A 54,935-nucleotide genomic window follows, 5' to 3' on the forward strand; every position below is an offset into this window, starting at 1 on the left:
GTGGCCAGCGCCGAGCTGCCGTTCAAGAGGAGATCGCGGCGACTGATTTGACGATTGCGTTGCGCTGAACGTACGGATTCATCGAGCGGCCGATCAATCATTTGGGTCTCCAAAAAAATGGCTTGCGTGCAATTCGCGCAGGCTACCGCGCCGTCATGCGGCAGGGAAGCAGGCAACGGCGACAGCCGGCATTGTTGCGTCGCCAGGCAACCGGTGCGCTTCAGGGCAAGCGGCTTTCGGGAAGGAGCGCGGACAGGCCCAGGGCCCCGCAAGACGACCGCGCGAGGCCCTGACGGCTATTTCCCCGCCTTCACGTTGCGCGGCTGGCTGTCGCGCATCAGGCGGTCGATATGCATGCGGATGTGGGCGGCCTCGGCCGTGGTGTTGGCGAGCGCGATGGCGCGGTCGAAGGCGATGCGGGCTTCCTCGTTGCGGCCGAGCTGCATCAGGAAGGCGCCGCGCACGCCGAAATAATGGAAGTAGTTCGACAGCCGCGGCGCTAGCGGCTCGATCATCTCGAGCGCGGCCTCAGCCCCCTTCACCTTGGAGACCGCAACGGCGCGATTGAGCGTGATCACCGGTGACGGCTGCATCACCTCGAGCGCGCCGTAGAGCAGGTCGATCTGGGTCCAGTCGGTATCCTCGGGCTTCTCCGCGCGGGCGTGAAGCGCTGCGATCGCGGCCTGCACCTGATAGGGCCCGCTGCGGCGATGGCGCATCGCCTTGTCGATCAGCGCGAGGCCCTCGGCGATCAGCTTCTGGTTCCAAAGGCTGCGGTCCTGGTCGTCGAGCAGGATCACCTGGCCGTCGGCATCGAAGCGCGCGGCGGCGCGGGCGTGCTGCAGCAACAATAGCGCAGTGAGCCCCATGATCTCCGGCTCGCTCTGGAACAGCCGCAGCAGCAGGCGGGCGAGGCGGATCGCTTCCTCGCACAGCGGCGAGCGGATTTCGGCGGTGTCGCCGCTCGCCGAATAGCCCTCGTTGAAGATCAGATAGATCATCGCCGCAACCGAGGCGAGCCGCTCGCTGCGCTCGACCGCGCCCGGCGTCTCGAACGGCACGTTGGCGTCGGCGACGCGCGCCTTGGCGCGCGTAATGCGCTGCTCCATCGCGGCTTCAGAGACCAGGAAGGCGCGCGCGATCTGCTTCACCGTGAGACCGGAGACGATGCGCAGCGCGAGCGCGATCTGCTGCGTCGCCGGCAGGTCCTTGTGACAGCAGATGAACAAGAGCCGCAGGATGTCGTCGCGATAATGCGAGCCGTCGAGCCGCTCGGCGATCTCCTCCTCGGCGTCGTCGAGGTCGGAGATCGCCTGGTCGTCGTCGGGCAGCGGCTGCTGCTTCTTGTTGCGGCGGACCTCGTCGATCGCGACGTTGCGGCCGACCATGATCAGCCATGCCGCGGGATCGCGCGGCGGGCCGTTCTGCGGCCAGCTCTTGAGCGCCCGCAAACAGGCGTTCTGGAAGGCTTCCTCGGCGGTATCGAGATTGCGGAAGTAGCGCAGCAGCGCGCCAACCGCCTGGGGACGCGCCGACGTCAGCGCGGCATCGATCCAGGCGGTGTCGGTCACGCTCACGGCTTGACTCCCCCCGGAGTGAAGTAGCCGACCGGGCGGATCTCGTAGGTACCGCCGGGATTGGCCTCGCCGAGGTCGCGCGCGATGTCGAGCACCTCGTCGAGGTTCTTGCCCTCGACCAGATAGAAGCCGAGCAGCTGCTCCTTGGTTTCGGCGAACGGGCCGTCCAGCACCAGCGGCGGGTTTTCCTTGCGCAGCGTGGTCGCCGCGGTGGTCGGCAACAGCCGCGCCACCGGGCCGAGCTTGCCCTGCTTGGCGAGCTTGTCCTGCACGACGGACAATTTCTGCATGACCGAGGCGTCGTGTTCCTTGCTCCAGGAACCGACCATGTCTTCGTCATGATAGCAGAGGATGGCGTACAGCATCGAAAAGGCATCTCCGTTCATTGCAAGAACGAACGATTATGCCCGCAGCCGACAGGGCGCGCGAAAGAAATTTAGGTTCCGGATGCCGGTGATGGATTGGACGAAGCTATCGCGCGACAGCCACCGCGACGATCGCGGTGCGATCACCAGTAGACGCCGTAGCGGGCAGCGATCCGGCGCGCCTTGGCTTCGTCGCTCTCAGGGCGGCGGGCGGAGTTGCTCTTGATCGGACGGGATGCTTGCGCCCGTGGGGCATCGGCCGGCTGGGCCTGCGATGGGGCTGGTTGAGCCTCAGATTGCGCGGGAGCAACGGCCGGTTGTGCCTGGGCGGGCGTGTCGGCGTTTGCGAGCACGAGGCCGCGGCTTTGGCCGGCGTGGGCGACGGCGGCGGAAGCAAGGATGAAAGCCGCGGTCAGGATCAGCTTGCGCATGGAAGTTCTCCCCTGTTGATGGCAGGAGACTAGGCGGCGGGCGCGACCCGCTCTGTGACATTAGTCACACTGGCGTCGGAGGTATCTGGATGGGTAAGGGCGCACTCGCGCTGCTGATCAATGGCGGCTCGGAAAACTGGTCGTCGGCGCGCTGGAAGACGCGGTTCGACGCGGTCTGCCCGGACCGCCCGGTGGTGCTGCTGCCGGACGGCGCGCTCGACCCCGCCGCGGTGCACTATGCCGCGGTATGGAAGCCGAAGCCGGGCGAGCTCGCTTCGTTCAAGAACCTGCGCGTCATCTTCAACCTCGGCGCCGGCGTCGACGCGTTGATGGCCGACCGCTCGCTGCCCGATGTGCCCTTGGTGCGGGTATCGGTCTCCGATCTCACCGACCGCATGACCGAATATGTCGTGCTGCATGTGCTGATGCATCACCGCCAGGAGCTTTATCTGCGGGAGTCGCAGCGGGCGAAGCGCTGGGCGCCGGACTATCAGTGGGCGGCCAGCGCGATCACCGTCGGCGTGATGGGGCTCGGCACGCTCGGCGCAGCCGCGGCGCAGGCACTTCGCGCGCTCGGCTTCCGCGTCGTCGGCTGGAGCCGCAGCGAGAAGCGGATCGAGGGCATCGCCTGCTACCACGGCACTGAGGGGCTCGACGCGTTCCTGCGCGAGACCAACATCCTGGTCTGCCTGCTGCCGCTGACGCCGGATACGCGCCACGTGCTGAACCGCGATGCGTTCGCCAAGCTCAACCGCACCAGCCCGCTCGGCGCGCCCGTGATCATCAATGCCGGCCGCGGCGGCTTGCAGAACGAGGCCGACATCCTGCGCGCGCTCGACGACGGCACGCTGGGTGCCGCCTCGCTCGACGTGTTCGAGACCGAGCCGCTGCCCGAGGCGAGCCCGTTCTGGAGCCATCCGAAAGTGGTGCTGACGCCGCACAACGCCGCCGACACCGACGCCGACGAGATCTCGAAATACGTCGCGCAGCAGATCGCGCGCTTCGAGCAGGGCGGCGTATTGGAGAACGTGGTCGATCGCAAGCGGGGGTATTAAAGGCGGTGTCGTCCCTGCGAAAGCAGGGACCCATAACCACCGATGCTTATGGATGCGCGATCGTGGAACGACGAGTCCGTCTCACCACGCCGGCCGCGGGGTATGGGTCCCTGCTTTCGCAGGGACGACGACGTTGATGGAGCAGCGCTTCGCTTGCGAAGCGCCGCTCTCGGCCACGGCCTCAGCCGATCCCCGCAACGACCTCCGCCAGCCGGTCGTAGGCGGGCTCGACGCCCTTCTCGATGCCGGAGTTGAGGTGGCCGTCGCGGGCCTCCTTGCTCGGATGCTTGATGGTGGTGGTCAGCGTGGTGGTGCCACCGGCCTCGACGAAGGTGGAGACCACCAGATATTCGTCGCTGGTGAAGCCGGGCATCGCGAAGGTTTCGCCGAATGCCAGCCGCTCCGGGCGCACCACCTCGCGATAGGTGCCGCTGAGTTCATGCTCGATGCCCTCGGACGAGCGGAACACGAACCGATAGGCGCCGCCGACGCGCAGATCGACTTCGCACACCGGCATCGTGAGCGTCTCGCAGCCGAGCCAGCGCACGAGATATTCCGGCTTGGTCATCGCATCGAACACGAAGCGCCGCGGCGCATCGAACTGCCGCGTCATCGCGAATTCGAGATCCGACGGGGTGGTGATCTTCAGCGTCTTATCCACGCGTGCGTCCACGTTGCTTCTCCTTGGTTACTCTGACTTTACGGTTGCTGCGCGGCGGGGCCTTGGCGGCCTCCTCCGCCTTCATCTCCTCGAGCACTCCGTCGAGGCGGTTGAAGCTCTCGTCCCAGAAGCGGCGGAAATTCCCGAGCCAGCCGTCGACCTCCTTGAACGAGGCGGGCGCGATGCGGCACGGCCGCCACTGCGCCTCGCGCCCGCGCGAGATCAACCCGGCATGCTCCAGCACCTTCAGGTGCTTGGAGATCGCCGGCAGGCTCATGTCGAACGGCTTTGCCAGCTCCATCACCGAGGTCTCGCCGAGCGCAAGCCGGGCCAGGATCGCGCGTCGGGTCGGATCGGCCAGCGCCGCGAAGGTCGAACTGAGGGGATCGAGCGACATGTACTTAGCTCATCGGTTAAATAACCTTTGGGTTAAATACGCCCGAGCGGCGCCCGCGTCAACGGCCGATTTTGGCCGCCGACGCGGGCGTGAACGATCTTAGGATTTGCGCGCGAAGGTGACGTGCGTGGCGTTCGGGCTCGCGACGTGCGAGACGACGGCATAGCCGAGTGCAGGCAGGTCCAGGCCCGCGAACAAGCTCTCGCCGGCGCCGAGCACGACCGGCGGCAGCACAAGCTGCAACTCGTCGAGCAGACGCGCCTGCAGGAATTGCCGCACCACCGACACGCCGCCTCCGACGCGAATGTCCTTGTCGCCCGCTACTGCGCGCGCCCGCTCCAGCGCGGCATGCATGCCGTCGGTCACGAAGTGGAACGTGGTGTCGCCCTGCATTGGAACGTCCGGCCGCGCATGATGGGTCAGCACGAACACGGGCGTGTGGTACGGCGGATTGTCGCCCCACCAGCCCTTCCAGGAATGATCCGGCCATGGCCCGCGGATCGGACCGAACATGTTGCGGCCCATGATCCAGGCGCCGATGTTCGCCATCGCCTTGCGCGCGATCTCGTCATCGAGCCCGGTCGAGCCACCTTCCTGCCCGATCATCTCGCGAAACGTCCGGGTCTCGAAGAACCAGGCGGCCGGCAGCGCGAGGCCGCCTTCGCCGAATGGATTGTCGAGGCTCTGGCGCAGCGCTGCGCCAAATCCGTCGATCGAGACCATGAAGACTGAAGTCCTGACTTTTCCCATGCTGTTCCACTTCCGTGAGTGAGGGTACCTTACGGAAGACGGACCGGAACGCCAGCCGCCGACATTTGCCGCCGAAGAATCTCGCGGCGGCTATTTCGCCTTGCACATCACGTCGATGGCGCCCTTCACGATCGCCTCGAGCTCGTTGCGCGGCACGCGGGCACGGGCGCGGATCGCGATGGTGTGGATGGTGGCGGAGGCGAGATGCGCCAGCGCCGCCGGATCGGCGCCTTCCGGCAGCTCGCCGCGCTCCCTGGCATCGCGGAAGCAGATGCCGAACGCCTTGTCGAGCTCGGTCAGGCCCGCCAGCACCATGGTGCGAATGTCCGGATCGGACACCGCCTCCGACGCCGCGGTCATCACCGTGAAGCAGCCGCGCGGGCCGGACTCGCCGGACAGATAAATGTCGAGCGCGATGCGATAGATGCGCTCCAGCCGCTCGCGCAGCGGCGCATCGGCACGGAAGATGTCGACCATCGCGGCGCGCGCGTCGTCGCGATAGCGCTGATAGCTCTTGATGTAGAGCTCGCGCTTGTCGCCGAATGCGCCATAGAGGCTCGGCCGATTCATGCCGGTCGCAGCGCTCAGATCATCGAGCGAGGTCGCGGCGAAGCCGTCGCGCCGGAACAGATCGAGCGCCTTGCCGAGCGCGACATCGGGCTCATAGGCGCGCGGCCGCCCGCGGCGCTTCGGCGCGACCGGCGCTCCGAGTTTGGCAGCAGTTGGCGGCTTCTTATTTTTTTGTACCATTTCGCATTTAATTCCTTGACCGCGCCAATATTATCCAAGACAGTACAAAAATCAACAACGGCCGGACATCCGCGCCTGAGACCGCCAAGGAGGCACCCATGGACCTTTATTTCTCGCCCCTCGCCTGCTCGATGGCGACCCGCGTCGCGCTCTATGAGGCCGGCCAGCCGGCCAACTATCTCGAGGTCGATCCGAAGACCAAGCAGGTGCGCAGCGACGGCACCGACTTCAACAAGGTCAACCCGCTCGGCCTGGTGCCGACTCTGCGCACCGACGACGGCGTGGTGCTCACTGAGAACGCCGCGATCCTGCAATATGTCGCCGACCAGTTCCCGCGGGCCGGCATCGGCACCGCGTCGAACGCCGAACGTTCGAAGCTGCATCAATGGCTGTGCTTCATCGGCACCGAGCTGCACAAGGGCCTGTTCCTGCCCCTGCTCGACAAGAAGGCACCGCCGGAGGCCAAGACCTATGCTCTGGAGAAATATGTCTCGCGGCTCGACTATGTCGAGGATCACCTGAAGGGCCGCGAATATCTGCTCGACCATTTCAGCGTCGCCGACGCCTATCTCGTCACCGTGATCAACTGGACCATGGCGACGCCGCCGATCGAGCTTTCGAAATGGCCGGCGCTGAAGGCCTATCACGAGCGGCTGCGCTCGCGGCCCTCGGTTGCCAAGGCGGTCGCGGAGGAGTTCGAGCTCTACAAGGCCGAGATCGCCCGGCACAAGGCGGCGGCGTAGGGCACGTCGCGAGGCGACGGCTCCAAGCGCGGGGCCGTCGACCCTTCGAGGCTCGCCCAGCGGCGCAAGTGCGCCGCAAGGCTCGCACCTCAGGGTGACGGGGCTGCGCTCGTAGCAAATCGAGCCGCTTGCGAATATCTATCACCGTCATGCTGAGGTGCGAGCGGAGCGAGCCTCGAAGCACAACGGCCCGGCTCTCCCTGCTAGAACGGCTCCGTCCCCAACCCCGGCACATCGGTCGGACGCGGGCCGGGAGCCGGCCAATGGAAGCGGCGGTCCTTCTCGGAGATCGCGATGTCGTTGATCGAGGCTTCCCGGCGGCGCATCAGGCCGTGCTCGTCGAACTCCCACTGCTCATTGCCGTAGGAGCGAAACCAGTTGCCGGAGGCATCGTGCCATTCGTACTGGAAGCGCACCGCGATGCGGTTCTGGTCGAACGCCCAGAGATCCTTGATCAGGCGATACTCCTGCTCCTTTTCCCATTTGCGGGTCAGGAAGGCCACGATCGCCTCGCGGCCCTGAAACACCTCGGAGCGATTGCGCCAGCGGCTGTCTTCGGTATAGGCGCCGGCAACCCGAACGGGGTCGCGCGAATTCCAGGCATCCTCCGCCATGCGCGCCTTCTGCGCGGCGGTTTCGCGGGTGAAAGGCGGCAGCGGCGGGCGTGACATCGGCGATCCCTCGTTGTTAGCGGCGCAAATTTAGTGCGCTGGCGCCAGGAGTCGATGGGGCGTTTCCTATCGCCCAATAGCTAGGCCAGATCGGCCTTCATCAGCGCACGGATAGACTTCGGAATCGGCTGTGCCCGCCCCTGGCTGACGAAGGCAACGCGCACCTGCGCCTTCACAAGCACGTCATCGCCGCGCCTGACCTCCTGCGCGAGCATGATGGAGGCGCCCTTCACCGCGATCGGCCAGGTCACGACATCGAGCATGTCGTCCATCCGCGCAGGCTTGAGGAAGTCCAGCGTCATCGAGCGCACGACGAAGGCGAAGCCGCCGGTTTCTTCCTGCGCCTCCTCGAACAGCGCGTTCTGTTCGGCGCCCATCAGGCGGAGATGATTGGTGCGCCCACGCTCCATGAAGCGCAGGTAATTGGCGTGGTAGACGATGCCGGAAAAGTCGGTGTCTTCGTAATAGACGCGGACCTGCATATGGTGCCGGCCATCGCGGATCGCGCCGTCGATATGGGGTAAGGTCATTGCGGCCCCTCGATTGCGCTAGACCGCGATGAATTCAGGTTGAATCACCGTCGCGCTCCAGCTTGTCGTTTGCGCATGATCTTTTCGGAAAACCGCTTCGCACTCTTCCGGATCATGCTTTGGAACGACAATCGTGTTGCGCAAATTGCTCGATCACGCAAGCGCGATCAGGACACCACCGGCCCCTTGGCGCCGAGCGTGACCTGCACGATCTCGGGCGGCACGCCGAGGCGGAACGGCATGATGCTGCAACCGAGGCCGCCGGAGACGACGACGTCGCATTTCAGCTTGATATGGCCATAGGCGAGCCGCATGCCGTGCTTGACCGGCACCGCCGGCGACCAGCCGAGCAGCCGAATCTGGCCGCCATGGGTGTGACCGGACAGTTGCAGCGCGACGCGCGAGGGCACGCGGAGCGCCACATCCGGCTCGTGCGCGAGCAGGATCACCGGTGCGTCGTCGGTGACCTTTGCGAGCGTCGCGTTGAGATCATCGACGCCGATGCGCCGGACCTCGCGATAGCGCCGCGCCGGCAGATAGGCGAGCTGATCGCCGAGACCGGCGATCCAGAACGGACGGTTATCCTTGGTGAGCCGCACCGCGTCGTTCTCGTAGACCGGAATACCCGCGCGCTCCAGCGCGCGGCGCGCGGCTGGCATGCCCTGCCCCTGCCGCTGCACCGTCTTGTCTTCCCAGTAATCGTGATTGCCGAGCACGGCATGCACGCCGAGCGGCGCCTTCAGGCCCTTGAGCACCGCAGCCCACTCCGAGGCCGGAATGAAGCGCGTGACGTGGCGCAGCCCCGCGACATAGTCGCCGAGCAGCACGATGATGTCGGGGTTCAGCGCGTTGGTGCGCTCGACGATCTCGGCGATGCGATCGAGCGACATCCAGGGATCGCAGGCGTGGATGTCGGCGAGCGCCGCGATCTTGAGCGGAAAGTCCGCTGGCCATTGCCGCGGCGACAGATCGTAGCGCGTCAGCGTGAGGCGGACGACCGGCTCGCTGACGCCGTAGGCCGCGGTCGAGGCGGTGGCGGCGGTCAATCCGCCGAAGCCGCGAAGCAAATGACGACGTGAAATCATGGACGTTGATCGGTGATGCCTGGCGTTTCCTGAAAACGCTCCGGGCGATCATACGCCTTCCAATTGGAGCGAATTTGGGCCGCCTTTGTGCAGACCGCCTGCAGAGACGTCGCGATGCTTAGCGGACAAGGTTACCGGCACGCGCGATGCGCTGCATCAACACGGCTTTTCACGTCTTCCCGAGCTGGAATCAGTCGTCGTCGCCATTGCCGCCGAACAGGCCGAACTGCGAGGGATCGCGGTTCGGTTCGGCGAGGCCGAGATGGCGGAAGGCGTGTGAGGTCAGCAGTCTCCCGCGCGGGGTCCGCTGCAGATAGCCGCACTGGATCAGATAGGGCTCAATGATGTCCTCGATCGCATCGCGCGGCTCCGACAGCGCCGCCGCCATGGTCTCGACGCCGACCGGCCCGCCGCCGTAGTTCAAGGCGATGGTGGTGAGATAGCGCCGGTCCATGGCGTCGAGCCCGGCACTGTCGACCTCGAGCGCGCTCAGCGCACGGTCGGCGATGCCGCGGTCGACGGAATCGGCATCGGCTGCGGAAGCAAAGTCGCGCACCCGGCGCAGCAGGCGGCCGGCGATCCGCGGCGTGCCGCGGGCGCGGCGCGCGATCTCGTTGGCGCCATCGGGGCTCATGCCGATGTTGAGCACACGGGCGCCGCGGGTGACGATCTTCTCCAGCTCTTCGACGGTATAGAAGTTCAGCCGGATCGGGATGCCGAAGCGGTCGCGCAGCGGATTGGTGAGCAGGCCTGCGCGCGTCGTCGCGCCGACCAGCGTGAATTTCGAGAGCTCGATCTTCACCGAGCGCGCCGCGGGGCCTTCGCCGATGATCAAATCGAGCTGGAAATCCTCCATCGCGGGATAGAGCACCTCTTCGACCGCCGGGCTCAGACGATGGATCTCGTCGATGAACAGCACGTCGCGCTCTTCGAGATTGGTCAGCAGCGCGGCGAGATCGCCGGCCTTGGCAATCACGGGGCCGGAGGTGGCGCGGAAGCCGACGCCGAGCTCGCGCGCGACGATCTGCGCCAGCGTGGTCTTGCCGAGACCGGGCGGACCGACGAACAGCACGTGATCGAGCGCCTCGCCGCGCTTCTTCGCGGCCTCGATGAAGATCGAAAGGTTCTTGCGCGCCTGGGCCTGGCCGACGAACTCCGTCAGCGACTGCGGACGCAGCGCGGTGTCGCCGACATCGTCGGAGCGGCGTTCGGGCGAGACCATGCGCGAGGGCGTGTTCACTTCGACAATTCCTTAAGCCCCAGCCGGATCAGCTGCGCGGTCTCGGCGCTCTCGCCGGCGCTGCGCGAGGCGGCGGCAATGGCCGCGGCAGCCTGCGGCTGGCCGTAACCGAGATTGACCAGCGCGGAGATCGCATCCGTCACCGGGCGCGGCGCGCGGTTGTTGTCGATCGCACCCGAGAGCTGCACCACCGCCGGATCGACGTCGGCGAAGCCCGGTGCCTTGTCCTTCAATTCGCTGACGATGCGCTCGGCGACCTTCGGCCCGACCCCCGGGGTCCGCGCCACCGCGGCCTTGTCGCGCAGCGCGATGGCATTGGCGAGATCGGTCGGCGGCAAGGTGCCGAGCACCGCAAGCGCGACCTTGGCGCCGACGCCCTGCACGGTCTGCAGCAGACGAAACCATTCGCGCTCGTGATCGCTGCGGAAGCCGAACAGCTTGATCGCGTCCTCGCGGACGTAGGTCTCGATCGAGAGCACGGCCGCGCCGCCCGGCGACGGCAGCGCCTGCAGGGTGCGGCCAGCGCAATGCACCTGATAGCCGACGCCGCCGACGTCGAGGATCACGTAATCCTCGCCGTAGGAATCGATCAGGCCCTTCAGCTTGCCGATCATGAGAGCAACCCGGATTCGGTAAGGGAGGCATTAGCGGAAGGGTTCCCTCCCCCCTTGCGGGGGAGGGTCAGGGAGAGGGGTAAGCCGCGGGCGAGACGGTCGACGAGCGCATCGCCCTCGCAAAGTCGACCAGCTGTGGCCAGATTGGAAATTGAGAGAGCACGTCGTGTGACACCCCTCTCCCCAGCCCTCCCCCGCAAGGGGGGAGGGAGCCCGAGCAGCGTGCCCTCCTCACTTGCGCCGATCATAGGTTCGCCACTCTGAGCCGCAGCGTGGTGCTCTGGCGGTGATGCGCGTGGGTGATCGCGACCGCCAGCGCGTCCGCGGCGTCGGCGGACGAGGGCTCGGCTTTCGGCAGCAGGATCTTCAGCATCACCTGGATCTGGTTCTTCTCGGCATGACCGGCGCCGACCACAGTCTTCTTGACCTGGTTCGGCGCGTATTCGGCGACCGAGATACCGAACATTGCGGGCGCCAGCATGGCGACGCCGCGCGCCTGGCCGAGTTTCAGCGTGGCGACGCCGTCCTTGTTGACGAAGGTCTGCTCGACCGCCGCCTCCGCGGGCCTGTAGTCGCCGAGCACGGCAGCGAGCCCCTCATGGATCGCGAGCAGCCTATTCGCCAGCGGCAGATCGTCCGGCGGCTCGACCGAACCGCAGGCGATATAGACCAGACGGTTGCCTTCGGTCTCGATCACGCCCCAGCCGGTGCGGCGGAGACCCGGATCGATACCGATGATGCGGACGGGAGAGCGAATCGGCTGGGCTGTCATGGGCTAGTGATACCGCCTGCGCCGGGAGAACGAAACACAAACGGAGTGCCATCCCCTGCTCCGCGTGTCATCGCACCGTGCTCGTTACCCAGCCCGGCTTGTCATCCCCCGCGAAAGCGGGGGATCCAGTACGCCGCGGCTTCTCGGATCAAACACCGGCCTCTGGAATACTGGATCGCCCGGTCGAGCCGGGCGATGACAGTAGCGTGTCAGGCGATGATGAGGCTTACCCGCCCATCTTGGCGATCAGCGCGTCGGAGACCTCGAAATTGGCGAAGACGTTCTGGACGTCGTCGTGCTCGTTGAGCAGGTCCATCAGCTTCAGCAGCTTTTCGCCGGTCTCGTCGTCGACCGCGACGGTGTTTTGCGGCTTCCAGGTCAGTGCCGCCTTGCGCGGCTCGCCGAACTTGCCTTCCAGCGCCTTTGCCACTTCGCGGAAGGTATCCTGCGAGGCGTAGACCTCGTGGCCGGACTCGCTGGAAACCACGTCGTCGGCGCCGGCCTCGATCGCGGCATCCAGCATGGCGTCGTCGGAGGCGACCTTGGCGTCGTATTCGATGATGCCGGTGCGGTCGAACATGAAGGCGACCGAGCCGGTTTCGCCGAGATTGCCGCCCGACTTGGTGAAGAACGAGCGGATGTCGGAGGCGGCGCGGTTGCGGTTGTCGGTCAGCGCCTCGACGATGACGGCGACGCCGCCGGGGCCGTAACCCTCGTAGCGGATCTCGTCATAGTTCTCGCCCTCATTGCCCGCGGCCTTCTTGATGGCGCGGTCGATATTGTCCTTCGGCATGTTCTCGGCGCGGGCCGCGACCACGGCGGCGCGCAGCCGCGGGTTCATCGCCGGATCCGGGGTGCCGAGCTTGGCCGCGACGGTGATTTCGCGGGCCAGCTTGCCGAACAGCTTCGACTTCTGGGCATCCTGCCGGCCCTTGCGGTGCATGATGTTCTTGAATTGGGAATGGCCGGCCATGCGACGTCTCTTCGGAGCTTAGGGTCTGAACAGGGATGGAAAACGCGGCCTTATAGGCCCCTCACGGTCAAAATCAAAGGATCGGCGAGGCCCTCCGGCCTGGGAATACTACCGCAAGCCGGAATATGAGGCACTTGTTAACCATGACTTCACGCCCGGATGCGAGGATCGCCCCGTCCCGCCGCAACTTCCAACAGCCCCCAAAGAGCAACCATGGCGTTCGGTTTGTTTCGAAAACAAGTGCCGGAGACGGCTGCGCCGCAGGTTCCAGCCGCATCGGCTGCGCCCGACGTCTCGGCCGAGACTGATTCGGCCAAGGATTCGGCCAAGGAAATCCTCGAACTGCTGGAACTCGAGCTCGGTGCGATGATCCGCCAGCTCGAGCGCGCCGCAGGCTCGGTCGCCGACGGCGCCGACGCGACGGCAGCCAAGCTCGCGACCATCCGCGCCCGCACCGACGCCCTGACCGGCCGCAGCAGCGATGCGCAGAGCACCGCGACCACGTTCTCGCAAGCCGCCGACCGCTTCACCCATTCCGCCGAGGGCATCGGTGCACAGGTGCGCAGCGCGAGCCAGCTCGCCGACGATGCCGCAGCGGCGGCGCGCGAGGCCACCGCCAATGTCGATCGCCTGCGCGAATCCTCGGCCGCGATCGGCAATGTCGTCAATCTGATCGCGCAGATCGCGCGGCAGACCACGCTGCTGGCGCTCAACTCGACGATCGAGGCGGCGCGCGCCGGTGCCGCCGGCAAGGGCTTTGCGGTGGTTGCGACCGAGGTCAAGGCGCTCGCGGTGCAGACCCAGAGCGCAACTGAGGAGATCACCAGGAAGATCGAGGCGTTGCAGAAGGACGCCACCGGATCGGCGGACGCCGTGCACCGCATCTCGCAGGCGATCGAGGCGATCCGCCCGGTGTTCGAGAACGTCAACGGCGCGGTCGCCGAGCAGAACCAGATCACCGGCGAGATGGGCGCGAACGCCGCCTCCGCCTCGCACTTCATCGTCTCGGTCGGCACCAGCGCCGGCGAGATCGACAGTGCGACGCGCGAAGCCGCCGCGCATGGCGACAATGTCGCGAAGGCCGGCAAGGCGGTCACTGCGTTTGCCCAGAAGCTCAAGGCACGCTGCGCGGTGCTGCTGCGCCAGGACGAGCGCGGCGATCCGCGCAAGAACGAGCGGCTGCCCTGCAGCCTCAGGATCGAGATCACGACCACCCGCGGCGTCGTCACGGCGCCGGTCTACGAGATCGCGATGGACGGCATCCTGATCGGCGGCCCCGACGCCGAGAAGCTGCCGGCCCATGAGACCCTGAGCGCAACCTTGCAGGACGTCGGCGCCTGCCGGATCAGGATCAGTGACCGCTCCAAGGCAGGCAGCCAGGCCCGCTTCGAGGCGGCGACATCAGAGTTGCGCGAGAAGATCGAAGACCGGATGTGGGCGATCCACGAGGAGAACGCCGAGCTCGTCACCCGCGCGATGGAAGCAGGCCGCGCGCTGAGCAATATCTTCGAGAACGGAGTGGCGAGCGGCGCGATTACGGTCTCCGACATGTTCGACACCGACTATGTCGAGATCGCGGGCACCAACCCGGTGCAGCACCGCACCAAAATGCTGGACTGGGCGGAGCGCACGCTGCCGGCGTTCCAGGAAGCCTTCCTCGCCAAGGACCCGCGGATGGCGTTCTGCGTGATGATCGACCAGAACGGCTATCTGCCGGTCCATAACAAGCTCTACTCGCAGCCGCAGCGGCCGGGCGACGTGGCATACAACACCGCCAACAGCCGCAACCGCCGCATCTTCAACGACGCCGCGGGCCTCGCCGCCGGCCGCAACCAGCGCGCCTACCTGATCCAGACCTATGCGCGCGACATGGGCAACGGCAACACCGTGATGATGCGCGAGATCGACGTGCCGATCCGCGTCCGCGGCCGGCACTGGGGCGGGTTCCGCACCGCCTACAAGCTCTGAGCCGGCACGAGTGCACGCTCAGGCAAGACCGCCTGCGCGAATCACGCTTTAGATCGGAATGGGGAATGCTGCGGCGGCTCAACGGGCCGCTGTCACGGAGGAAGTGCGAGAATGTCATCCGCGCAGCTTGCAGTGCTGGATATTTCATCGAACCGGACGCTGGCCGAACGGCTCGTCGACCAGCTCGCCGACCGCATCGGCGGCCTCGGGGTCGAGCTTGCCGACATCGCCGGCAACGTCCAGGAGGTGGCGAACCGCGTCGCCAACCAGTCGGAGCGGTTCCATCATCTGCAGGAGACGGCGGAGACCATGGTCTCCGCCAATCACGACATCGCCAATGCATCGCAGGCGGTGCAAACGACCGCGTCCGCCGCGGTCGGCCAGATCGCGGAGTCGCGTCATGTGGTCGAGACCGCGGTCAGCCATATCGCAGAGCTCGTCGCCGCGGTCGGACGGATCGAGGCACGTCTCGCCGCGGTCGGCTCCGCACTGAGCCAGGTCGCCAAGGTCTCCGGTTCGATCGAGGCGATCGCCAAGCAGACCAACCTCTTGGCGCTCAACGCCACCATCGAGGCCGCGCGCGCCGGCAACGCCGGCCGCGGCTTTGCTGTGGTCGCAAGCGAGGTGAAGAACCTCGCCGAGGCGACGCGGCAGGCGACGCATCAGATTTCCGACACCGTGCGCGACCTCGACGGCCAGATCGGCAGCTTGATCGGCGAGAGCAGCGATGCCTCGCTGCGCGCCAAGAGCGCCGGCGAAGGCGCCCAGCAGATCTCGGGCATCATCAGCCGCGTGCAGGAAGGCTTTTCGTCTGTCGGCGCCGAGATCGGCAGCGTGGCGCGCGCCGCGACCTCCAATCTCGGTCATTGCGACACCGTGATCGCGGAGCTGAACGAACTCGCCAAGGGCGTCGATCTCTCCTCGCGCGACCTCAAGCACGCGGATGGGCGCGTCGCGAAGCTGCTCGAGCTCTCCGAGAGCCTGATCGTGACGATCGCCGACAGCGGCGTCGAGACCAGTGATACGCCGCTGATCCGCGTCGTGATCGAGACCGCGAAGCAGATCTCCGAGCTGTTCGAGAATGCGATCGCAAGCGGCGAGATCACGCTCACGCAGCTGATGGACGAGAAATATCGCGAGATCGCGGGCACCAATCCGAAGCAGTATCTGACCGACTATGTCAGTTTCACCGACCGCGTGCTGCCCGCGATCCAGGATCCGATCCAGAAGATCGATCCACGCATCGTGTTCTGCGTCGCCTGGGCGCGCAGCGGCTATCTACCGACCCACAATCCGAACTACCGGCTGCCGCAGGGGCCGGACCCGGTCTGGAACAACGCCAATTGCCGCAACCGCCGTTTGTTCAACGACCGCGCCGTGAGCAAGGTCGCGGCCAATACAAAACCGTTCCTGCTGCAGACCTACCGCCGCGACATGGGCGGCGGCAATTTCGTGTTGATGAAGGACGTGTCATCGCCGATCACCGTGAACGGCCGTCACTGGGGCGCGTTCCGGATGGGCTTCCGGCAGTCGTAAATCCGCGGCCATAGCCCGTGTGAAGCCAATGGTCGTCCGGGTGCGCTTGGCTGAGCTCGCTTCCAAAATATCGAAAACAACCCCATGCAAAGGAGCTGGCCGCCGCCGGCGTCCGACACGGCGGCTTGACACGTCGGGCAAATCACCGGTATTCTTCTATTATTCCGAAATTATGTACAGCCCGTAGCCCGGATGGAGCGAAGCTTAATCCGGAATCAGTCATGCACCGGCGAGAAGGATTTCGCGTAGCCTGTCATCGGGCGCGTTCGCGCGACCCGTTCGCTGCATCCGCCCAACGGCTCCATTTCCTTCGCTACGTCCAGAAGCCCGGCACCGCGGGCTCGAGCCGGCCGCCGGCGCGCACCGGCGCGACCTTGACCGCAAGCCCGGTCGCATCGTCGGTCTCGACCGCGAGGCCGCTGAGCGTCGCAACGCCGCCCGCCGGTTCGAAACGGCCGGAGGGAATGCCGGTGAGGAAGCGCTGCAGCGGCTCCTCCTTCTGCATGCCGATCACCGAATCATAGTCGCCGGTCATGCCGGCATCGCTCATATAGGCGGTGCCGCCGGGCAGCACCTGGTGATCGGCAGTCGGCACATGGGTATGGGTACCGACCACGAGGCTGACGCGGCCGTCGCAGAAGAAGCCGACGCCCTGCTTCTCGGAGGTGGCCTCGGCATGGAAATCGAGCACGATGGCGTCAGCGCCCTCGCGCAGCGGGCAGGCCTCGAGCTCGCGGTCGATCGCGCTGAACGGATCGTTCGACGACGGCTCCATGAAGACGCGGCCGATCGCGTTCAAGACCAGCGCACGCTTGCCGTTCTTGGTATCGACCAGCGTGGCGCCGCGGCCCGGCGAATGGCGCGGGAAATTCAGGGGGCGGATCAGGCGCGGCGCGCGCTCGATGAAGACCAGCGCCTCCTTCTGATTCCAGGCGTGGTTGCCGAGCGTGATCGCGTCGGCACCGGCATCGAGCAACTCCTGATAGATCGCCTCGGTGATGCCGAAGCCGCCGGCGGAATTCTCGCCGTTGACGACGACGAGGTCGAGCGACCAGTCCCTGATCATGCCGGGAAGGTGGTCGGCGATGGCGGTGCGGCCGGTCCTGCCGACGACGTCACCAACAAAGAGGATACGCAAGGCTAGCTACTCCGGAAATCGAACGTCTTGCGCTCCGTTAGCACATAATCGAGCGGGACGTCGTGCGACAGCGCCGGGATAGCCTTGGTTTCCTGTGCAGCAAAGGCTACCCCGACCCCGATCACATGCTTGGCCTTGCGCAGATGCGCAAAGGTATAGTCGTAATAACCGGCACCGTAGCCGATGCGATGGCCGAGCTTGTCGAAGGCGGCAAGCGGCACCAGCATCACGTCGGGATGCACCTCGGCCGCGGCCGGCGACGGCTCGGGAATGCCGAGCGGCCCGAGCATCAGGCGGTCCTGCGGCGACCAGCTGCGGAAGGTCAACGACTGGCCACGTGCATTGATGCAGGGCAGCGCCAGCCGCGCGCCCTTGTCGGCAAGCTTCTTCATCAATGGCGCCGGATCGAACTCGCTGCGGATCGGGGCATAGCCGGAGACGATCATGCCTTGCGTGATCTCGAACGGCGCGCCGCGCTTGGCAAGCGCCTCGGCGGCCGCCGCGCGCTGCTCGTCGCTCAGCGCGTCGCGCTTGGCGAGAGCAAGCGCCCGAAGCTCGGCCTTCGATGGAGATGCGTGCATGATCCATCTTCCGCTGTCGTCGTCCGCGACAACGGACGATCCATCAATCAGAGACGCCAACTTCGTTCGTAAGGCCACGCCGCGGCGCGCTGGATGCCCCGCATCGCGGGGCACACACTGCTTCGCAATCGAACCGCCGCAGCGCGACGACAAGGCAACAGCAAAAAATCAGTGCGAAGCCGCAGAGGCCGTTGGAGCGCTCGATCCCGGAGTTCCCTACGAAAGTAGGTGGGCACCATATGTCCGGGTCCACGGACCCGGCCAGGGACAGTTCCCTAAAGGATCGATAAGGCCCCGGGGATATATGGCTCCTGACGCACGACGCAGCTTCGCGGGGCTAATCTAGCCATCGTTGCCCCAATCCGCCAGCGGTAAGGAAGACGCAGCAGCCCATGCACAGCTTTCACCCTCCCCTGGAGGGGGAGGGTCGGCTCGCGATGAGCGAAGCGAATGGCGAGACGGGGTGGGGTGATCTCTCAACACGGGCACTGCACGGTGGAGAGGCTTTCACCCCACCTCGCCGCTCATTTCATTCGCGTCGATCCTCCCCCTCCAGGGGAGGATGAGATCACCGCATGCCGAGGGATTTAATCACCCGATCGCGATGCCGCCGCCGATGGTGCGGTTGAGCACCTGGGTGGTGCGTTCGATCCGCTCGGCGGCGGCGTTGAGCGCGTTGGAGACCGCGGTCTGGGTAGCGCGGGCGCGGTCGGTAGCGGCTGTGCGGGCGTTGCGGAGTTGCTCGACCTCTTCCTCGAGGCTGCGGATGCGCGCGCTCGCATCGACCAATTCGTCGCAGGCGGTGAGCGCTGCCATCACAGTCAACCTGGCATCGCCGATCTCGCCGAACTTGCCGCGCAGCGATTCGACGCGCTGCTGGAGGTTTTCCGCAAGCTTGAGCAGCCGCACCTCCTGGCCCTCCTCGCAGGCCATCCGGTATTGCCGGCCGTTGATGGTGACGTTGATGTGGCTCATCTGCCTTCTCCGCCCTCGAGCACGGCGCGAATGGTGCCGATCGCGGCGTCGAGCTTTTCCGCGATGTCGCGATTGACGCGCTCGAGCTTGCGCGTCTTCACCAGCGATCCGTCGAGCTCGTCGGCAAGCCTGGAGCGATCGGCGCCCAGCGCCTGGATCCGGCTCGCCAATTCGTTCTCGTCGCGGTCGGCCTCGCGGCGGCGCTCCACCGAGCTTTCCAGCGCATCAAGCGCGGCCATCAGCCGCTTTGTCGCAGCATCGATATCGGCAAGCGGTGCCTCGGTATTGCCAGACCCGTTGGCGAGACGATCACTCATGACACGCGGTGTGGACCCTTCAAGTCGGTTGGTTGGGACGGCCTGCTGGCGGCCGTCTGCTGCACGGTAAAACTACGGTTCGGCAAGCGTTTACGGGACGAAATTTACGTGGTGAGCGAGCCGGGCGCAACGGCGGCGCAGAACTATGCACCGTTCAATGAAATTGGGCCATTTCGAGCAACTTTTCCCCGTTTTGGGGCGTTTCATCGCCTTGGACTTGCGGAATTGAGGTGCTAATCCACCCTCCAACCCGTAAGGCCACTCCACGCGCGTATCGCGGCTGCCCGCCCCGATGCGTCCAGCAATCAGCTCTCATTCCAGGCGGACTTTTCATCATGACGCAGGTCGATCACACCCGTATGGCCAATGCGATCCGTGGCCTTGCCATGGACGCCGTCGAGAAGGCGAATTCCGGCCATCCCGGCCTGCCGATGGGCGCCGCCGACATCGCGACCGTGCTGTTCACGAAATTCCTGAAATTCGATGCCGCCGACGTGGCGTGGCCCGACCGCGACCGCTTCGTGCTGTCGGCCGGCCACGGCTCGATGCTGCTCTACGCGTTGCTGTACCTCACCGGCAACAAGGACATGACGCTCGACCAGATCAAGCATTTCCGCCAGCTCGGATCGCTGACGCCGGGACATCCGGAGAATTTCCATACCAAGGGCATCGAGACCACCACGGGTCCGCTCGGCCAGGGCATCGCGACCGCGGTCGGCATGGCGCTCGCCGAGAAGATGCTCGCCGCCGAGTTCGGCAAGAAGATCGTCAACCACCACACCTATGTGCTCGCCTCCGACGGCGACCTGATGGAAGGCATCTCGCAGGAAGCGATCGCGCTCGCCGGGGTCTGGCGCCTCAACAAGATGATCGTGCTGTACGACGACAACGGCATCTCGATCGACGGCCCGACTTCGATCTCCGATTCCGTCGATCAGGTGAAGCGCTTCAAGTCCGCAGGCTGGGCCGCCGAGCTGATCGACGGCCATGATCCGCAGGCGATCGAGGCTGCGATCACCCGCGCGCAGAAATCCAGCAAGCCTTCGATGATCGCCTGCAAGACCACGATCGGTTACGGCGCGCCGCACAAGGCCGGCACCGCGAAAGCGCATGGCGAAGCGCTCGGCGCCGACGAGCTCAAGGCCGCCAAGGAAAAACTCGGCATCTCGCTCGAGCCGTTCTCGGTGCCCGACGACGTGCTGAAGGCGTGGCGCGAGGCGGGTGCCCGCGGCGCCGCCGAGCACAAGGCGTGGGACGAGCAGTTCGCGCAGCTCGGCAACCGCAAGCGCGCCGAGTTCGAGCGCCGCATCCGTCACGAGCGGCCGCAGTCGCTCGCCAAGGGGCTGCGCGCCTTCAAGAAGGGCCTCCTGGAAAATCCGCTCAACGTCGCCACCCGCAAATCGTCGGAAGCTGCGATCGAAGTGATCGCCGCCGCGATGCCGATGGAGTTCGTGGCCGGCTCCGCCGACCTCACCGGCTCCAACAACAACAAGGCGAAGTCGGCGACCGCGTTCGGCGCCAAGACGCCGAAGGGCCGCTTCATTCATTACGGCATCCGCGAGCACGGCATGGCGGCGTGCCTCAACGGCATCTTCCTGCATGGCGGCTTCGCGCCGAACGGCGCCACCTTCCTGGTGTTCACCGACTACGCGCGCCCCGCGATGCGGCTGTCGGCGCTGATGGGCACCGGCGTGGTCTATGTCATGACCCATGACTCGATCGGCCTCGGCGAGGACGGCCCGACCCACCAGCCGGTCGAGCATCTCTCCGCGCTGCGCGCGATCCCCAACATGCGCGTGTTCCGTCCCTGCGACGCGGTCGAGACCGCCGAGTGCTGGGAACTGGCGCTCAACCGCATCGACGGACCGACGGTGCTGGCACTGACCCGTCAGAACCTGCCGCAGCTCCGCACCACGGCGCCATCAGACAATCCGTGCAGCCACGGCGCCTACGAGCTGGTCGCGGCGCAGGGTGACGCAAAAGTGTCATTGTTCGCCTCCGGTTCCGAGGTCCAGATCGCGGTCGAGGCGCAGAAGCAGCTCGCCGGGCGCGGCATCGCGACGCGGGTGGTCTCGGTCCCGTCGCTGGAATTGCTGCTGGCGCAGCCTGCCGAGCGGCAAAATGCCCTTATCGGCAACGCCCCGGTCAAGATCGCGATCGAGGCCGCGGTGCGCTGGGGCTGGGATGCCGTGATCGGCCGTGATGGCGAATTCATCGGCATGCACGGTTTCGGGGCAAGCGCCCCGGCGAAGGACCTTTTCCCGCATTTCCGCATTACCGCTGAAGCCGTCGTTAACGCTGCCACCAAGCGCGTCTGACGCTGGCCTGACACCCGCGGGCCACGGTTGAGCTTGTCGCAAAAAAGGATTACCTAAGCTCCATCTTTTCCGTACGCGCCCGGCCGAACCGGGCGTTCCGCCGTAAGAACCTCGTGGGAGCCCTCCCGCGGGGCTGACAACAGCTTTAGAGGAGACGAGCATGGCAATCCGCGTCGCGATCAACGGGTTTGGGCGTATCGGCCGCAACATTCTGCGCGCCATCGCCGAGTCCGGCCGCAAGGACATCGAGGTGGTCGGCATCAACGACCTCGGCCCGGTCGAGACCAATGCGCATCTGCTGCGCTTCGATTCCGTGCACGGCCGCTTTCCGGGCACCGTGACCGTCGATGGCGACTCGATCAGCCTCGGCGACAACAAGATCAAGGTCTCGGCCGAGCGCGACCCCTCCAAGCTGCCGTGGAAGGCGCTGGGCGTCGACGTCGCGCTGGAATGCACCGGCATCTTCACCGCGAAGGACAAGGCCTCGGCGCATCTCGCCGCCGGCGCCAAGCGCGTGCTGGTCTCGGCGCCGGCCGACGGCGCAGACGCCACCATCGTCTACGGCGTCAACCACGACACGCTGACCAAGGACCATCTGGTGGTCTCGAACGGTTCGTGCACCACCAACTGCCTCGCCCCGGTCGCCAAGGTCCTGAACGACACCGTCGGCATCGAGACCGGCTTCATGACCACGATCCACGCCTATACCGGCGACCAGCCGACGCTCGACACCCTGCACAAGGACCTCTATCGCGGCCGCGCCGCTGCGATGTCGATGATCCCGACCTCGACCGGCGCCGCCAAGGCGATCGGCCTGGTGCTGCCGGAGCTGAAGGGCAAGCTCGACGGCGTCTCGGTCCGCGTTCCCACCCCGAACGTCTCCGTGATCGACCTCAAGATCGTCGCCAAGCGCGCCACCGACGTGAAGGAGATCAACGAGGCGATGAAGCGCGCCGCCGAGCAGCAGCTCAAGGGCATCCTCGGCTACACCAATGCGCCGAACGTCTCGATCGACTTCAACCACGATCCGCACTCGTCGACCTTCCACATGGATCAGACCAAGGTGCAGAACGGCAACTTCGTGCGCGTGATGTCCTGGTACGACAACGAGTGGGGCTTCTCGAACCGCATGGCGGACACCGCCGTCGCGATCGGCAAGCTGGTTTAAGTTCGACTGTTCGCGATGCCCGGCCTCAAAGCCGGGCATCTGCGTGTTTGCCCCCGCGTTCGCGGCCGCAACGGCCGCGACATCGGCAAGCGAAAGCGACGCCGTCCGTCGGACGGCTGTGTCCGGCCGCACAGGAAACGCTCATGACAAAATCGTTCCGCACCCTCGACGACGTCAATGTGAAGGGCAAGCGCGTGCTGCTGCGCGTCGACCTCAACGTCCCCATGGAAGGTGGCCGCGTCACCGACGCCACAAGGCTCGAGCGCGTTGCTCCCACCATCACCGAAATTTCCGACAAGGGCGGCAAGGTGATCCTGCTCGCCCATTTCGGCCGCCCCAAGGGACGCGATGCCAAGGAGTCGCTGAAGCCGGTCGCTGACGCGCTGTCGAAGGTGATCAAGCGCCCGGTCGCCTTCGCCGAAGACTGCATCGGCGAGCCCGCGGCCACTGCGGTCGCGGCCCTGAAGGACGGCGACATCCTCTGCCTGGAAAATACGCGTTTCCACAAAGAGGAAGAGAAGAACGACGCCGGCTTCGTCGCTGAACTGGCAAAACTTGGCGACATCTGGGTCAACGACGCCTTCTCAGCCGCGCATCGCGCCCACGCCTCGACCGAAGGCCTCGGCCACAAGCTGCCCGCCTATGCCGGCCGCACCATGCAGGCCGAGCTCGACGCGCTCGGCAAGGCCCTGGAAGCCCCGACCAAGCCCGTCATCGCGATCATCGGCGGCGCCAAGGTCTCGACCAAGATCGATCTCCTGGAAAACCTTGTGAACAAGGTCGACGCGCTGGTGATCGGCGGCGGCATGGCCAACACCTTCCTGCACGCGCAGGGCGTCGCCGTCGGCAAGTCGCTCGCCGAAAAGGACCTCGCCGCGACCGCGCTTCGGATCATGGAGAAGGCCAACGCCGCGAATTGCGCGATCATCCTCCCCGTTGACGCCGTCGTCGCCAACCAGTTTGCCGCCAACGCGCCGTCGCATGCCTACGGCCTCGACGCGATCCCGGCCGACGGCATGATCCTCGACGTCGGCCCGCAATCGATCGCGCGCATCCATGCCGCGATCGACGATGCCGCGACGCTGGTCTGGAACGGACCGCTGGGCGCCTTCGAGCTGACGCCGTTCGACCGCGGCACCGTGGTGTCGGCCAAGCATGCCGCCGAGCGCACCAAGGCCAAAAAGCTGATCTCGGTCGCCGGCGGCGGCGACACCGTGGCAGCGCTGAACCAGGCGGGCGTGGCCGGTGATTTTTCCTACGTCTCGACCGCGGGCGGCGCGTTTCTTGAATGGATGGAAGGCAAGCCGCTGCCGGGCGTCGAAGTTCTGAAAAAAGGTTGATTTAGTTCGAAATACGCGAACGCGCACTACAGGGAGAAATGGAATGGCTCGCATCACGTTGCGGCAACTGCTCGACCACGCGGCCGAGCATGATTACGGCGTACCTGCCTTCAACATCAACAACATGGAACAGGCGCTGTCGATCATGGCCGCGGCCTCCGAGGTCGACGCGCCCGTCATCATCCAGGCTTCGCGCGGCGCCCGCTCCTACGCCAACGACGTCATGCTCAAGCACATGATGGACGCCGTCACCGAGATCTACCCGCAGATCCCGGTCTGCGTGCATCTCGACCACGGCAACGAGCCCGCCACCTGCATGACCGCGATCCAGGCCGGCTTCACCTCGGTCATGATGGACGGCTCGCTGAAGGCCGACGGCAAGACCCCGGGCGACTGGGACTACAATGTCGGCGTCACCCGGACGGTGACCGGCATGGCCCATCTCGGCGGCATCTCGGTGGAAGGCGAGCTCGGCGTGCTCGGCTCGCTCGAGACCGGCATGGGCGACAAGGAAGACGGCCACGGCGCAGAGGGCAAGCTGTCGCATGACCAGCTGCTGACCAATCCGGATGAAGCCGTGAAGTTCGTTCAGGAAACCAAGGTCGACGCGCTGGCCATCGCGATGGGCACCTCGCACGGCGCCTACAAGTTCACCCGCAAGCCCGACGGCGACATCCTCGCCATGAACGTGATCGAGGAAATCCACCGCAAGCTGCCGAACACCCATCTGGTGATGCACGGATCATCGTCGGTGCCGCAGGAGCTGCAGGAGATCATCAACGCCAATGGCGGCAAGATGAAGCCGACCTGGGGCGTGCCGGTCGCCGAGATCCAGCGCGGCATCAAGAACGGCGTGCGCAAGATCAACATCGACACCGACAACCGGATGGCGATGACCGGCCAGATCCGCAAGGTGCTGAAGGACAATCCGGAAGAGTTCGATCCGCGCAAGTACCTGAAGCCCGCGATGGAGGCGATGACCAAGCTGTGCAAGCAGCGCCTGCAGGAGTTCAACACCGCGGGCCAGGCCAGCAAGATCAAGAAGGTGCTGACCACCGCGGAAATGGCCAAGCGCTACGCCGCCGGCCAGCTCGACCCCAAGATCGCCTGATCAAAGATCGCCTGATAGCGGATCGCAAAATCCGCCTGACAACTTATCGCCTGAATCATTAAGGCGGGACACCGGCTCCGACGCAGTCGGAAACGGTGTCCCGGGCGTGATCGCCGGCTGCGACAAACACCGGCCGCGACGAACGTTTTCTAGGCATTTGCCCGAGAACCGCCTATTTTGGTTTGCAAAGGCAATGGCTCTGGAGGACGCCCCCGATGAACCTCTCCGACCTCAACAAAATTGCGCTCGCCATGGTCACCCCGGGCAAGGGCATCCTCGCGGCCGACGAATCCTCCGGCACCATCAAGAAGCGTTTCGACGCCATCAAGGTCGATTCGACCGAGGACAATCGCCGCGACTATCGCGAGATGCTGTTCCGCTCGCAGGAGGCGATGAGCAAGTACATCTCCGGCGTCATCCTCTACGACGAGACGATCTGGCAGAATGCCAAGGACGGCACGCCGCTGGTCAAGCTGATCGAGCAGGCCGGCAGCATCCCCGGCATCAAGGTCGACGAAGGCACCCAGGCGCTGCCGAACTGCCCCGGCGAACTCGTCACCGTCGGCCTCGACAAGCTCGCCGAGCGGCTGAAGAAATATTACGAGCGCGGCGCGCGCTTTGCGAAATGGCGCGCCGTGATCGATATCGGCTCGAGTGCCGGCAGCCGCGGCATTCCGACCATGACCGCGATCCGGGTCAACGCCCATGCGCTGGCGCGCTACGCGGCGCTGTGCCAGGCCGCGCAGATCGTCCCGATCGTCGAGCCCGAAGTGCTGATGGACGGCGATCACGACATCGACCGCTGCTATGAGGTGACCCAGCGCGTGCTGAACCGCACCTTCCAGGAATTGCGGGTGCAGCGCGTTGCGCTCGAAGGCATGATCCTGAAGCCGAACATGGCGATCTCGGGCAAGAAGTGCCCGAAGCAGGCATCGGTGCAGGAAGTCGCCGAGAAGACCATCCGCCTGCTCAAGAGCTGCGTGCCGGCCGCGGTGCCCGGCATCGCCTTCCTCTCCGGCGGACAGAGCGATGAGGAAGCGACCGCGCATCTCGACGCCATGAACAAGATCGGCCATTTGCCGTGGCGGCTGACCTTCTCCTATGGCCGCGCGTTGCAGGCGGCGCCGCAGAAGGCGTGGTCAGGCAAGGCCGACAATGTCCCCGCCGGCCAGCGCGCCTTCTCGCATCGCGCCCGGATGAACGGGCTGGCGAGCACCGGCAATTGGGAAGCCGGCCTCGAAAAACAGGCGGCATAGTTGGCCAGCAAGCTCGTTCCGCCGCGGCCGGCGCCGCGCCTCTATCTGGCAACCCCGCCGGTCGACGAGCCCGCGCAGCTTGCGGCCGAGCTTGCCGGGCTGCTCGCCGCGGCCGATGTCGCGGCCGTCCTGGTGCGGCTGCGCGAGACCGATCCGCGCGGCATGATCTCCTATGTCAAGGCCTTAGCGCCTGCGATCCAGACCGCGGGTGCGGCGCTGCTGATCGACGGCCAGCCCGATATCGTGGCCCGTGCCGGCGCCGATGGCGCGCATCTGACCGGCGTTGCCGCGATGGAAGACGCGATGCCCGCGCTGAAGCCCGACCGTATCGTCGGCGCCGGCGGGCTTGCGACGCGCCATGATTCCATGGCGGCGGGCGAAGCCGGTGCCGACTATGTGCTGTTCGGTGAGCCCGACGCCAAGGGACAACGCCCCTCGACGGAGGCGATCGCCGAGCGGCTGGAATGGTGGGACGAATTGTTCGAGCCGCCCTGCGTCGGCTTTGCCACCTCCCGCGAGGAGGCTGAGGCGTTCGCGGCGGCCGGTGCGGATTTCGTGCTGGTCGGAGATTTCATCTGGTCCGATCCGCGCGGCGCCAAGGCGGCGCTGGTCGAGATCGGCGAGGCGATCGCGCAGGCGCATGCCGGCACATTCGGCAAGGCCAAGGTCGAGGGGAAGGCCGAGGGATGACGCCGGAATGAAATGCCTGCGTCCGATAGGTGTTGCGCTCGGCTGCACGATGCTGGCGAGCGGCGCGATGGCGCAGCTCTCGATCACGCCGCCGGCGCAGACGCCGCCGCCTGCGAAGAAAGAGGCGCCGAAAGAGAAGCCGAAGGTGCATGCACCGGCCCCGAAGAAGCCCGCGCCGAAGCCTTCCGCTACGCCCACCCCGACGCCGACTCCCTCGCCGACCCCGACGCCCGACGATCCCAATGTCGACCTTGTCTACGGCGCCTATCAGCGCGGCATGTACAAGACGGCGTTCGACCTCGCGATGGCGCGCGCGCAGAACAACAACGACGCCAAGGCCATGACGATGCTGGGCGAGCTCTATGCCAACGGGCTCGGCGTCAAGCGCGACTACGCCAAGGCCGACGATTGGTACAAGCGCGCATCCGACGCCGGCGACCGCGAGGCGATGTTCGCGCTCGCCATGATGAAGATCGCGGGCCGCGGCGGCACCGTGGACAAGGATGCCGCGGTCAAGCTGTTGGCATCATCGGCCAAGCTCGGCGAGCCGAAGGCGGCCTATAACCTCGCGCTGCTCTATCTCGACGGCCAGACCCTGCCGCAGGACCTCAAGCGCTCCGCCGAGCTGTTGCGCATGGCAGCCGACGCCGGCAGCCCCGAGGCGCAATACGCGCTCGCGACCTTCTACAAGGAAGGCACCGGCGTGCCGAAAGACCTCGAAAAGGCGGCGCGGCTGCTGCAGGCCGCCTCGCTGGCCGACAACGTCGATGCCGAGGTCGAATATGCCATCGCGCTCTACAACGGCGCCGGCACGCCGCGGAACGTGCCGGCGGCGGTGGCGCTGCTGCGCAAGGCGGCCCGGCAGAACAGCCCGATCGCGCAAAACCGCCTCGCCCACGTGCTGGCGACCGGCGCCGGCGCCCCGGTCGACAAGGTCGAGGCGCTGAAATGGCACACGGTCGCCAAGACCGCCGGCAAGGGTGATCCCGATCTCGACGACATTCTCGCCGATATGACCCCGGAGGACCGCGCCAAGGGCGAGGCAGCCGCCCGGAAATGGATCGGAAACAACGTCAAATGACGCCTTGACGGCGCCACTTCCAGAGGGCACCCAGTCCGAAGCCCAGGTGGCCGCGTTCCGTTCTTTTTTCGCCCGTCATCCTGAGGTGCGAGCGGAGCGAGCCTCGAAGGATGCACGGCCCCGAACCGGGCCGTCGATCCTTCGAGACGCGCTTCGCGCTCCTCAGGATGACGGGCTGAGATTTTGCGCCCGCCGCTCTATCGACATTCACAATCTCGGTCACAAGTTCTCATCATGCTCTATTCCGCCCTCATCAATGTCATGGTCAAGGCCGCGCGCCGCGCCGGCCGCAGCCTCAAGCGCGACCTCGGCGAGATCGAACATCTCCAGGTGTCGCTGAAGGGGCCGGCGAACTTCGTCTCGCTCGCCGACAAGCGCGCCGAGGAGATGCTCTACACCGACCTCGAGAAGGCCCGGCCCGGTTACGGCTTCCTCGGCGAGGAAGGCGGCAACCGCGAAGGCTCGGACAAGAGCCACACCTGGATCGTCGATCCCTTGGACGGCACCACCAACTTCCTGCACGGCATCCCGCAATTCGCGATCTCGATCGGGCTGAAGCGCGAGGACACCGTGATCGCGGGCGTGATCTACAATCCCGCCAATGACGAGCTGTACATCGCCGAGCGCGGCAAGGGCGCCTTCCTCAACGACCAGCGGCTGCGCGTCGCCGGCCGCCGCCAGCTCAACGAATGCGTGGTCGCCTGCGGCCTGCCGCATATCGGCCGCGGCAATCATCAGCTGGCGCTGCAGGAGATGGCCGCGCTGCAGAGCAAGGTCGCGGGCTTCCGCCGCTTCGGCGCCGCCTCGCTCGACCTCGCCTTCGTCGCCGCCGGCCGGCTCGACGGCTATTGGGAGCGCAACCTGGGGGCCTGGGACGTCGCGGCCGGCCTGTTGATGGTCCGCGAAGCCGGCGGCACCGTCTCCGGCATCCAGGGCAATGACGATCCGTTGCAGACCGGCCACGTCGTCTGCGGCAACGAGTTCGTGCACGGCGAGCTGATCAAGATCCTCAAGCCGCTCGGGCAATAGCGCGACGGCTCGATCTAGTCGTCGTTGTCTTCATCGTCATCGCGATCATCCTCCCCGTCGCGAAATTCGCCGCCGGCGGTGAGGCCCTCGATGGCGGTGGCGCCCTTCGCCTTGATCACCCGGCGCAACGGGACCGAACTCTCGCTCCGCAACGCCTCCATCAGGTGTTCCGAATGGGTGACGATCCAGACGTCGGCGCGGCGCGACGCCTTGGCGATCAATCTCGCCAATGGCGGCAGCAGCGATGGATGCAGGCTGGTCTCGGGTTCGTTCAGCGCGATGAACGGCGGCAGCCGATAGCCCATGAACACCGCGAGCAGGCAGATATATTTCAGCGTGCCGTCGGATAGTTCGTGCGCCTTGAACGGCCGCGGCATATCAGCCAGTTGCAGATCGAATTCGCACCGCCCACTGTCTTCCCAGGCCCGGAGCTCGGCGCCCGGGAATGCATCCTCGATCGCGTCCTGCAAGTCGGCAGCATCTTCCCTGATCGCGTAGAGTGTTGCCAGGGCGGCAGCCAGATCGCTGCCATCGGCGCTCAGCGACGGCGTCGTGATCGCGAGACAGGGCTTGCGGATCGGCGATGCCGGGTCGCTGCGGAAATCGTGATAGAACCGCCAGCTCTGCATCGCGTTTCTGACCAGGTTGATTTCGGGATACGCCTTGCCGTCGAGGAAATCGGCGAGCGCGGTTTCCGACGGGAGCACCGCATCCCTGTGCTCGCTCCAGGCGCCGTTCTCGCCGCGGACGCTGACGTGTGAATTCGTCCGCTCCATCATCAGAACTTTTCGCTTGCCGTGGATCGCCTCGATGCGTTCGGACTTGATCATCGGCTCGCCCGGAAAGGCCGCCTCGACCGGGCCGGGATGTCCGAGCTCGATCGAATATTTGATGTTGTCGAATCTGGCCGCCAGTCGCAGCCGCGCATCGTCGCCACGCTGGCGCATGCCGGACCAGCAGACCGAGTTCAATCCGCCTTCGTCGGCGATGGTGCGCGTGATCCGCCCGGTTGCCGCGTCACGCAGCAGCGACAGCGACTTGTAGAGATTGGATTTGCCGACGCCGTTCTCGCCGACGAAGACGGAGAGCGGTTGAATGGGCATGAAGAGCCGCCGGATCGAGCGATAATTCGAGATCGCAACATCGCTCGGCCGCATCACATGCCCTCAATCCCCGGGTTGCCCAGACGCTCCCCGTTCAATCCAGAGATGCAATCTGGATTGGCTATGTTGGGAAAGCAAGCCGGAGGCGCCTCCGATCTCGGACATCAATGACCGATCCTTGCCGGCGCGGGCGGGCCATAGACCTCGGGCTTCTCGACCTTCTCCCGATCACCGGCGAGCACGCGCTGCACGCTGACGAAGAACACCGGCACCAAGAGCAGCGCGAGGATGACGACGGCGATCATGCCGCCCATCACCGAGGTGCCGAGCGCCTGCTGGCTGGCGCCACCGGCGCCGGTCGCGATCGCCATCGGCAGCACGCCGCAGACGAAGGCCAGGCCGGTCATCAGGATCGGGCGGAATCTGAGGCTGCACGCCTCGATGGTCGCCTCGACCAGCGGCTTGCCCTGCGCGCGCAGATCCTTGGCGAACTCGATGATCAGAATCGCGTCCTTGGCCGCAAGGCCGATGATCGTGATCAGGCCGACGGTGAAATAGACGTCGTTGGACAGCCCGCGCAGCGTCGCCGCCACCACGGCGCCGAGAATGCCGAGCGGAATGGTCAGCAGCACCGCGAGCGGAATGGTCCAGCTCTCGTAGAGCGCGGCGAGCAGCAGGAACACCACCAGCACCGAGAGCGCGAGCAGGAACGGCGCCTGCGAGCCCGACAGCTTCTCCTGCAACGACTGGCCGGTCCATTCATAGCCGAAGCCGCGCGGCAGCTTGTCGGCAAGCCGCTCCATCTCGGCGATCGCGTCGCCCGAGGTGAAGCCGGGCTTGGCCTCGCCGGAGATGCGCACCGCCGGATAGTAGTTGAAGCCCGCGATTTGAGTGGGTCCCTTCGACCATTCGATGGTGGCGAAGGCCGAGAACGGCACCAATTGCCCGCGGCTGTTCTTGACGTTGTAGTTCAGGATGTCATCCGCATTCATGCGGCTGGTCTTGTCGGCCTGCACGATGACGCGCTGCATGCGCCCGCGGTTCGGGAAGTCGTTGATGTAGTTCGAGCCGAGATTGGTCGAGATCGTGTTGTTGATGTCCTCGAAGGTGAGGCCGAACGCGCCGGCCTTCTCGCGGTCGATCATCAGATTGACCTGCGGCGCCGGCGGCAGGCCCTCGACATAGACCTTCTGCAACACAGGGCTGGCATTGGCCTCCGCGATCAGGCGGTCGGACGCCGCGATCAGCGCCGCATAGCCCTTCTGGCCGCGGTCCTGCAGGCGGAACGAGAAGCCCGAGGAGTTGCCGAGATTGTCGATCGGCGGCGGCTGCAATGCCGAGATCCTGGCGTCGCGGATCGACGACAGGTCGCGGTTGATGTCGGCGACGATGGCGGCGGCGGAATCCTTCGGGCCACGCTCCGACCAGTCCTTCAACGTGATGAAGGCCTGCGCGGTGTTCATGCCCTGGCCGAGGAAGCTGAAGCCGGTGAGGAACGTGACGTTCTCGATCCCTGCGCGATCCTTCAGATACTTCTCGACCTGCTCGACCGCAGCTTCGGTGCGCGCGTAGGACGATTCCGACGGCGTCTGCACGTCGGTGGTGATGAAGCCCTGGTCGTCGACCGGAAGGAAGCCGCCGGGCAGCCGCACGAAGCCGTAGGCAACGCCCGCGAACAGCACGAGATAGATCAGCATCAGGCGGCCGGTGCGCTTCAGCGAGCCCTGCACGGTGCGCGTATAGCCGGCGCGGCTATAGTCGAGCACGCGGTTGAACCAGCCGAACACGCCCTTGCGGGCATGGCCGCGGCCCTTCTCGACCGGCTTGAGCAAGGTCGCGCACAGCGCCGGCGTCAGCGACAGCGCGAGCAGCGCCGAGAACGCGATCGCCGCCACCATGGTGACCGAGAACTGGCGGTAGATGATGCCGACCGAGCCGGGGAAGAACGCCATCGGCACGAACACGGCCATCAGCACCAGCGTGATGCCGATGATGGCGCCGGTGATCTGCGACATCGCCTTTTTCGTGGCCTCCTTCGGCGGCAGGCCTTCCTCGGCCATGATGCGTTCGACGTTCTCGACCACGACGATGGCGTCGTCGACCAGGATGCCGACCGCCAGCACCATGCCGAACATGGTCAGCATGTTGATCGAGTAGCCCACGGCCATCAGCGTGGCGCAGGTGCCGAGCAGCGCCACCGGAACCACGATGGTCGGGATGATGGTGTAGCGGATGTTCTGCAGGAACAGGAACATCACGACGAACACCAGCACCACCGCCTCGACCAGCGTCATCAACACCTTCTTGATCGAAGCCTCGACCACCGGCGTGATGTTGTAGGGGATTTCGTAGCTGATATTGGCCGGGAAGAAGCGCGACAGCTCCTTCATCTTGGCTTCGACCGCGTTCGCGGTCGCCAGCGCATTGCCCTTCGGCGACAGCAGCACCGAGAGACCGGCGGTCGGCTTGCCGTCGAGACGGGTGTTGAACTGGTAGCTGAGGCCGCCGACCTCGATCCGCGCGACGTCGCGCAGGCGGACCGTCGAGCCGTCGGCATTGGCGCGCAGGATGATCGCGCCGAACTCGTCGGGCGAAGACAGCTGGCCCTTGACCAGCACCTGCGCGGAAATCTTCTGCGTGTCCGTGCTCGGCTCGGCGCCGATGCTGCCGGAGGCGACCTGGGCGTTCTGCGCCGTGATCGCCTTGTTGACGTCGTCGGCAGACAGGCCGTAGCCGACCAGCTTGGCCGGATCGATCCAGATGCGCAGCGAGCGCTCGGTCGAATACAGCGTGGCGCGGCCGACGCCGGGAATGCGGCGCACCTCGCCCAGCACGTTGCGGATCATGAAGTCGCCGAGGCCCACTTCATCCAGCGAGCCGTCGGTCGAGTTCAGCGTGATGATCTGCAGCACGGCGGAGGAAGCTTCCTCGACCAGGATGCCCTGCTGGATCACGGCGCGCGGCAGCCGCGCCTCGACGCGCTTGAGGCGGTTCTGCACCTCGACCGAAGCCTGGCTGGTGTCGGTGCCCGGCTTGAAGTTGGCGATGATCTCGACCTGACCGAGCGAGTCGGAGGTCGATTCGAAGTTCAGGATGTTGGCGGCGCCGTTGAGTTCCTCCTCGATCAGCCGCGTCACGCTGTTGTAGAGGTTCTCCGGCGACGCGCCGGGATAGCTCGTCGAGATCGAGATCGAGGGCGGCGCGATGATCGGATATTGCGCGACCGCGAGCAGCGGGATCGAGATCGCGCCGATCAAACAGATGAACAGCGCGACGACCCAGGCGAAGATCGGCCTGTCGATGAAGAAGCTGGGCATGTCGGATCACCGCACCGCGTGCGCGGTCTGAGGCGAATCCGACTGTGCCGCAGCGGCGTCGATCTCACGCCAGGCGAGCGGCCGGACCTTGTCACCGGCGGCGAATTTCTGGAAGCCCTCGACCACGACCTTGTCGCCGGCCTTGAGACCTTCGCTCACGAACCATTGGCCGCCCTGCAGCGAGCCGGTGCGCACCGGCTGCACCGCGACGTGATTGTCGTTCTTGACGACGAACACCTCGCTGCCGCCGCCGCCATTGCGCTGGATCGCCTGCTGCGGCACGGCGATCGCGTCGGAGTCGATGCCCTGCTCGATCAACACGCGGACATACATGCCCGGCAGCAGGATGCGATGCGGATTCGGGAACTCGCCGCGCAGGGTGACTTGCCCGGTATAGGCGTCGACCTTGGCGTCGGAAAACAGCAGCTTGCCGGGCAGCGGATAGATCGAGCCGTCGTCGAGCACGAGACGCACCTTCATCGCGTCGGGCGCGATGCGGTCAAGATCGCCGCTCTCGAAGGCGCGGCGGAGCTGGTTCATCTCGGTCACCGACTGCTGGAAGTCGGCATAGATCGGATCGAGCTGCTGGATGGTCGCAAGGCTCGCGGAATCGTTCTGCACCACGAGCGCGCCCTCGCTGATCACGGCCGCACCGATGGTGCCGTCGATCGGCGCACGGATCGTCGCGTAGTCCAGGTTGAGCTTGGCACGCGCGACGTCGGCCTCGCGGCCCTGCACGTCGGCTTCGGCCTGCTTCAAATTGGCGATCGCCTTCTCGTTCTCGGCCTCCGAGGTCGCGCGCTGCTGGGTGAGGGTCGCGATACGGCGGGCCTGCAACGCGGTCTGCTCGAGCACGGCCTTGGCGCGCGCCAGCGCCGCCTCGGTCGACTGCAATTCGACCTCGAACGGGCGCGGATCGATCTGGTACAGCGGATCGCCGACCTTCACCTCGCTGCCCTGATGGAACATGCGGTTGACGACGATGCCCGAAACGCGCGGGCGCACCTCGGAGACGCGGGTCGGAGCGATGCGGCCCGGCAGCTCACGCACCATCGCGCGGGCCTGCGGCTTCACGGTGACGACACTGACGTCCGGCTCGGGAGCTTGTACGGCGGCGGTTGCGGAATTCGGTTCGTCGCAACCAGCAAGCAATGGCGCCGTCACGGCCAGCATCAGAGCAATGCATGCCGATTGCGCGCGAAGTCCAGACATTGAGATGATCGCCCCTGTTGCGGTTGGAATAAACAAATGGCGGCCCACAGCGGCACCGCTCCTGCCGCCAAAAATAAATCCTGCTTGCTGCGACGCAATGCGTTTGTCGGGCGGCTCAATGTCACACAAACCTATCGCTCTGATTTCGCGGCATGTTTTGTCGACTCACCGGATTGTGAGCGGGTTCCATCGGAGGCTGTGGGAATGCGTTAAGGACTGCAGGAGCGGGAACGTGGCCTTTTGTCTGCGCGGAATGTCGCAGATTACCAACTCGTCATGCGTGGGCGCGCGAATCGGCGATCGCCGCCGCCGACCGCCGCGCATCCCACCCCGCGGTGCACGGCGCGTTCGTCGCGCGATCTGCGCGCGGGATTGGCAGCTTCTGCACACGCAGATGCGCCGTCACCCCGGACAGCCGCGCAAAGCGGCAACAGTCCACTCCGTATCAACCCGAGGTCTGCCGACAGCCCTTGGAATCGGCTTTCCTCACTCTGCCGCTGTGCCATATTGCTGGCAGATGCGGCCTTCGCGAACGGATGACCCGGCAATGCCCCCTTCCCGATCCGAGATGGAGATCGAACTGAGCAAGCTGTCCTCGCCCAGGATCTTCCTGGTGCGGATGCTGGTGTTCCTGGTGCTCTGCGGCCTGGTCGGGGTCGTGCTGTACAAGCAGATCGTGACCGCTTTCTTCGCCAATCCCGGGCTGAACGCCCTGATCGGCGCGGTGTTGCTGATCGGCGTCATCCTGGCGTTCCGCCAGGTGATCCGGCTCTATCCTGAAGTGGCCTGGGTCAATAATTTCCGCATCGCCGATCCGGGCCTTGCGATCGAGCGCCGTCCGACGCTGCTTGCCCCGATGGCCGCGATCCTCGGCGGCGAGCGCACGGGCCGGATGTCGATCTCACAGCAGACCATGCGGCATCTCCTGGATTCGATCGCAACCCGCCTGGATGAAGCCCGCGACATCTCGCGCTACATGACCGGCCTCTTGGTGTTCCTCGGCCTGCTCGGCACCTTCTGGGGCCTGATCGAGACCGTGGGCTCGGTCGGCAAGGTGATCGACGGGCTCAAGGTCGGCGGCGACGCCGGCGCGCTCTTCGATACGCTGAAGGAGGGCCTTGCCGCCCCGCTCGGCGGCATGGGCATCTCGTTCTCGTCCTCGCTGTTCGGCCTTGCCGGCTCGCTGATCCTCGGCTTCCTCGACCTGCAATCGAGCCAGGCCCAGAACCGCTTCTACACCGACCTCGAGGACTGGCTCGCCACCACCGTACGCGGCATTTCCGGCGAGGGCGCCGGTGCCGGCGGCGCCGATTTGCAGGGCGCGATCGACCGGCTGCGAGCCACCTTCGAGGAAGGCGGCGCCGGCGGCAGCGGCCGCAACACCACGGCGGCGATGGCCAATCTTGCCGAGGCGATCCAGGGGCTGGTTGCGCATATGCGCACCGAGCAGCAGATGATCCGCGAATGGGCCGACGGCCAGGGCGAGCAGAACCGCGAGATCAAGCGGCTGCTCGAACGCCTCGCCCGCCAGCCCGAGAAGAGCTAGCCGGGGAGCAAGCCCCAGGAGAAATTCATGGCCCTCGCCCGCTCGCGCCGCAGCGAATCCGGCTTCAACTACTGGCCCGGCTTTGTCGACGCGCTGTCGACGCTGGTGCTCTCGATCGTGTTCCTGCTGTCGGTGTTCCTCGTCGTGCAATTCTTCCTGTCGCAGGAGGTCACCGGCAAGGACAAGGCGCTGGAGCAGCTCACCGCCAAGATCGCCCAGCTCAACGACCTCTTGTCGCTGGAGAAGCTCTCCAAGCTGACGCTTGACGACCAGGTGGCGCAGTTGCGCGCCGGCCTCGCCTCCGCTGAAGGCGAGCGCGACCGCATGAAGGGGCTCTATGAAGGGCTCGCCAATTCCGGCAACGACGCGCAGGGCCGCGCCAACGAGCTCAACAAGGCGCTGGAGTCCGAGAAGGGCGTGTCGTCGCGCGCGCTGGCGCAGATCGAGGTGCTGAACCAGCAGATCAGCGCGCTGCGGCGCCAGCTCGCGGCGCTCGAGGAGGCGCTCGACGCCTCCGAGAAGCGCGACAAGGAATCGCAGAACCGCATCGCCGACCTCGGCCAGCGCCTCAACGTCGCGCTGGCGCAGCGGGTGCAGGAGCTGTCGAAATATCGCTCGGAATTCTTCGGTCGGCTGCGCGCGATCCTCGGCAACCGCCCCGATATCCGCATCGTCGGCGACCGCTTCGTATTCCAGTCCGAAGTGTTCTTCGACACCGGCCAGGCGACCCTGCTGCCGGAGGGCAAGACCGAGCTCGATACGGTGGCGAACGCGCTGATCGACCTCGACAAGCAGATTCCGCCCGAGATCGCCTGGGTGCTGCGGGTCGACGGCCACACCGACGTGCGGCCGATCACCAACAGCCCGCTGTTCAAGTCGAACTGGGAATTGTCCTCGGCGCGCGCGATCTCGGTCGTGCAATACCTGATCTCGCTCGGCGTGCCGGCGCAGCGTCTGGTCGCGGCGGGTTTCGCCGAATTCCAGCCGCTGGACACCGCACAGACCGAAGACGCCTACAAGCGCAACCGCCGCATCGAGCTGAAGCTGACGGAGAAGTAAGGCAGCGGTGGTCAACCGCTCCGGCTCTAACCATCCGTCGTCCCTGCGAAAGCAGGGACCCATAACCACCGCATTCGGCGATGAACGGGATCGCGGCCCCAGCGTCGCGCAACAATCGAGATTTGGGGCAATGGGTCCTGGCTTGCGCCAGGACGACGGCGGCGGATGGTTCTCGACTCGCGATGTCAAACAACGCGGTGTCATCAACCGCGAAAGCGGGTGATCCAGTATTCGAGAGACAGCAGTGATTGAGCCGAGAGGCCGCGGCGTACTGGATCGCCCGGTCGAGCCGGGCGATGACAGGTGTAGCTGGGGACACAGGCGCGCGCGTCGCGTATTGACCGATGTGCTCAGCGCCCAACCATCCCGAGCAATTGCTCCGGATAGCGCGCGCCCTGCACCTCGACCGCGGCGACGGCCTTGGCGATGTCGGCGAGATCGGCGGCGGTCAGTTCGACGCGCGCCGCGCCGATGTTTTCCGCGAGCCGATCGAGCTTCGTGGTGCCCGGGATCGGCACGATCCACGGCTTCTGCGCGAGCAGCCAGGCCAGCGCGATCTGGGCCGGCGTCGCGCCCTTGCCGGCGGCGATCTGGCCGAGCTGATCGACCAGCGCCTGGTTGGCGCGGCGCGCCTCCGGCGTGAAGCGCGGCACCAGGTTGCGGAAGTCGTCGCTCGCGAACGTCGTGGACGCGCTGATCGCACCGGTGAGAAAGCCGCGGCCGAGCGGGCTATACGGTACGAAGCCGATGCCGAGCTCTTCCAGCAGCGGCAGGATCTCCGCTTCGACCCCGCGCTCCCACAGCGAATATTCGCTCTGCAAGGCCGTAACCTTCTGCACCGCGTGGGCGCGGCGGATGGTCTGCACGCCGGCCTCCGACAGGCCGAAATGGCGGACCTTGCCGGCGGCGATCAGGTCCTTCACGGCGCCGGCGACATCCTCGATCGGCACCGCGGGATCGACCCGGTGCTGGTAGAACAGATCGATGACGTCGACGTTCAGCCGCTTCAGCGAGGCGTCTGCGACCGCCTTGATGTGCTCGGGCCGGCTGTTCAGCGAGCGATGCCGCTCGGCCATCGAGCCGATATCGAAGCCGAACTTGGTGGCGATCACGACCTGGTCGCGGACCGGCGCCAGCGCCTCGCCGACCAGCTCCTCATTGACGAACGGGCCATAGACCTCGGCGGTGTCGAACAAGGTGACGCCGCGCTCGACGGCGGCACGGATCAGGGCAACGCCCTGCTGCTTCTCCAGTGCCGGGCCGTAGGCGAAGCTGAGGCCCATGCAGCCGAGGCCGATCGCCGAAACCTCGAGGTTGCTGTTGCCGAGTTTGCGCTTCTGCATGATGTCTCTCCGCATCGATGACTGGAATGGGTCGCTGCGGGATTTAAGACGTGCACCGGCGGGCCATTAGACGTAAAAATCGGGATGAACTTATGAGCTGGATTCATCAATGCCGCGGCATGACGTCAATGACCTGATCGCCTTCCTCGCCGTCGCGCGCGACCGCAGCTTCACCCGCGCGGCAGCAAGGCTCGGCGTGTCGCAATCGGCGCTCAGCCACACCATGCGCGCGCTCGAGGAGCGGCTGGGCGTCCGGCTCCTGACCCGCACCACGCGCAGCGTCGCGCCGACCGCGGCCGGCGAACGGCTGCTGGAGGGCATCGGCCCGCGCTTCGAGGAGATCGAGGCCGAGCTATCAGCGCTGAGCGCCTTGCGCGAGAAGCCCGCCGGCACCATCCGCATCAACGCCGGCGAGCACGCGGCCGAGACGATCCTGTGGCCGGCGCTGGCCGAATTCCTGCCGCGCTATCCCGACATCAAGGTGGAGCTGAGCGTCGACAACGGGCTCGCCAACATCGTCGCGGAGCGTTTTGACGCCGGCGTTCGCCTCGGCGAACAGCTCGCAAAGGACATGATCGCGGTACGGATCGGACCGGATTTCCGCATGGTCGTGGTCGGCGCGCCGGCCTACTTCAAGCGGTGCGAGCGCCCGAAACGGCCGCAGGACCTGACCCAGCATGCCTGCATCAACATTCGCCTGCCGACCCACGGCGGCATCTATGCCTGGGAATTCGAGCGGCGCGGCCGCCCGCTCAAGGTCCGCGTCGACGGACAATTGGTGTTCAACAGCACCACATTGCGGATCAAGGCGGCGCTGGCCGGCCTCGGGCTCGCCTATGTCTCCGAGGACCAGGTGCGCGCGCAGATCGCCAAGGGACAGTTGATTCAGGTGCTCGACGACTGGTGCGCGCCGTTTCCCGGCTATCACCTCTATTACCCGAGCCGGCGGCAGTCCTCACCCGCCTTTGTGCTGCTGGTCGACGCGCTGCGCTACCGCGGCTGATCGTGGACCGCAGCCCGCCTGACGATGCCCAAAGTCCTCTCGCTCGAGGCGAAGCTCCGCGATCGTCGGCGATGGGCAATCACACGGATAATTGCTTCGCCATGGTGGCAGCTTCCGGAACGCTGCCGATGCAGATGACGTTACATATTATATATTGCATACGTAATCTCGCGGGCTTGGCGGACGTCTCGTCTCCATCGCGATCGTGCATACCGCTCCGGCCTCGCACCATCTCGGAACAGCACATGCTCAAGACCAGAATAGCCATCATCGTCGTAGCCGGCCTCATGCTCGCACCGGCCCAGTTGCTCGCACAGGCCAGCGGCGGCTCGCCTCTGCCGCCCAGGCCCGGCGACCGCGCCGCTCCATCGAATGGTGTCGGCGGAACCGCGCTGCCGACCCAGTCCGGCCAGCGCGTCGCACCGATCTCCGGCGTTGGCGGCGGTAGTGCGGCACCGGCTCTTCCCGGGAGTTCGGTGAGCACGAGCGGCAATGCCAATAATCCGACGGGACGCTGACCTCATCGGGCAGCTGCGCGCTCGCGTGAGCAATCCGCGACGTGTTCACCTGGGTTTCTGCGGCCGCAGCAAATGCCATGGAGAGCCGATAGGGTTGCGCGAGCGCCGCGATGCTCGCAAGTTCCATACGGGAGCCGCGGCCAAAACGTCTCCATCGAATCGCGCTACCGCCATTAACGCGACCTTAGCGGGTGTGTCCTAAAGCCTCGATTGGTTGGCCACTCGCCTTGATCGTGGGGCTCATTGATGGACGCGCTGGCGGCTTGGAACGGCACCAAGCTCAATAGAGGACCAGGAACGATCACGCTCGCGAAGTTCGGCGTCCATCTCTTCGTGATCGCATTCGCATCCGTGTACTACCTGGCCAACGGGCCGATCCTGCTTGGCCACCTTGATCTGGGATGGCACCTCGCCGCCGGCGACCTGATCAGGGACCGCGGCAACGTCCCCTTCCAGGATCCCTGGTCATTCACGCTCGGAGACAGGCAGTGGTATAATCTCTCCTGGCTCTGGGACGTGATCGCCAGCGTGCTGTTTCAGTACACGGGATATGCCGGCCTCACATTGGCGGTCGTTGCATGTGGCGCCGTGATCGCCGGATACCTGACGTCGATCACGCTGAACAGCGGCGCCTCGACACTCGCGGCCGGCATTTCGGTTCTCTCCGCCTGCCTGCTCTACCCCGCGTTCGTGACCGCCCCGAATTCGTACCTCTCCGCCTCGCCAAACACCTGCACCATGCTGTTCTGCGTGATCTTCTACGCGGAGTGCTTGAAGAGAACGCGATGGTACCTGCTGCCCGTGATGATGGTCCTCTGGGCCAATCTGCATGGCGGCTTCATGCTCGGGTTTCCCATCATCGGCATTTTTGGCGCCACGTGCATGCTCAGGCGCGACTGGGCGGGTCTCAGGATCTATGGCTTCGCGGCAGCCGGCTGCCTTGTCGCCGTCCTCGTCAATCCGCTCGGCTGGCACATCTACGACGGCGTCGCTACCACGCTGGGCCACTTCGCGCAGGCGCATATCACCGAGTGGTGGTCCTATTCCGCGAACTTCATGATGCCCGGCAGCATTCCGGGCATCGTCTATATCGCGCTATTTGTCGCGTTCGAGCTCCGCCACCCGCTTTCATCGCGCGCACCGCTGGAGTCGCGGCTGCTGTCCTGGCTGTTCCTGTTGCTGGGATTCTATCAATACCGGTACATGTCGTTCTTCTTCATGTTCGCGACGGTGCCGCTGGCGCTTCACATCGACCGGCTGCTGCCCAAACAGCTGAATGAGCTCAAGGCCCAACGCTGGCTGTCGGTCGCGGGCATCGTCGGAATGTGCGCCCTGCCGCTCACGCTGATGTATGTCAGGCCGGCGCTTGCGCTTCCGCAACTGCTGTCAGAGCAGGATGCGCGCTATCTTCAAACCCATTATCCGCATGCACGGCTTCTGAACCACTGGAACGTCGGCGGACTCTTGATCTTCTACACGCGGGGCACGGTGCCCGTGTTCATCGATGGCCGGTCGGCCACCGCCTATCCGGACGAGCTGCTGCGCGACTATTTCAGTCTGATCAAATGGGAGATCGATGAGACCGCCTGGGACGCCGTGCTCGACAAATACAAGATCGACACGGTGCTCTGGGTGAAGGTGCACGAACCTCTGAGGCGGTACCTCGTCGACAAGCGAGGGTGGACCGAGGAGTACGCGGGAACGGATGAGGTGATTTACGTGAAGCACTGACGCGGCCCGCGTCGAGCCTTGCGGCTACACCGCGCCGGCGGGCTCGGCGGCTGGTTCGTCCGGCTCGGCTTCCGCAGTGATGAATTTGAGCCCGTAGGTCTTGCCGCGGCGCCAGACCACCTCGCAAGGATAGCGCTTGGCATGATCGGCAAGCAGCGTCAGCGCAAGGCGATCCTTCACCTCGAACTCGACTTCGGTCGTGATCTTGGCGCCGCCGGGCGAGATGTCGATCACGGCGCAGGCGTTCTCGGTCACGCCGTCATCGATCGTGATCCACGCCGCACGGTTGTTGAGCTGCCGCCGCGGCTCGCGACTGACCTTGATCCGTGCTCCGTTGCTCGCCATCGTCTCGTCCTTGAAGACATTGGTCATTGAAAATGTGGAGACCGCGCAGGTCGATCGACGCGCCCGGCACATAACCGCACGGGCCACAATGGACACGCCCCGTAAAGTCCGGCTTAGCGCGATCGCTTGAACTTTACCGGAATCTTGACGGGGCTTTTAGCAAACGGGGATTCTACAATTCCATCAGCGGGATACCGGCTGCGTTGGCGTTCCGGACCTTGACACCGCGACCGCACTGTTGGTGAAGTGGCGGCCGTGGCTTCGGCCGCATCCCTGCAACAAGAGCGCTTCAAGCCGCCCCTTCCAGACGGAAACGACCCATGCTTCTCCCCCTCGCCGACGTGCCGCGCTGGTATGCCGAACGCAAGCCCGCGGATGCGATCGCCATCAGTCACGGCGCGGATACGCTGACCTGGCAGCAGCTCGAACGCCGCGCCAATGCGCGGGCGCGCGCCTTCGCCGCCAAGGGCGTCAAGCCGGGCGACTTCGTCGCGATCGGGCTGCCCAACAGCAACGCATTCTTCGAGACCAGTTTCGCAGTGTGGAAATGCGGCGCGACGCCAACCTCGCTGTCGTGGCGGCTGCCGCGCGGCGAGGCCGCAGCGGTGCTCGAGATCCTGAAGCCGTCGCTGGTGGTCGGCGGCGAGGCCGACTGGAATGCGCCGAATTCGCTGCCGGTGAATTTCGTGCCGGAGGGATATTCCGAGGAGCCGCTCGATCCACCGGTCGCGCGCTACTGGAAGGCGATGACGAGCGGCGGCTCGACCGGACGGCCGAAGGTGATCCTCGATCACAACCCCGCCGTGATCGAAACCACGACGCCGCTGATGCTCGGAATTCCCCACGAGGCATCGCTGCTCAACCCGGGCCCGCTCTATCACAACGCGCCGTTCATCCTGGCGCACTCGGCGCTGTTCGGCGGCGGGCGGCTGACCGGCATGGTGAAGTTCGACGCCGAGGAGACGCTGCGGCTGATCGAGCGCGAGCGCGTGCAATGGGTCAACTTCGTGCCGACCATGATGCACCGGATCTGGGCGCTGCCCGAGGAGGTGCGCAACCGCTACGACGTCTCCAGCCTGCAGATCGTGTTTCACATGGCAGCCCCGATGCCGCCCTGGCTGAAGGAGAAGTGGATCGAATGGCTCGGGCCGGAGCGGGTGTGGGAGCTCTATGGCGGCACCGAGCGGCAGGGCGCCTGCGTGATCTCGGGGGTCGAATGGATGGCGCACAAGGGCTCGGTCGGCAGGATCGGCGAGACCGCGCGCTTGCGCATCATCGGCGAGGACGGCAACGACGTCGCGCCGGGCGAGACCGGCGAGATCTACTTCCTGCCGAATGACGGCGCCGGCTCCACCTATCACTATCTCGGCGCCACGCCGAAGCGGCGGGCCGACGGCTGGGAATCGCTCGGCGATATCGGCCGGCTCGATGAAGAGGGCTATCTCTATCTCGGCGACCGGCTCGCCGACATGGTGCTGCGCGGCGGCGCCAACATCTATCCTGCCGAGGTCGAGGCCGCGGTCAGCGAGCATCCCGAGGTTCGCTCCTGCGTCGTGGTCGGATTGCCCGATCCCGAATTCGGCCAGCGCGTGCATGCGATCCTCGAACTCGCCGACGACGCCGATGCGCAAGCGATCGCCGACGGCATGGGCGATTTCCTCAAGGACCGGCTGAGCCGCTACAAGCATCCGGAAAGTTTCGAGCGCGTCGGCACCGCGCCGCGCGATGATTCCGGAAAGGTCCGCCGTACCATGCTGCGCGACGAGCGCGCCGCGTGGATCAAGGACAACCGCGCCTTCCGCATCATGCCGACGCGCGCGAAGGCATGATCCGGAAAAGTACGAAGCGGTTTTCCGAAAAACATCATGCCCGAACAAGGAACTAAGGCGCGATGAGAAATCTCATCGCGCTTCAGAAGCGAATAGGTTCAATTTGACTTGCGAGGGGCAGGTCTGCACGCCAGATGAGCTGTGCAGGCCGCCGCGCAGGGTATATCATTCCACCTTCCCTGCCGGCAGAACCTCTGATTACCATGAGGTTCCAGCACGCTGCACGCCAGGAGATCCCAGATGCCCTCCACGACCGAATGGAAAGTGCCAGCGGCCTTTCAGCCCCGCCCCGAGGATTATCGCTATGACCTCGATCGTGCACTGATGAGCGTGGTCGGGCTGCATTCGATCATTCCGCCTGATGCCTTCAGCGCCGAGACGCTCGGCACCGAGCGCACCGGCAACGGCGTGCTGATCGACGACGGGCTGGTGCTGACGATCGGCTATCTGATCACCGAGGCCGCCACGGTATGGCTGCATCTCGGCGACGGCCGCGCGGTCGAGGGCCACGCGCTCGGCTTCGATTTCGAATCCGGCTTCGGCCTGGTGCAGGCGCTCGGCAGGCTCGACATCGATCCGCTGCCGATCGGCTCGTCGGCGGCGACGCAGGTCGGCGACAATGTGGTGCTCGGCGGCGCCGGCGGCCGCACGCGATCGGTGGCAAGCCAGATCGCGGCGAAGCAGGAATTCGCCGGCTACTGGGAATATCTGCTCGACGAGGCGATCTTCACCTATCCGTCGCACCCGAACTGGGGCGGCACCGGGCTGATCAACAATGCCGGCGAGCTGATCGGCATCGGCTCGTTGCAGCTCGAGCGCGAGCGCACCGGACGCGCCGAGCATGTCAACATGATCGTGCCGATCGATCTGCTCAAGCCGGTGCTGAATGACCTGCGCAGGTTCGGCCGCGTCGACAAGCCGGCACGGCCATGGCTCGGCATGTACACGACCGAGATCGACAACCGCCTCGTCGTGGTCGGCGTCGCCAGCAAGGGACCGGCGGCGCGCGCCGAATTGAAGACCGGCGACGTGATCCTCGCGGTCGACGGCGACAAGGTGACGAGCCAGACCGGCTTCTATCGCAAGCTCTGGTCGCTCGGCGCGGCCGGCGTCGACGTGCCGCTGACCGTCTACCACGAGGGCGTCACCTTCGACGTCACGCTCACCTCGATCGACCGCATGAAGCTGTTGAAGGCGCCGCGGCTGCACTAGAGCAAAAATGGAAGAGGCAGCAGCGATGAGCGAGGCCGTGGTTGACGACATCGTGGCCGTGCTGCCGCCATTGTTGCAGACGCTGGAATCGCTGTCCTTTGTCGCGCGCAACCTCAATCCGCCGGACTTCGACCGCGTGATGCAGATCGCCGGCGAACCCGAGGAGGCGTTGCAGGCGGCACGGCCGCGACTGGCCGGCTGGCCGGAAAAATTCGCGCACATCAAGACCGCGCTGGAGGCTGCGATCGAACCGGCACTGGCAGGCTATGCGGGCTTACGCGCGGTGCAGAATGGTGAGGGCGATCTGGTCAGCGTGTTCCGCGCGCTGCGCTATCTGCCAAGGGCGCAAGAAGCGCTGTATCCCTTGACCGAGCTGCCGCCGGTCAGCGGCTTCTTCATCGTGCCCGATCTGCGCGAGGACGCCGACCTTCAGGCGAAGCTCGCGGCTACGCCCAACGCCGACACCGGCATCTTCCATGAACGCAACGAACCGGGCAGCCGCGGCGGCTTCTCGATGTATGTGCCGGAATATTACACGCCGGATCGCACCTGGCCGCTGGTGATGGCGCTGCACGGCGGCAGCGGCAACGGCCGCTGCTTCCTGTGGAGCTGGCTGCGCGATGCGCGCAGCCGCGGCGCGATCCTCGTGGCGCCGACCGCGACCGGCCAGACCTGGGCGCTGATGGGCGAGGACAGCGACACGCCGAACCTCAACCGCATTCTCGACGAGGTACGCGCGCGCTGGAAGATCGACGAGACGCGCATGCTTTTGACCGGGATGAGCGACGGCGGCACGTTCAGCTATGTGAGCGGGCTCGACGGTGCCTCGCGCTTCACGCATCTGGCGCCGGTCGCGGCGACGTTCCATCCGCTGATGGCCGAGATGGCCGATGCGGAACGGCTGCGCGGCTTGCCGATCTTCATCACCCACGGCAAGCTCGACTGGATGTTCCCGGTGCAGACCGCGCGGCAGACCCAGGGCCTGCTGTCGGCCGCCGGCGCCAGGGTGACCTATCGCGAGATCGACGATCTCAGCCACACCTATCCGCGCGAGATCAATGCGGAGATTTTTCGCTGGCTGAACGGCGAGTTGGCCGCCGGGGCGTGATGCGCCCCTCTCTCCCCGTCACCCTGAGGAGCGCGAAGCGCGTCTCGAAGGGTCGACGGCCCCGCTGCGGCCGTGTGGCCGCATCGGGGCCATGCATCCTTCGAGGCTCACTCCGTTCGCACCTCAGGATGACGGTGATGGATCATGCGCGTGGTACGATTTTCGACGTTGGCGTGGACAGAATGCACCCCGCTACTTGTTCACCCGCGGCTTGAGCAGGTCGGAAAAGCCGACCCGGTGCAGCATCTCGTTGCGGACCCGGTCGATCACGCCGAATGCCACTTCGGCACCGTCCTGAGTCGGATCGATGTGGACACGGAACGGCCGCTTACCGAACGGCGTGCCGACCACCTCGACGATCGCGTCCGCGACCAGCGACGCATCGGCATCCTCGGGCACGATCGCCGCGAACGCCTTCATGATCTCGTCGCCGAAACCGGCATAGGGACCGGCTTCATATTCGGCGACGCGGGCCTCGTCGGCGGGACGGCCGGAATGCGCGAAGTGATTGGTGCCGCCGGTGAAGGCACCCGGCACGATGATCGAGGTCTCGATGCCCCAGCGCGCGAGCTCGCGGGCATAGATCACCGCCATCGCGTCCATGCCGGCCTTCGCCGCGAAATACGGCGCGAGATAGGGCGGCGTGCCGCCGGCTGAAGAGCTGCTCGACACCCAGACCACAAGCCCCCTGCCCTGCTTGCGCAGCTGCGGCAGCGCCGCGCGATTGACGCGCTGGGTCGAGAGCACGTTGACGTCGTAGAGCTCGGCAAGCTGCTCCGGCGTGAACGCCTCCGCCGGACCAAACACCATGTGGCCGGCATTGTGCATCACGACGTCGAGGCGGCCCTCCTCGGCGACGATCTGCGCAATCGCTTTATCGACCGACGCCTGCGAGCCGACATCGAGCTCGAGCGAGCGCAGATCGACCTTGTTGTCGCGAGCGAACTCCTCGATATCGGCGACCGCCGCGGCGTTGCGGCCGGTGGTGTGGCGCATCGAGGCGTAGACAATGTGGCCGGCCTTGGCGAGCGCATTGGCGGTGAGGCGGCCGAAGCCGCTCGACGCGCCGGTGATGACGATGACCTGTTTCATGACACATATCCTTTGAAGTGGAGTTGAACGGGAGTTGGGTTGAAGGTGCGAGGGCGTCAGACCAGGCCGCCATTGGCGCGCAGGGTCTGGCCGTTGATCCAGGAGCCGTCGGGACCGGCGAGGAACGACACGGCGGAAGCGATGTCGTCGGGCGTGCCGAGCCGCTCCAGCGGGACCATCTTGGCGAAGCGGTCGATCAGCTCGTCCGACTTGCCGTGCAGAAACAGATCGGTCGCGGTCGGGCCCGGCGCGACCGCATTCACGGTGATGCCGCGGCCGCGCAATTCCTTGGACAGGATCGCAGTCAGCGACTCGATCGCCGCCTTGGTCGCGACATAGATGCCGTAGGTCTCGAGCCTTGTGCCGACGACGCTGGTCGAGAAATTGACGATACGTCCGCCGTTGCGCAGCCGCCGTGCCGCCTCGCGCATGGTGTTGAAGCTGCCCTTCAGGTTGACCGCGACCTGCTGGTCGAAGGCTGCATCGTCGCTGTCGGCGATCTTGCCGAGCTTCATGATGCCGGCGTTGTTGACCAGCACATCGACGCCGCCGAAAGCCGCTTCCGCCGCGTCGAACATGCCGCGCACCGCGTTGGGGTCGCTGACATCGGCCTTCGCGGTCAGCGCCCGGCCGCCGGCGGCCTCGATCCGGTCGGCCACCGCCTGGGCCGGCTTGGCGTCGCCGGAATAGTTGATGACGACGGTGAAGCCGTCCTTGGCGAGGCGTTCGGCAACCGCCGCGCCAATCCCGCGCGAGGCACCCGTCACCAGCGCTACCTTGTTGGTTTGGTTGGTCATTTTCAGTCTCCCATCAGTTGAGCGGCTAGTGCCGCGTTCGATGGGAAGACGCTACGCCTTGGCATTGACCGGATAATCAGGCATCTTCTGGCATCACTATTCGTAAATTTCGGACAATATGGACCGCTTCGATGCGATGCGCGTGTTCACCCGGGTGGTCGAGCGGCGCAGCTTTTCGCTGGCCGCCGACGACCTCGGCCTGCCGCGCTCGACGGTGACCGACGCGGTGAAGGGGCTGGAGGCGCGGCTCGGCGTGCGGCTGCTCGAGCGCACCACGCGCACGGTGCGCCCGACGCTTGACGGCGAGGCGCACTACCGCCGCTGCCTGTCGCTGATCGCAGATCTCGAGGACGCCGAGGGCGCATTCGGCGGCGCGCGGCCGAAGGGGCTGTTGCGGCTCGAGGTGCAAGGCACGCTGGCGCGGCACTTCCTGCTACCGAACCTGCCGGGCTTCCTCGCTGAGTATCCCGACATCGAAATCAACATGAGCGAGAGCGATCGCTTCATCGACCTGATCCGCGAAGGCGTCGACTGCGTGCTCCGCTTCGGCCGTCTGCCCGACAGCGACATGATCGCGCGGCAGGTGACGATGCTGGAGCGATTGACTTGCGCCACGCCCGACTATTTCGCGCGCTTCGGTGTGCCGACCGATCCGTTCGCGCTCGAAGGCCATCGCATGATCGGCATTCGCTCGCTGACGACAGGACGCCTGCGCCCGATGGAGTTCGTGATCGACGGTGAGCTGAAACAGTTTCCGCTGCCCGCGCCGATGGCAGTGACAGGCCCCGAGAGTTATCTCGCGAGCGCCAAGCTCGGCCTCGGCCTGGTGCAGGTGCCGCGCTTCCACGCCGAGACCGATCTCGCCAACGGCACGCTCGTTCCGGTGCTGCAGCAATGCCCGCCGCCATCGGTGCCGGTGAACCTGCTCTATCCCCGCAACCGCCAGCTTTCGCCGCGCGTGCGTGTGTTCATCGATTATGTGATGCGGGTGTTCGCGCGCAGTTGATCGAGCGCCGGAACCGCGGCGAACCCCACGACGTTATCCCGCCGACACCGGAGGGATATGCGATGCGAACGTTTTTCGGCATGATTTTGGGCGCGCTGCTGCTGATATGCGGCGTGTATGTCTACGATTCGATGCGAACGTCGAGCGTGGCCAATGGCGAGGTGGCGCAGGATACGCGCACCATCGTCAATTGGGACGTGGCGGCGCATGACTGGAACCTGCTGAAGACCCGCACCCGCGAGCAGTGGGACAAGATCGCGTCGAAGTAACGACCGACGTTCACAATCCGACCATCGACGCCGCCAGGGCTGCGGCGAATCCGGCACCCAGCGCGGCCCACTCTCTCGCCGTGATCGCCATGGTCACCAGCGCGACCATGGTCCCGACGAGACCTGCCGGCCCGCCTGACAGGCAGCCGCCGACGATGAATGCGATGAAGAGATTGCCGGGCGCGAGCCGCAGGAACCGCGCGGCGATGCCGTCGTCGCGCATCGTTGCGGCGAGGACGTATCCGCCGGCGCGCATGGCGTAGCATGTAACGCCGAGGATGCAGATGACGCCGAGCACCTCGAGGTCATGCATCGGTCCGCTCCATCATGCTCACGAGCGTGCCGCATCCGCCTCCGATCAGCATCGACCAGCTCGGATCCACGAACCGGGCAACGAGCAACGCTGCGATGGCCGAGGTCAGCCACGGCCATGGCGATCTCGCGGTCTTCCACTGGCTGGGAAGCAGAGTGGCGATGAACATCGTCGGCAGCAACGCGGCGGCGAGCCTGAGCGGTTCGTTTGCCGCGAGCGGCGCGGCATAGGCGAGCGCGGTGCCGCCAACCCAGCCGACCGCCATGGGGATGCTCGATCCGAGCAGGTAGCCGGCGTCAGGCCCGTTGCGGTCCGCGTCCGAATTCGTCATCAGCCACGACGCATCCGCCAGCAGGAACAGGGTGGGCAGCATCTTCCGGGGCGCCAGTCCGCCAAACAACTGGCGCAGATGCGCGCCCATCAGTAAGTATCGCGAATTCGTGGCGATGCAGGCGACGACCATGGTGATGACCGGCAGCGGATGAGCCCACATGCCCAGCGTGATCGCCTGTGCCGTGGCGGAGTAGACCAGCAGGCTGAACAGAATCGCGTGCGCCGCCCCCAAGCCAAGCCCCTTGTAGGTCAGTCCCATCACGAGGCCGGCGGCGCCGTTGCTGAGCAGGAAGGGCAGCGCCGCGACCAGGCCCCGCCTGAATCCGGCGGCCGTCATCGCAGGGGCATGTGGCGGGAGCCGGGCACTTGTAATGGTCATGACCATTATATTAGACTTTGTGAGAGGCCGTGATGTCAAGAGATCCCGCGCGGGCAGAGACGCAGTTCTTCGGTGGACGGGTCTGCCTTGACTTCGCGAACACGCTGGACTGGCGCACCTCGGACGATCCGCAGGAGCTGATCCCGGACTATGCGGCGCTGCTGTCCTGGAGCGAACGCCGCGGGACCTTGCCGCTTGCCGCGACCAGGAAGCTGAAAGCCCGTTCGGCAGGCAGCGAGGCCGCGGCCGCGATGCAGAAGGCATATGAACTGCGCCGCGACATCTGGACCATCTCCGACGCGCTGCGCGGCGGCCGTGGCGCGGACCTTCGTCTCGTCAATCAGATGCTGTCAGCGGCGCCGCGGCAACCCGACCTTGTGCGGCAGGATCGAGCCTATCGCCACGCGCTGGCGGGCAACGACGTGAAGGAGCCGCTGTGGCCGGTGCTGTGGTCGCTGACGGCCGTGCTGGCGTCCGACGACGCAGGGCGCATCGGATGCTGCGGGGCCGACGGCTGCGGCTGGTTCTTCGTCGACGAGAGCCCGAACCGGACCCGCAGATGGTGCTCGAGCGAGGTGTGCGGCAATCGCGAACGCGCGCGGCGTGCCTATGCCAAGCGCAAGGGCTCCACGTGAGTGAGGAACGCCAAGCGGGTTAGTTCTGCTCGGTCTTGCGGCCCATATTGGCCTTGCGGGCGTCGGCGATCACCTGCTCGAACTGATCCATGCTGAGCACGCCCGGCACGCGGTACTTGCCGACGATGAATGACGGCGTGCCGTTGAAGCCGAACGCCAGCGCCTGCTCGTTGTTGCGCGAAAGGATCGCGTCGATCGCCTTGGCGTTGGCGTCGAGATCCTTTTTCAACCTGTCCATGTCGAGGCCCGCGCCCGACAGCAACTCGGCGATGCGCGGCTCGGTGATGCGCGAGTTGACCGAGATCATCGCCTCATGGGCGGCCTCGAACTTGTCCTGGTACTTCGCCGCCAGCGCCATCCGCGCCGCGACCTTGGAGACCGGCCCGAGGATCGGCCAGTCCTTCAGCACCAGGCGGACCTTGCCGTCGTCCTGCACCACCTGGCGCAGCTCCGGCGCGAGCTTGCGGCAATACGGGCAGTTGTAATCGAACCATTCGACGATGGTGATGTCGCCCTTGGCATTGCCGATGACAGGAATATCCGGATCGCGCAGCACCTGCTCCTCGGTCAGGACGTTGTCGTCCTCGGCGCGGGCGCCTCCCGCGGCCAGCAGCGCGACCCCGGCGCCGATGAGGCCGAGCGCATCACGGCGGCTGGCGCGTGCGTTGATCAGGGGCGATGTCGTCAGATGGTTCATAGCTGGCTTTCGCAAGGGCTGCTCGCCCTCCTACGTTCAGGACACATTGATGTTACGCAGCAGCATATAGATCGCCACGACGATAATCACAGTCGCAAACACGATATTAAGGGCGCCGCGGCGTTCCGACAGGTGCCGGGCGCTGTTGGTGCCCACCAGCCCGCCCGCGATGCCGCCGGCCACGAATAGCCCTGCCAGGCCCCACGACACCAGCCCGGACCACGCATAGCTCAGCGCCGTGGTCATGCCAAAGGCCGTGACGGCCACCAGCGAGGAACTGACCGCGTTCATGATCGGCATCCCGGTCGCCAGCATCAGGGCCGGAACGATCAGGAAGCCGCCGCCGATGCCGAAGAAGCCGGACATGGTTCCGGTGGCCAATCCGAGGCCGATGATCGCGGGCATGTTCGACATCGAGATCTTGACGTCGGTCAGCCCGACCCGCGCGCGGGTCTTCAGCATCAGGCCCGCGATGACAAGCATCACCAGCGAGAACAGCGCGAGCAGCTTCTGCCCCTCCAGCATCTTGCCGAGGATCGAGCCCCCAAAGGCACCGAGCATGCCCGAGAGCGCAAAGATCAGCGCGCAGGACCAGATCACCGTGCCGCCGCGGGCGTGGTTGGAGAGGTTGATCGCGGCGTTGGCGGCGACCGCGATCGCCGAGGTGCCGATCGCGACATGCGGTTCGGGCACACCGACCACATAGACCATCAGCGGCACGGCAAGGATCGACCCGCCGCCGCCGACCAGGCCCAGCGAAAAGCCGACCAGCATGCCGGACGCCAGCCCGAGCACGCTTTGAGTTGCGGAGAAGACCAAGGGGAACAGACTCGTGTTTGCGGCGGCACCATAGAAGGATTTGCTATTCTGCGCCATGCCAATAGCACAAAACTGCTCTGCAAGCGTGATCAGCGCAGCAAATATGTCACGGCCAGCGGCACCAGCAGGGAGGTGACCAGCGCGTTCAGGCTCATCGCAATGCCGGCAAAGACGCCGGCGACCTCATCGACCTGGAAGGCCCGCGCGGTGCCGATGCCATGGGCGGCGATGCCGGCGGCAAAACCGCGGCCGCGGAAGTCGGTAATCCCGGTGAAGTTCATCAGCGGCGTGACGATGATCGCGCCCATGATGCCGGTGAGGATCACCGACACCGCCGTCAGCGACGGATCGGCATGCAGGGATTCGCTGATGCCCATGGCGACGCCGGCCGTGACGGATTTCGGCGCCAGCGACAGGATGATGTCGCGCGGCAGGCCGAAAGCCTTTGCCAGCAGCACCACCGAGACGATCGCCGTGAGCGAGCCGACCGCGAGCGCAACCAGCATCGGCAGCACCGCGGCGGCAACCCGTCTGCGGTTCTCGTAGAGCGGCACCGCGAGCGCGACAGTGGCCGGACCGAGCAGGAAGTGCACGAACTGCGCACCGGCGAAATAGGTGGTGTAGGAGGTGTTGGTCAGCAGCAGGAACGTGCCGATGATCCACAGCGAATGCAGCACGGGATTGGCGAGCGGATGCCGGCGCGTCTTCAACGACACTGCATCGGTCGCGGCATAGGTCACGAGCGTCACCGTCAGCCAGAGCAGCGGCGACTGCGAGAGGTAGACCCAGAGCGAGAACGGATTGTCGCTCACGGTGTCTCGTCCTCGCGCGAAAAGAGACTGCTCGCCGCAACGAAGGTCGCGACCGTCGCCAGCAGCGTGACGATGACCGAGACCGCGAGGATCACCAGGATCGCCGTGCCGTGCTCGGCGAGCAGATCGAGCTTCTGCACCACGCCGACGCCGGCCGGAATGAACAGCAGCGAGAGATTGGCGAGCATGACGCGGCTTGCGCTTTCGACGCCGTCATTGCCGAGCGGCCCGCGCGCCAGCGCGGGATATCGGTCACGCGCCAAGAGCAGCAACAGCAGGAGCACGAGGCCAACCACCGGACCCGGCACCGGCACGGCGAGCGCGCGCACGGCAACCTCACCGACGAGCTGACAGAGCAGGATCAGGCTGAGGCTGGCAATCATGACAGGGCGCTCACGCGATACATGCGCCTATCAGGTCGCCGGGGCGGTGGCTTGTCAATGCGCGGGTCTCAAGGGGATGCGCAGATATCGTGCGCCGCTGCTCTCAGGTCCGTCATGCTGAGGAGCCGCGTAGCGGCGTCTCGAAGCATGAACGGCCAAGCCGGCGGCCGTACATCCTTCGAGGCTCGCTCCGCTCGCACCTCAGGATGACGGAGATGAAGTTTTGTTCTCTACCCCTCCCGCCTTTGCAGCGCCATCAGTGTCCCGCTCATGGTCGCGACCAGGGTTTCGACGCCGTCCTGCACCGCGTAGGCGCGGCCGTCGCAGACCGTCAGCGTGCGGCCGGGCTTGACCACGACGCCGCGGAACAGGAACCGCTCGCCGCGGGCCGGCGCCAGCAAATTGGTCTTGAACTCCACGGTGAGGATGTCGGAGCCTTCAGGCATCAGCGTGAAGGCGGCAATCCCGCAGGCATTGTCGAGACCCGCGGTGATGATTCCGGCATGCACGAAGCCGTTCTGCTGGCAGAACTCCGGCGCGTAGGGCATCGCGAGATCGACCTCGCCCGGTTCCATGCGCGCGATCGAGATGCCAAGCGTCTGCATCGCGCGCTGGCGCGCGAACGTCTCGGTGGCGACCGCGCGGTAGTTAGGATTCTTCGGCTCGAAACAGGGCATCGCGGTCACGCGCTCACGGGGTCTGACGGCACGAGATGCGGCATCGCCGCGTAGCGGATCGCGGGCGCAAACGGCGCCGCCTTGCGCGCGGCGCGATCGATATGCACGGCTGCGATCTCGCAGGTCGCCGCGATCTCGCCGGTCTCGGCGTTGCGCATCTCGTGCAGGATCCGGATCGATTTGTCGCGGAATTCGACCAGCCGGCTCTTGACCTCGACGAGGTCGCCGGCGAGCAGTTCGCGCTTGTAGGAGATGTTCTGCTGCACGGCGGCCAT

Annotated in this window: 57 protein-coding genes and 1 other RNA gene (2 of these 58 running past the window's edge); 23 read left to right on the plus strand and 35 right to left on the minus strand. The window is 65.8% G+C overall.

What is annotated here, in order from left to right:
- From BI327_RS31405 to BI327_RS31420, 4 genes are all read right to left on the minus strand, one after another.
- A protein-coding gene (locus tag BI327_RS31405; protein WP_245334992.1) for an arylsulfatase B crosses the window boundary here: on the minus strand, positions 1 to 26 show its 5' portion. The gene continues 1,417 nt to the left of window position 1, outside the view; the window shows 26 of its 1,443 coding nt (coding positions 1-26); its start codon is at positions 24 to 26; the stop codon falls past the left edge of the window.
- Positions 27 to 296: 270 nt separating this feature from the next.
- Positions 297 to 1,577: an RNA polymerase sigma factor gene (locus BI327_RS31410; protein WP_076865125.1), complete on the minus strand. Its 1,281-nt coding sequence runs from the start codon at positions 1,575 to 1,577 to the stop codon at positions 297 to 299.
- Positions 1,574 to 1,942, minus strand: coding sequence for a YciI family protein (locus tag BI327_RS31415; protein ID WP_076865496.1), 369 nt, complete (start codon positions 1,940 to 1,942; stop codon positions 1,574 to 1,576). The genes BI327_RS31410 and BI327_RS31415 overlap by 4 nt, the downstream gene beginning before the upstream one ends.
- Positions 1,943 to 2,085: 143 nt before the next feature.
- The gene (locus BI327_RS31420) at positions 2,086 to 2,373 is read right to left on the minus strand and encodes a hypothetical protein (protein ID WP_076865126.1); all 288 of its coding nucleotides are present in this window, start codon (positions 2,371 to 2,373) and stop codon (positions 2,086 to 2,088) included.
- 89 nt (positions 2,374 to 2,462) lie between these two features.
- Between BI327_RS31420 and BI327_RS31425 the strand changes: the two genes are divergently transcribed.
- The gene (locus tag BI327_RS31425; RefSeq protein WP_076865127.1) at positions 2,463 to 3,428 is read left to right on the plus strand and encodes a 2-hydroxyacid dehydrogenase; all 966 of its coding nucleotides are present in this window, start codon (positions 2,463 to 2,465) and stop codon (positions 3,426 to 3,428) included.
- Between the two features lie 181 nt (positions 3,429 to 3,609).
- On the opposite strand, the gene BI327_RS31430 is transcribed toward BI327_RS31425, so the two are convergent.
- The 4 genes from BI327_RS31430 to BI327_RS31445 form a co-directional block, all read right to left on the minus strand.
- Positions 3,610 to 4,101: an SRPBCC domain-containing protein gene (locus tag BI327_RS31430; protein WP_083742279.1), complete on the minus strand. Its 492-nt coding sequence runs from the start codon at positions 4,099 to 4,101 to the stop codon at positions 3,610 to 3,612.
- Complete coding sequence (locus BI327_RS31435; protein WP_076865128.1) at positions 4,082 to 4,486, minus strand: ArsR/SmtB family transcription factor; 405 nt, start codon at positions 4,484 to 4,486, stop codon at positions 4,082 to 4,084. Before BI327_RS31435 ends, BI327_RS31430 begins: the two co-directional genes overlap by 20 nt.
- Positions 4,487 to 4,585: 99 nt before the next feature.
- Complete coding sequence (locus BI327_RS31440) at positions 4,586 to 5,236, minus strand: dihydrofolate reductase family protein (RefSeq protein WP_076865129.1); 651 nt, start codon at positions 5,234 to 5,236, stop codon at positions 4,586 to 4,588.
- A gap of 90 nt (positions 5,237 to 5,326) precedes the next feature.
- Complete coding sequence (locus BI327_RS31445; RefSeq protein WP_076865130.1) at positions 5,327 to 5,986, minus strand: TetR/AcrR family transcriptional regulator; 660 nt, start codon at positions 5,984 to 5,986, stop codon at positions 5,327 to 5,329.
- Positions 5,987 to 6,084: 98 nt separating this feature from the next.
- Here BI327_RS31445 and BI327_RS31450 point away from each other — a divergent pair, with 98 nt between their 5' ends.
- A complete protein-coding gene (locus BI327_RS31450) occupies positions 6,085 to 6,729 on the plus strand; it encodes a glutathione binding-like protein (RefSeq protein WP_076865131.1) in 645 nt (214 codons plus the stop codon).
- Between the two features lie 203 nt (positions 6,730 to 6,932).
- Here BI327_RS31450 and BI327_RS31455 read toward each other — a convergent pair whose 3' ends face one another.
- The 7 genes from BI327_RS31455 to BI327_RS31485 all read right to left on the minus strand — a co-directional run bounded on the left by BI327_RS31455 (position 6,933) and on the right by BI327_RS31485 (position 12,614).
- Complete coding sequence (locus BI327_RS31455; protein ID WP_076865132.1) at positions 6,933 to 7,400, minus strand: nuclear transport factor 2 family protein; 468 nt, start codon at positions 7,398 to 7,400, stop codon at positions 6,933 to 6,935.
- A gap of 80 nt (positions 7,401 to 7,480) precedes the next feature.
- Positions 7,481 to 7,930 (minus strand): tol-pal system-associated acyl-CoA thioesterase, encoded by a 450-nt coding sequence (ybgC, locus tag BI327_RS31460; protein ID WP_021076499.1) that lies wholly within the window; start codon positions 7,928 to 7,930, stop codon positions 7,481 to 7,483.
- A gap of 167 nt (positions 7,931 to 8,097) precedes the next feature.
- The gene (locus BI327_RS31465; RefSeq protein WP_076865133.1) at positions 8,098 to 9,015 is read right to left on the minus strand and encodes a metallophosphoesterase; all 918 of its coding nucleotides are present in this window, start codon (positions 9,013 to 9,015) and stop codon (positions 8,098 to 8,100) included.
- A 190-nt stretch (positions 9,016 to 9,205) separates the two neighbouring features.
- A complete protein-coding gene (ruvB, locus tag BI327_RS31470; protein WP_076865134.1) occupies positions 9,206 to 10,255 on the minus strand; it encodes a Holliday junction branch migration DNA helicase RuvB in 1,050 nt (349 codons plus the stop codon).
- Positions 10,252 to 10,869 carry a Holliday junction branch migration protein RuvA gene (gene ruvA, locus BI327_RS31475; protein WP_021076496.1) on the minus strand — a complete coding sequence of 206 codons (618 nt, stop codon included), beginning with the start codon at positions 10,867 to 10,869 and terminating at the stop codon, positions 10,252 to 10,254. The genes ruvB and ruvA overlap by 4 nt, the downstream gene beginning before the upstream one ends.
- Positions 10,870 to 11,113: 244 nt before the next feature.
- Entirely contained in the window at positions 11,114 to 11,641 is a 528-nt protein-coding gene (gene ruvC / locus BI327_RS31480) for a crossover junction endodeoxyribonuclease RuvC (protein ID WP_076865135.1), read from the minus strand.
- A 226-nt stretch (positions 11,642 to 11,867) separates the two neighbouring features.
- Complete coding sequence (locus BI327_RS31485) at positions 11,868 to 12,614, minus strand: YebC/PmpR family DNA-binding transcriptional regulator (protein ID WP_076865136.1); 747 nt, start codon at positions 12,612 to 12,614, stop codon at positions 11,868 to 11,870.
- A gap of 213 nt (positions 12,615 to 12,827) precedes the next feature.
- On the opposite strand from BI327_RS31485, the gene BI327_RS31490 reads away from it, so the two are divergent.
- Both BI327_RS31490 and BI327_RS31495 read left to right on the plus strand, forming a co-directional pair.
- On the plus strand, positions 12,828 to 14,582 hold the full coding sequence (locus tag BI327_RS31490; RefSeq protein ID WP_076865137.1) for a methyl-accepting chemotaxis protein: 1,755 nt from the start codon (positions 12,828 to 12,830) through the stop codon (positions 14,580 to 14,582).
- A 111-nt stretch (positions 14,583 to 14,693) separates the two neighbouring features.
- The gene (locus BI327_RS31495) at positions 14,694 to 16,118 is read left to right on the plus strand and encodes a methyl-accepting chemotaxis protein (RefSeq protein WP_076865138.1); all 1,425 of its coding nucleotides are present in this window, start codon (positions 14,694 to 14,696) and stop codon (positions 16,116 to 16,118) included.
- Between the two features lie 313 nt (positions 16,119 to 16,431).
- Here the strand turns inward: BI327_RS31495 and BI327_RS31500 are convergent, their stop codons facing one another.
- From BI327_RS31500 to BI327_RS31520, 5 genes are all read right to left on the minus strand, one after another.
- Positions 16,432 to 17,256: a TIGR00282 family metallophosphoesterase gene (locus tag BI327_RS31500; RefSeq protein ID WP_076865139.1), complete on the minus strand. Its 825-nt coding sequence runs from the start codon at positions 17,254 to 17,256 to the stop codon at positions 16,432 to 16,434.
- Between the two features lie 2 nt (positions 17,257 to 17,258).
- Positions 17,259 to 17,837, minus strand: coding sequence for a 5-formyltetrahydrofolate cyclo-ligase (locus BI327_RS31505; RefSeq protein ID WP_076865140.1), 579 nt, complete (start codon positions 17,835 to 17,837; stop codon positions 17,259 to 17,261).
- 172 nt (positions 17,838 to 18,009) lie between these two features.
- Positions 18,010 to 18,170: non-coding RNA, 6S RNA (ssrS, locus tag BI327_RS31510), on the minus strand.
- Between the two features lie 258 nt (positions 18,171 to 18,428).
- Positions 18,429 to 18,812 carry a cell division protein ZapA gene (locus BI327_RS31515; protein ID WP_021076488.1) on the minus strand — a complete coding sequence of 128 codons (384 nt, stop codon included), beginning with the start codon at positions 18,810 to 18,812 and terminating at the stop codon, positions 18,429 to 18,431.
- Positions 18,809 to 19,129, minus strand: a complete 321-nt coding sequence (locus BI327_RS31520) for a DUF4164 domain-containing protein (protein ID WP_050405740.1) — start codon at positions 19,127 to 19,129, stop codon at positions 18,809 to 18,811. Before BI327_RS31520 ends, BI327_RS31515 begins: the two co-directional genes overlap by 4 nt.
- Before the next feature lie 335 nt (positions 19,130 to 19,464).
- On the opposite strand from BI327_RS31520, the gene tkt reads away from it, so the two are divergent.
- The 8 genes from tkt (at position 19,465) to BI327_RS31560 (ending at position 29,122) form a co-directional block, all read left to right on the plus strand.
- Positions 19,465 to 21,447: a transketolase gene (tkt, locus tag BI327_RS31525; protein WP_076865141.1), complete on the plus strand. Its 1,983-nt coding sequence runs from the start codon at positions 19,465 to 19,467 to the stop codon at positions 21,445 to 21,447.
- A gap of 160 nt (positions 21,448 to 21,607) precedes the next feature.
- Entirely contained in the window at positions 21,608 to 22,615 is a 1,008-nt protein-coding gene (gene gap / locus BI327_RS31530; RefSeq protein WP_076865142.1) for a type I glyceraldehyde-3-phosphate dehydrogenase, read from the plus strand.
- 143 nt (positions 22,616 to 22,758) lie between these two features.
- Complete coding sequence (locus BI327_RS31535) at positions 22,759 to 23,955, plus strand: phosphoglycerate kinase (protein WP_076865143.1); 1,197 nt, start codon at positions 22,759 to 22,761, stop codon at positions 23,953 to 23,955.
- 43 nt (positions 23,956 to 23,998) lie between these two features.
- On the plus strand, positions 23,999 to 25,066 hold the full coding sequence (gene fba, locus BI327_RS31540) for a class II fructose-bisphosphate aldolase (protein WP_076865144.1): 1,068 nt from the start codon (positions 23,999 to 24,001) through the stop codon (positions 25,064 to 25,066).
- A 215-nt stretch (positions 25,067 to 25,281) separates the two neighbouring features.
- Positions 25,282 to 26,322 (plus strand): class I fructose-bisphosphate aldolase, encoded by a 1,041-nt coding sequence (locus BI327_RS31545; protein WP_076865145.1) that lies wholly within the window; start codon positions 25,282 to 25,284, stop codon positions 26,320 to 26,322.
- Positions 26,323 to 27,012 carry a thiamine phosphate synthase gene (locus BI327_RS31550; RefSeq protein ID WP_076865147.1) on the plus strand — a complete coding sequence of 230 codons (690 nt, stop codon included), beginning with the start codon at positions 26,323 to 26,325 and terminating at the stop codon, positions 27,010 to 27,012.
- Positions 27,013 to 27,019: 7 nt separating this feature from the next.
- Positions 27,020 to 28,093: a tetratricopeptide repeat protein gene (locus tag BI327_RS31555; RefSeq protein ID WP_076865149.1), complete on the plus strand. Its 1,074-nt coding sequence runs from the start codon at positions 27,020 to 27,022 to the stop codon at positions 28,091 to 28,093.
- A gap of 234 nt (positions 28,094 to 28,327) precedes the next feature.
- On the plus strand, positions 28,328 to 29,122 hold the full coding sequence (locus tag BI327_RS31560) for an inositol monophosphatase family protein (RefSeq protein ID WP_076865150.1): 795 nt from the start codon (positions 28,328 to 28,330) through the stop codon (positions 29,120 to 29,122).
- A gap of 14 nt (positions 29,123 to 29,136) precedes the next feature.
- On the opposite strand, the gene BI327_RS31565 is transcribed toward BI327_RS31560, so the two are convergent.
- The 3 genes from BI327_RS31565 to BI327_RS31575 all read right to left on the minus strand — a co-directional run bounded on the left by BI327_RS31565 (position 29,137) and on the right by BI327_RS31575 (position 34,754).
- Entirely contained in the window at positions 29,137 to 30,279 is a 1,143-nt protein-coding gene (locus BI327_RS31565) for an AAA family ATPase (protein WP_076865152.1), read from the minus strand.
- A gap of 110 nt (positions 30,280 to 30,389) precedes the next feature.
- Positions 30,390 to 33,542 carry a multidrug efflux RND transporter permease subunit gene (locus tag BI327_RS31570; RefSeq protein WP_076865153.1) on the minus strand — a complete coding sequence of 1,051 codons (3,153 nt, stop codon included), beginning with the start codon at positions 33,540 to 33,542 and terminating at the stop codon, positions 30,390 to 30,392.
- Positions 33,543 to 33,548: 6 nt separating this feature from the next.
- Positions 33,549 to 34,754, minus strand: a complete 1,206-nt coding sequence (locus tag BI327_RS31575) for an efflux RND transporter periplasmic adaptor subunit (protein WP_089025651.1) — start codon at positions 34,752 to 34,754, stop codon at positions 33,549 to 33,551.
- 547 nt (positions 34,755 to 35,301) lie between these two features.
- On the opposite strand from BI327_RS31575, the gene BI327_RS31580 reads away from it, so the two are divergent.
- Positions 35,302 to 36,300: a flagellar motor protein MotA gene (locus tag BI327_RS31580; RefSeq protein WP_076865155.1), complete on the plus strand. Its 999-nt coding sequence runs from the start codon at positions 35,302 to 35,304 to the stop codon at positions 36,298 to 36,300.
- A gap of 27 nt (positions 36,301 to 36,327) precedes the next feature.
- Entirely contained in the window at positions 36,328 to 37,359 is a 1,032-nt protein-coding gene (locus BI327_RS31585; protein ID WP_076865157.1) for a peptidoglycan -binding protein, read from the plus strand.
- 350 nt (positions 37,360 to 37,709) lie between these two features.
- On the opposite strand, the gene BI327_RS31590 is transcribed toward BI327_RS31585, so the two are convergent.
- Positions 37,710 to 38,702, minus strand: coding sequence for an aldo/keto reductase (locus BI327_RS31590; protein ID WP_076865159.1), 993 nt, complete (start codon positions 38,700 to 38,702; stop codon positions 37,710 to 37,712).
- Positions 38,703 to 38,811: 109 nt separating this feature from the next.
- Between BI327_RS31590 and BI327_RS31595 the strand changes: the two genes are divergently transcribed.
- The 3 genes from BI327_RS31595 (at position 38,812) to BI327_RS31605 (ending at position 41,954) form a co-directional block, all read left to right on the plus strand.
- Positions 38,812 to 39,705: a LysR family transcriptional regulator gene (locus BI327_RS31595; RefSeq protein WP_076865161.1), complete on the plus strand. Its 894-nt coding sequence runs from the start codon at positions 38,812 to 38,814 to the stop codon at positions 39,703 to 39,705.
- A 245-nt stretch (positions 39,706 to 39,950) separates the two neighbouring features.
- Positions 39,951 to 40,223, plus strand: a complete 273-nt coding sequence (locus BI327_RS41960; protein WP_143271721.1) for a hypothetical protein — start codon at positions 39,951 to 39,953, stop codon at positions 40,221 to 40,223.
- Between the two features lie 246 nt (positions 40,224 to 40,469).
- Positions 40,470 to 41,954: a hypothetical protein gene (locus tag BI327_RS31605; RefSeq protein ID WP_076865165.1), complete on the plus strand. Its 1,485-nt coding sequence runs from the start codon at positions 40,470 to 40,472 to the stop codon at positions 41,952 to 41,954.
- Positions 41,955 to 41,978: 24 nt separating this feature from the next.
- Here BI327_RS31605 and BI327_RS31610 read toward each other — a convergent pair whose 3' ends face one another.
- Entirely contained in the window at positions 41,979 to 42,299 is a 321-nt protein-coding gene (locus tag BI327_RS31610; protein ID WP_076865499.1) for a PilZ domain-containing protein, read from the minus strand.
- 320 nt (positions 42,300 to 42,619) lie between these two features.
- On the opposite strand from BI327_RS31610, the gene BI327_RS31615 reads away from it, so the two are divergent.
- From BI327_RS31615 to BI327_RS31625, 3 genes are all read left to right on the plus strand, one after another.
- On the plus strand, positions 42,620 to 44,128 hold the full coding sequence (locus BI327_RS31615) for an AMP-binding protein (RefSeq protein ID WP_076865166.1): 1,509 nt from the start codon (positions 42,620 to 42,622) through the stop codon (positions 44,126 to 44,128).
- 240 nt (positions 44,129 to 44,368) lie between these two features.
- Complete coding sequence (locus BI327_RS31620) at positions 44,369 to 45,340, plus strand: S1C family serine protease (RefSeq protein WP_076865168.1); 972 nt, start codon at positions 44,369 to 44,371, stop codon at positions 45,338 to 45,340.
- A gap of 25 nt (positions 45,341 to 45,365) precedes the next feature.
- On the plus strand, positions 45,366 to 46,448 hold the full coding sequence (locus tag BI327_RS31625; protein WP_076865171.1) for a carboxylesterase family protein: 1,083 nt from the start codon (positions 45,366 to 45,368) through the stop codon (positions 46,446 to 46,448).
- A gap of 192 nt (positions 46,449 to 46,640) precedes the next feature.
- On the opposite strand, the gene BI327_RS31630 is transcribed toward BI327_RS31625, so the two are convergent.
- Together BI327_RS31630 and BI327_RS31635 are read right to left on the minus strand one after the other, a co-directional pair.
- Entirely contained in the window at positions 46,641 to 47,540 is a 900-nt protein-coding gene (locus BI327_RS31630; protein WP_076865173.1) for an SDR family oxidoreductase, read from the minus strand.
- 56 nt (positions 47,541 to 47,596) lie between these two features.
- Entirely contained in the window at positions 47,597 to 48,337 is a 741-nt protein-coding gene (locus BI327_RS31635; protein ID WP_076865175.1) for an SDR family oxidoreductase, read from the minus strand.
- A 118-nt stretch (positions 48,338 to 48,455) separates the two neighbouring features.
- On the opposite strand from BI327_RS31635, the gene BI327_RS31640 reads away from it, so the two are divergent.
- Together BI327_RS31640 and BI327_RS31645 are read left to right on the plus strand one after the other, a co-directional pair.
- Positions 48,456 to 49,343 carry a LysR family transcriptional regulator gene (locus BI327_RS31640; RefSeq protein WP_076865177.1) on the plus strand — a complete coding sequence of 296 codons (888 nt, stop codon included), beginning with the start codon at positions 48,456 to 48,458 and terminating at the stop codon, positions 49,341 to 49,343.
- 62 nt (positions 49,344 to 49,405) lie between these two features.
- Positions 49,406 to 49,612, plus strand: a complete 207-nt coding sequence (locus tag BI327_RS31645) for a hypothetical protein (RefSeq protein ID WP_076865500.1) — start codon at positions 49,406 to 49,408, stop codon at positions 49,610 to 49,612.
- A 10-nt stretch (positions 49,613 to 49,622) separates the two neighbouring features.
- Here the strand turns inward: BI327_RS31645 and BI327_RS31650 are convergent, their stop codons facing one another.
- Together BI327_RS31650 and BI327_RS31655 are read right to left on the minus strand one after the other, a co-directional pair.
- The gene (locus BI327_RS31650; protein WP_076865179.1) at positions 49,623 to 49,925 is read right to left on the minus strand and encodes an AzlD domain-containing protein; all 303 of its coding nucleotides are present in this window, start codon (positions 49,923 to 49,925) and stop codon (positions 49,623 to 49,625) included.
- The gene (locus BI327_RS31655; protein ID WP_076865180.1) at positions 49,918 to 50,595 is read right to left on the minus strand and encodes an AzlC family ABC transporter permease; all 678 of its coding nucleotides are present in this window, start codon (positions 50,593 to 50,595) and stop codon (positions 49,918 to 49,920) included. Before BI327_RS31655 ends, BI327_RS31650 begins: the two co-directional genes overlap by 8 nt.
- 74 nt (positions 50,596 to 50,669) lie before the next feature.
- Here BI327_RS31655 and BI327_RS31660 point away from each other — a divergent pair, with 74 nt between their 5' ends.
- Positions 50,670 to 51,272, plus strand: coding sequence for a CGNR zinc finger domain-containing protein (locus tag BI327_RS31660; protein WP_076865182.1), 603 nt, complete (start codon positions 50,670 to 50,672; stop codon positions 51,270 to 51,272).
- 19 nt (positions 51,273 to 51,291) lie between these two features.
- Here BI327_RS31660 and BI327_RS31665 read toward each other — a convergent pair whose 3' ends face one another.
- The 6 genes from BI327_RS31665 to BI327_RS31690 form a co-directional block, all read right to left on the minus strand.
- Positions 51,292 to 51,969: a DsbA family protein gene (locus tag BI327_RS31665; protein WP_076865184.1), complete on the minus strand. Its 678-nt coding sequence runs from the start codon at positions 51,967 to 51,969 to the stop codon at positions 51,292 to 51,294.
- Positions 51,970 to 52,005: 36 nt separating this feature from the next.
- Positions 52,006 to 52,743, minus strand: coding sequence for a sulfite exporter TauE/SafE family protein (locus tag BI327_RS31670; RefSeq protein WP_076865501.1), 738 nt, complete (start codon positions 52,741 to 52,743; stop codon positions 52,006 to 52,008).
- Positions 52,744 to 52,877: 134 nt separating this feature from the next.
- A complete protein-coding gene (locus tag BI327_RS31675) occupies positions 52,878 to 53,600 on the minus strand; it encodes an LrgB family protein (protein ID WP_076865186.1) in 723 nt (240 codons plus the stop codon).
- Entirely contained in the window at positions 53,597 to 53,983 is a 387-nt protein-coding gene (locus BI327_RS31680) for a CidA/LrgA family protein (protein WP_076865188.1), read from the minus strand. Before BI327_RS31680 ends, BI327_RS31675 begins: the two co-directional genes overlap by 4 nt.
- Positions 53,984 to 54,213: 230 nt before the next feature.
- Positions 54,214 to 54,660 (minus strand): PaaI family thioesterase, encoded by a 447-nt coding sequence (locus BI327_RS31685; RefSeq protein WP_076865502.1) that lies wholly within the window; start codon positions 54,658 to 54,660, stop codon positions 54,214 to 54,216.
- Positions 54,661 to 54,665: 5 nt separating this feature from the next.
- Positions 54,666 to 54,935, minus strand: the 3' portion of a protein-coding gene (locus tag BI327_RS31690; RefSeq protein WP_076865189.1) for an acyl-CoA thioesterase. The gene runs 165 nt beyond the window's last position; the window shows 270 of its 435 coding nt (coding positions 166-435); its start codon lies off the right edge, out of view — the gene reads right to left on this strand; its stop codon occupies positions 54,666 to 54,668.

Origin of the sequence: Bradyrhizobium mercantei (genome assembly GCF_001982635.1) — a bacterium.
GTDB classification, from domain to species: Bacteria; Pseudomonadota; Alphaproteobacteria; order Rhizobiales; family Xanthobacteraceae; genus Bradyrhizobium; species Bradyrhizobium mercantei.

What these genes read in the sequence shown, in the direction of transcription:
- BI327_RS31415 (WP_076865496.1), bottom strand. Translation starts at nt 1,942, where the DNA reads ATGCTGTACGCCATCCTCTGCTATCATGACGAAGACATGGTCGGTTCC.
- BI327_RS31420 (WP_076865126.1), bottom strand. Translation starts at nt 2,373, where the DNA reads ATGCGCAAGCTGATCCTGACCGCGGCTTTCATCCTTGCTTCCGCCGCC.
- BI327_RS31425 (WP_076865127.1), top strand. Translation starts at nt 2,463, where the DNA reads ATGGGTAAGGGCGCACTCGCGCTGCTGATCAATGGCGGCTCGGAAAAC.
- BI327_RS31435 (WP_076865128.1), bottom strand. Translation starts at nt 4,486, where the DNA reads ATGTCGCTCGATCCCCTCAGTTCGACCTTCGCGGCGCTGGCCGATCCG.
- BI327_RS31440 (WP_076865129.1), bottom strand. Translation starts at nt 5,236, where the DNA reads ATGGGAAAAGTCAGGACTTCAGTCTTCATGGTCTCGATCGACGGATTT.
- BI327_RS31445 (WP_076865130.1), bottom strand. Translation starts at nt 5,986, where the DNA reads ATGGTACAAAAAAATAAGAAGCCGCCAACTGCTGCCAAACTCGGAGCG.
- BI327_RS31450 (WP_076865131.1), top strand. Translation starts at nt 6,085, where the DNA reads ATGGACCTTTATTTCTCGCCCCTCGCCTGCTCGATGGCGACCCGCGTC.
- BI327_RS31455 (WP_076865132.1), bottom strand. Translation starts at nt 7,400, where the DNA reads ATGTCACGCCCGCCGCTGCCGCCTTTCACCCGCGAAACCGCCGCGCAG.
- ybgC (WP_021076499.1), bottom strand. Translation starts at nt 7,930, where the DNA reads ATGACCTTACCCCATATCGACGGCGCGATCCGCGATGGCCGGCACCAT.
- BI327_RS31465 (WP_076865133.1), bottom strand. Translation starts at nt 9,015, where the DNA reads ATGATTTCACGTCGTCATTTGCTTCGCGGCTTCGGCGGATTGACCGCC.
- ruvA (WP_021076496.1), bottom strand. Translation starts at nt 10,869, where the DNA reads ATGATCGGCAAGCTGAAGGGCCTGATCGATTCCTACGGCGAGGATTAC.
- ruvC (WP_076865135.1), bottom strand. Translation starts at nt 11,641, where the DNA reads ATGACAGCCCAGCCGATTCGCTCTCCCGTCCGCATCATCGGTATCGAT.
- BI327_RS31485 (WP_076865136.1), bottom strand. Translation starts at nt 12,614, where the DNA reads ATGGCCGGCCATTCCCAATTCAAGAACATCATGCACCGCAAGGGCCGG.
- BI327_RS31490 (WP_076865137.1), top strand. Translation starts at nt 12,828, where the DNA reads ATGGCGTTCGGTTTGTTTCGAAAACAAGTGCCGGAGACGGCTGCGCCG.
- BI327_RS31495 (WP_076865138.1), top strand. Translation starts at nt 14,694, where the DNA reads ATGTCATCCGCGCAGCTTGCAGTGCTGGATATTTCATCGAACCGGACG.
- BI327_RS31505 (WP_076865140.1), bottom strand. Translation starts at nt 17,837, where the DNA reads ATGCACGCATCTCCATCGAAGGCCGAGCTTCGGGCGCTTGCTCTCGCC.
- BI327_RS31515 (WP_021076488.1), bottom strand. Translation starts at nt 18,812, where the DNA reads ATGAGCCACATCAACGTCACCATCAACGGCCGGCAATACCGGATGGCC.
- BI327_RS31520 (WP_050405740.1), bottom strand. Translation starts at nt 19,129, where the DNA reads ATGAGTGATCGTCTCGCCAACGGGTCTGGCAATACCGAGGCACCGCTT.
- tkt (WP_076865141.1), top strand. Translation starts at nt 19,465, where the DNA reads ATGACGCAGGTCGATCACACCCGTATGGCCAATGCGATCCGTGGCCTT.
- gap (WP_076865142.1), top strand. Translation starts at nt 21,608, where the DNA reads ATGGCAATCCGCGTCGCGATCAACGGGTTTGGGCGTATCGGCCGCAAC.
- BI327_RS31535 (WP_076865143.1), top strand. Translation starts at nt 22,759, where the DNA reads ATGACAAAATCGTTCCGCACCCTCGACGACGTCAATGTGAAGGGCAAG.
- fba (WP_076865144.1), top strand. Translation starts at nt 23,999, where the DNA reads ATGGCTCGCATCACGTTGCGGCAACTGCTCGACCACGCGGCCGAGCAT.
- BI327_RS31545 (WP_076865145.1), top strand. Translation starts at nt 25,282, where the DNA reads ATGAACCTCTCCGACCTCAACAAAATTGCGCTCGCCATGGTCACCCCG.
- BI327_RS31555 (WP_076865149.1), top strand. Translation starts at nt 27,020, where the DNA reads ATGAAATGCCTGCGTCCGATAGGTGTTGCGCTCGGCTGCACGATGCTG.
- BI327_RS31560 (WP_076865150.1), top strand. Translation starts at nt 28,328, where the DNA reads ATGCTCTATTCCGCCCTCATCAATGTCATGGTCAAGGCCGCGCGCCGC.
- BI327_RS31565 (WP_076865152.1), bottom strand. Translation starts at nt 30,279, where the DNA reads ATGCGGCCGAGCGATGTTGCGATCTCGAATTATCGCTCGATCCGGCGG.
- BI327_RS31570 (WP_076865153.1), bottom strand. Translation starts at nt 33,542, where the DNA reads ATGCCCAGCTTCTTCATCGACAGGCCGATCTTCGCCTGGGTCGTCGCG.
- BI327_RS31575 (WP_089025651.1), bottom strand. Translation starts at nt 34,754, where the DNA reads ATGTCTGGACTTCGCGCGCAATCGGCATGCATTGCTCTGATGCTGGCC.
- BI327_RS31580 (WP_076865155.1), top strand. Translation starts at nt 35,302, where the DNA reads ATGCCCCCTTCCCGATCCGAGATGGAGATCGAACTGAGCAAGCTGTCC.
- BI327_RS31585 (WP_076865157.1), top strand. Translation starts at nt 36,328, where the DNA reads ATGGCCCTCGCCCGCTCGCGCCGCAGCGAATCCGGCTTCAACTACTGG.
- BI327_RS31590 (WP_076865159.1), bottom strand. Translation starts at nt 38,702, where the DNA reads ATGCAGAAGCGCAAACTCGGCAACAGCAACCTCGAGGTTTCGGCGATC.
- BI327_RS31595 (WP_076865161.1), top strand. Translation starts at nt 38,812, where the DNA reads ATGCCGCGGCATGACGTCAATGACCTGATCGCCTTCCTCGCCGTCGCG.
- BI327_RS41960 (WP_143271721.1), top strand. Translation starts at nt 39,951, where the DNA reads ATGCTCAAGACCAGAATAGCCATCATCGTCGTAGCCGGCCTCATGCTC.
- BI327_RS31605 (WP_076865165.1), top strand. Translation starts at nt 40,470, where the DNA reads ATGGACGCGCTGGCGGCTTGGAACGGCACCAAGCTCAATAGAGGACCA.
- BI327_RS31610 (WP_076865499.1), bottom strand. Translation starts at nt 42,299, where the DNA reads ATGGCGAGCAACGGAGCACGGATCAAGGTCAGTCGCGAGCCGCGGCGG.
- BI327_RS31615 (WP_076865166.1), top strand. Translation starts at nt 42,620, where the DNA reads ATGCTTCTCCCCCTCGCCGACGTGCCGCGCTGGTATGCCGAACGCAAG.
- BI327_RS31620 (WP_076865168.1), top strand. Translation starts at nt 44,369, where the DNA reads ATGCCCTCCACGACCGAATGGAAAGTGCCAGCGGCCTTTCAGCCCCGC.
- BI327_RS31625 (WP_076865171.1), top strand. Translation starts at nt 45,366, where the DNA reads ATGAGCGAGGCCGTGGTTGACGACATCGTGGCCGTGCTGCCGCCATTG.
- BI327_RS31630 (WP_076865173.1), bottom strand. Translation starts at nt 47,540, where the DNA reads ATGAAACAGGTCATCGTCATCACCGGCGCGTCGAGCGGCTTCGGCCGC.
- BI327_RS31635 (WP_076865175.1), bottom strand. Translation starts at nt 48,337, where the DNA reads ATGACCAACCAAACCAACAAGGTAGCGCTGGTGACGGGTGCCTCGCGC.
- BI327_RS31640 (WP_076865177.1), top strand. Translation starts at nt 48,456, where the DNA reads ATGGACCGCTTCGATGCGATGCGCGTGTTCACCCGGGTGGTCGAGCGG.
- BI327_RS31645 (WP_076865500.1), top strand. Translation starts at nt 49,406, where the DNA reads ATGCGAACGTTTTTCGGCATGATTTTGGGCGCGCTGCTGCTGATATGC.
- BI327_RS31650 (WP_076865179.1), bottom strand. Translation starts at nt 49,925, where the DNA reads ATGCATGACCTCGAGGTGCTCGGCGTCATCTGCATCCTCGGCGTTACA.
- BI327_RS31655 (WP_076865180.1), bottom strand. Translation starts at nt 50,595, where the DNA reads ATGACGGCCGCCGGATTCAGGCGGGGCCTGGTCGCGGCGCTGCCCTTC.
- BI327_RS31660 (WP_076865182.1), top strand. Translation starts at nt 50,670, where the DNA reads ATGTCAAGAGATCCCGCGCGGGCAGAGACGCAGTTCTTCGGTGGACGG.
- BI327_RS31665 (WP_076865184.1), bottom strand. Translation starts at nt 51,969, where the DNA reads ATGAACCATCTGACGACATCGCCCCTGATCAACGCACGCGCCAGCCGC.
- BI327_RS31670 (WP_076865501.1), bottom strand. Translation starts at nt 52,743, where the DNA reads ATGCTGGTCGGCTTTTCGCTGGGCCTGGTCGGCGGCGGCGGGTCGATC.
- BI327_RS31680 (WP_076865188.1), bottom strand. Translation starts at nt 53,983, where the DNA reads ATGATTGCCAGCCTCAGCCTGATCCTGCTCTGTCAGCTCGTCGGTGAG.
- BI327_RS31685 (WP_076865502.1), bottom strand. Translation starts at nt 54,660, where the DNA reads ATGCCCTGTTTCGAGCCGAAGAATCCTAACTACCGCGCGGTCGCCACC.